The sequence below is a fragment of the Mycobacterium sp. NPDC003449 genome, from assembly GCF_053588415.1.
Map to the genome: position 1 here is coordinate 1 of NZ_JBSFPX010000036.1, position 44,441 is coordinate 44,441.

General features: G+C 67.5%; 46 protein-coding genes and 1 pseudogene. 20 read left to right on the forward strand and 27 right to left on the reverse strand.

The window, feature by feature from the left end:
- Positions 1 to 423: DM13 domain-containing protein (locus tag ACWDTP_RS12330; RefSeq protein ID WP_450019957.1), on the forward strand; the 423-nt coding region annotated here is incomplete at its 5' end.
- A 25-nt stretch (positions 424 to 448) separates the two neighbouring features.
- Here ACWDTP_RS12330 and msrB read toward each other — a convergent pair.
- Positions 449 to 976 (reverse strand): peptide-methionine (R)-S-oxide reductase MsrB, encoded by a 528-nt coding sequence (msrB, locus tag ACWDTP_RS12335; protein WP_450019959.1) that lies wholly within the window; start codon positions 974 to 976, stop codon positions 449 to 451.
- A 177-nt stretch (positions 977 to 1,153) separates the two neighbouring features.
- Between msrB and msrA the strand changes: the two genes are divergently transcribed.
- The 3 genes and pseudogenes from msrA (at position 1,154) to ACWDTP_RS12350 (ending at position 4,559) form a co-directional block, all read left to right on the forward strand.
- Positions 1,154 to 1,882 (forward strand): peptide-methionine (S)-S-oxide reductase MsrA, encoded by a 729-nt coding sequence (gene msrA, locus ACWDTP_RS12340; RefSeq protein ID WP_450019961.1) that lies wholly within the window; start codon positions 1,154 to 1,156, stop codon positions 1,880 to 1,882.
- 15 nt (positions 1,883 to 1,897) lie between these two features.
- A pseudogene (locus ACWDTP_RS12345) lies at positions 1,898 to 3,642 on the forward strand (cytochrome c biogenesis protein DipZ).
- A gap of 53 nt (positions 3,643 to 3,695) precedes the next feature.
- Positions 3,696 to 4,559, forward strand: a complete 864-nt coding sequence (locus tag ACWDTP_RS12350) for an SDR family oxidoreductase (RefSeq protein WP_450019963.1) — start codon at positions 3,696 to 3,698, stop codon at positions 4,557 to 4,559.
- Between the two features lie 69 nt (positions 4,560 to 4,628).
- Here ACWDTP_RS12350 and ACWDTP_RS12355 read toward each other — a convergent pair whose 3' ends face one another.
- The 9 genes from ACWDTP_RS12355 to ACWDTP_RS12395 form a co-directional block, all read right to left on the reverse strand.
- A complete protein-coding gene (locus ACWDTP_RS12355) occupies positions 4,629 to 5,663 on the reverse strand; it encodes an aminotransferase class IV (protein ID WP_450019965.1) in 1,035 nt (344 codons plus the stop codon).
- Positions 5,664 to 5,674: 11 nt separating this feature from the next.
- Positions 5,675 to 7,192, reverse strand: coding sequence for an APC family permease (locus ACWDTP_RS12360; protein WP_450019967.1), 1,518 nt, complete (start codon positions 7,190 to 7,192; stop codon positions 5,675 to 5,677).
- A gap of 105 nt (positions 7,193 to 7,297) precedes the next feature.
- Positions 7,298 to 8,227 carry a LysR family transcriptional regulator gene (locus ACWDTP_RS12365; RefSeq protein WP_450019969.1) on the reverse strand — a complete coding sequence of 310 codons (930 nt, stop codon included), beginning with the start codon at positions 8,225 to 8,227 and terminating at the stop codon, positions 7,298 to 7,300.
- Between the two features lie 79 nt (positions 8,228 to 8,306).
- Entirely contained in the window at positions 8,307 to 8,714 is a 408-nt protein-coding gene (locus ACWDTP_RS12370) for a hypothetical protein (RefSeq protein ID WP_450019971.1), read from the reverse strand.
- A 3-nt stretch (positions 8,715 to 8,717) separates the two neighbouring features.
- Positions 8,718 to 9,938 carry an O-succinylhomoserine sulfhydrylase gene (locus ACWDTP_RS12375; protein WP_450019973.1) on the reverse strand — a complete coding sequence of 407 codons (1,221 nt, stop codon included), beginning with the start codon at positions 9,936 to 9,938 and terminating at the stop codon, positions 8,718 to 8,720.
- Positions 9,935 to 10,360: a rhodanese-like domain-containing protein gene (locus ACWDTP_RS12380; protein ID WP_450019975.1), complete on the reverse strand. Its 426-nt coding sequence runs from the start codon at positions 10,358 to 10,360 to the stop codon at positions 9,935 to 9,937. The genes ACWDTP_RS12375 and ACWDTP_RS12380 overlap by 4 nt, the downstream gene beginning before the upstream one ends.
- On the reverse strand, positions 10,357 to 10,824 hold the full coding sequence (locus ACWDTP_RS12385; RefSeq protein WP_450019977.1) for an Rv0361 family membrane protein: 468 nt from the start codon (positions 10,822 to 10,824) through the stop codon (positions 10,357 to 10,359). Before ACWDTP_RS12385 ends, ACWDTP_RS12380 begins: the two co-directional genes overlap by 4 nt.
- Before the next feature lie 2 nt (positions 10,825 to 10,826).
- The gene (purT, locus tag ACWDTP_RS12390; RefSeq protein WP_450019979.1) at positions 10,827 to 12,194 is read right to left on the reverse strand and encodes a formate-dependent phosphoribosylglycinamide formyltransferase; all 1,368 of its coding nucleotides are present in this window, start codon (positions 12,192 to 12,194) and stop codon (positions 10,827 to 10,829) included.
- 23 nt (positions 12,195 to 12,217) lie between these two features.
- Positions 12,218 to 12,529 carry a UBP-type zinc finger domain-containing protein gene (locus tag ACWDTP_RS12395; RefSeq protein ID WP_450020043.1) on the reverse strand — a complete coding sequence of 104 codons (312 nt, stop codon included), beginning with the start codon at positions 12,527 to 12,529 and terminating at the stop codon, positions 12,218 to 12,220.
- A 43-nt stretch (positions 12,530 to 12,572) separates the two neighbouring features.
- Between ACWDTP_RS12395 and ACWDTP_RS12400 the strand changes: the two genes are divergently transcribed.
- The gene (locus ACWDTP_RS12400) at positions 12,573 to 14,165 is read left to right on the forward strand and encodes a Na+/H+ antiporter (protein WP_450019981.1); all 1,593 of its coding nucleotides are present in this window, start codon (positions 12,573 to 12,575) and stop codon (positions 14,163 to 14,165) included.
- A 242-nt stretch (positions 14,166 to 14,407) separates the two neighbouring features.
- On the opposite strand, the gene ACWDTP_RS12405 is transcribed toward ACWDTP_RS12400, so the two are convergent.
- Positions 14,408 to 14,548, reverse strand: coding sequence for a hypothetical protein (locus ACWDTP_RS12405; RefSeq protein WP_450019983.1), 141 nt, complete (start codon positions 14,546 to 14,548; stop codon positions 14,408 to 14,410).
- 88 nt (positions 14,549 to 14,636) lie between these two features.
- On the opposite strand from ACWDTP_RS12405, the gene ACWDTP_RS12410 reads away from it, so the two are divergent.
- The 4 genes from ACWDTP_RS12410 to ACWDTP_RS12425 are packed head-to-tail and all read left to right on the forward strand — an operon-like array spanning position 14,637 to position 17,715.
- A complete protein-coding gene (locus tag ACWDTP_RS12410; protein WP_450019985.1) occupies positions 14,637 to 15,452 on the forward strand; it encodes an alpha/beta fold hydrolase in 816 nt (271 codons plus the stop codon).
- A 9-nt stretch (positions 15,453 to 15,461) separates the two neighbouring features.
- Positions 15,462 to 16,676 (forward strand): cytochrome P450, encoded by a 1,215-nt coding sequence (locus ACWDTP_RS12415; RefSeq protein ID WP_450019987.1) that lies wholly within the window; start codon positions 15,462 to 15,464, stop codon positions 16,674 to 16,676.
- A 5-nt stretch (positions 16,677 to 16,681) separates the two neighbouring features.
- A complete protein-coding gene (locus ACWDTP_RS12420; RefSeq protein WP_450019989.1) occupies positions 16,682 to 16,876 on the forward strand; it encodes a ferredoxin in 195 nt (64 codons plus the stop codon).
- Positions 16,877 to 16,890: 14 nt separating this feature from the next.
- Positions 16,891 to 17,715, forward strand: a complete 825-nt coding sequence (locus ACWDTP_RS12425) for an alpha/beta fold hydrolase (RefSeq protein WP_450019991.1) — start codon at positions 16,891 to 16,893, stop codon at positions 17,713 to 17,715.
- Here ACWDTP_RS12425 and ACWDTP_RS12430 read toward each other — a convergent pair.
- From ACWDTP_RS12430 to ACWDTP_RS12440, 3 genes are read right to left on the reverse strand one after another with little or no spacing between them, the layout of a single operon-like run.
- Positions 17,712 to 18,356 carry a hypothetical protein gene (locus ACWDTP_RS12430; protein WP_450019993.1) on the reverse strand — a complete coding sequence of 215 codons (645 nt, stop codon included), beginning with the start codon at positions 18,354 to 18,356 and terminating at the stop codon, positions 17,712 to 17,714. The genes ACWDTP_RS12425 and ACWDTP_RS12430 overlap by 4 nt on opposite strands.
- Positions 18,357 to 18,375: 19 nt before the next feature.
- On the reverse strand, positions 18,376 to 19,005 hold the full coding sequence (locus tag ACWDTP_RS12435; RefSeq protein ID WP_450019995.1) for a PaaI family thioesterase: 630 nt from the start codon (positions 19,003 to 19,005) through the stop codon (positions 18,376 to 18,378).
- Positions 19,002 to 20,297 carry an adenylosuccinate synthase gene (locus ACWDTP_RS12440; RefSeq protein WP_450019997.1) on the reverse strand — a complete coding sequence of 432 codons (1,296 nt, stop codon included), beginning with the start codon at positions 20,295 to 20,297 and terminating at the stop codon, positions 19,002 to 19,004. Before ACWDTP_RS12440 ends, ACWDTP_RS12435 begins: the two co-directional genes overlap by 4 nt.
- A gap of 79 nt (positions 20,298 to 20,376) precedes the next feature.
- Here ACWDTP_RS12440 and ACWDTP_RS12445 point away from each other — a divergent pair, with 79 nt between their 5' ends.
- The 3 genes from ACWDTP_RS12445 to ACWDTP_RS12455 all read left to right on the forward strand — a co-directional run bounded on the left by ACWDTP_RS12445 (position 20,377) and on the right by ACWDTP_RS12455 (position 22,735).
- Complete coding sequence (locus ACWDTP_RS12445; RefSeq protein WP_450020044.1) at positions 20,377 to 20,961, forward strand: hypothetical protein; 585 nt, start codon at positions 20,377 to 20,379, stop codon at positions 20,959 to 20,961.
- Positions 20,962 to 20,989: 28 nt separating this feature from the next.
- Positions 20,990 to 21,769 (forward strand): site-2 protease family protein, encoded by a 780-nt coding sequence (locus ACWDTP_RS12450; protein WP_450019999.1) that lies wholly within the window; start codon positions 20,990 to 20,992, stop codon positions 21,767 to 21,769.
- 66 nt (positions 21,770 to 21,835) lie between these two features.
- Complete coding sequence (locus ACWDTP_RS12455) at positions 21,836 to 22,735, forward strand: cation diffusion facilitator family transporter (RefSeq protein WP_450020000.1); 900 nt, start codon at positions 21,836 to 21,838, stop codon at positions 22,733 to 22,735.
- Between the two features lie 4 nt (positions 22,736 to 22,739).
- Here the strand turns inward: ACWDTP_RS12455 and ACWDTP_RS12460 are convergent, their stop codons facing one another.
- Genes ACWDTP_RS12460 through ACWDTP_RS12470 form a run of 3 tightly spaced genes read right to left on the reverse strand, consistent with a single transcriptional unit; the run spans position 22,740 to position 25,863 of the window.
- Complete coding sequence (locus tag ACWDTP_RS12460) at positions 22,740 to 23,156, reverse strand: DUF3151 domain-containing protein (RefSeq protein ID WP_450020002.1); 417 nt, start codon at positions 23,154 to 23,156, stop codon at positions 22,740 to 22,742.
- Positions 23,157 to 23,184: 28 nt separating this feature from the next.
- Positions 23,185 to 24,783 (reverse strand): N-acyl-D-amino-acid deacylase family protein, encoded by a 1,599-nt coding sequence (locus ACWDTP_RS12465; RefSeq protein WP_450020004.1) that lies wholly within the window; start codon positions 24,781 to 24,783, stop codon positions 23,185 to 23,187.
- 12 nt (positions 24,784 to 24,795) lie between these two features.
- Positions 24,796 to 25,863, reverse strand: coding sequence for a TetR family transcriptional regulator (locus tag ACWDTP_RS12470; protein ID WP_450020006.1), 1,068 nt, complete (start codon positions 25,861 to 25,863; stop codon positions 24,796 to 24,798).
- 117 nt (positions 25,864 to 25,980) lie between these two features.
- Here ACWDTP_RS12470 and ACWDTP_RS12475 point away from each other — a divergent pair, with 117 nt between their 5' ends.
- From ACWDTP_RS12475 to ACWDTP_RS12495, 5 genes are all read left to right on the forward strand, one after another.
- On the forward strand, positions 25,981 to 27,417 hold the full coding sequence (locus tag ACWDTP_RS12475; protein ID WP_450020008.1) for an MmgE/PrpD family protein: 1,437 nt from the start codon (positions 25,981 to 25,983) through the stop codon (positions 27,415 to 27,417).
- Positions 27,417 to 28,376: an ABC transporter substrate-binding protein gene (locus ACWDTP_RS12480; RefSeq protein WP_450020010.1), complete on the forward strand. Its 960-nt coding sequence runs from the start codon at positions 27,417 to 27,419 to the stop codon at positions 28,374 to 28,376. Before ACWDTP_RS12475 ends, ACWDTP_RS12480 begins: the two co-directional genes overlap by 1 nt.
- A gap of 128 nt (positions 28,377 to 28,504) precedes the next feature.
- Positions 28,505 to 30,124 (forward strand): amino acid ABC transporter permease/ATP-binding protein, encoded by a 1,620-nt coding sequence (locus tag ACWDTP_RS12485; RefSeq protein ID WP_450020011.1) that lies wholly within the window; start codon positions 28,505 to 28,507, stop codon positions 30,122 to 30,124.
- Positions 30,125 to 30,166: 42 nt separating this feature from the next.
- The gene (locus ACWDTP_RS12490; protein WP_450020013.1) at positions 30,167 to 31,327 is read left to right on the forward strand and encodes an NAD(P)/FAD-dependent oxidoreductase; all 1,161 of its coding nucleotides are present in this window, start codon (positions 30,167 to 30,169) and stop codon (positions 31,325 to 31,327) included.
- Between the two features lie 74 nt (positions 31,328 to 31,401).
- Positions 31,402 to 32,187 (forward strand): Rv0361 family membrane protein, encoded by a 786-nt coding sequence (locus ACWDTP_RS12495; protein WP_450020015.1) that lies wholly within the window; start codon positions 31,402 to 31,404, stop codon positions 32,185 to 32,187.
- Between the two features lie 57 nt (positions 32,188 to 32,244).
- Here the strand turns inward: ACWDTP_RS12495 and ACWDTP_RS12500 are convergent, their stop codons facing one another.
- Both ACWDTP_RS12500 and fbaA read right to left on the reverse strand, forming a co-directional pair.
- Positions 32,245 to 33,045, reverse strand: a complete 801-nt coding sequence (locus ACWDTP_RS12500) for a hypothetical protein (protein ID WP_450020017.1) — start codon at positions 33,043 to 33,045, stop codon at positions 32,245 to 32,247.
- A gap of 95 nt (positions 33,046 to 33,140) precedes the next feature.
- Positions 33,141 to 34,178 carry a class II fructose-bisphosphate aldolase gene (gene fbaA / locus ACWDTP_RS12505; protein ID WP_450020019.1) on the reverse strand — a complete coding sequence of 346 codons (1,038 nt, stop codon included), beginning with the start codon at positions 34,176 to 34,178 and terminating at the stop codon, positions 33,141 to 33,143.
- A gap of 80 nt (positions 34,179 to 34,258) precedes the next feature.
- On the opposite strand from fbaA, the gene ACWDTP_RS12510 reads away from it, so the two are divergent.
- Entirely contained in the window at positions 34,259 to 34,945 is a 687-nt protein-coding gene (locus tag ACWDTP_RS12510) for a VTT domain-containing protein (protein WP_450020021.1), read from the forward strand.
- A gap of 13 nt (positions 34,946 to 34,958) precedes the next feature.
- On the opposite strand, the gene ACWDTP_RS12515 is transcribed toward ACWDTP_RS12510, so the two are convergent.
- The 8 genes from ACWDTP_RS12515 to ACWDTP_RS12550 form a co-directional block, all read right to left on the reverse strand.
- Entirely contained in the window at positions 34,959 to 36,128 is a 1,170-nt protein-coding gene (locus tag ACWDTP_RS12515) for an XdhC family protein (RefSeq protein ID WP_450020023.1), read from the reverse strand.
- 59 nt (positions 36,129 to 36,187) lie between these two features.
- Positions 36,188 to 37,090, reverse strand: a complete 903-nt coding sequence (locus tag ACWDTP_RS12520) for an LLM class F420-dependent oxidoreductase (protein WP_450020025.1) — start codon at positions 37,088 to 37,090, stop codon at positions 36,188 to 36,190.
- 3 nt (positions 37,091 to 37,093) lie between these two features.
- Complete coding sequence (locus ACWDTP_RS12525; protein WP_450020027.1) at positions 37,094 to 38,203, reverse strand: glycoside hydrolase family 76 protein; 1,110 nt, start codon at positions 38,201 to 38,203, stop codon at positions 37,094 to 37,096.
- A gap of 15 nt (positions 38,204 to 38,218) precedes the next feature.
- A complete protein-coding gene (locus tag ACWDTP_RS12530) occupies positions 38,219 to 38,863 on the reverse strand; it encodes a TrmH family RNA methyltransferase (RefSeq protein WP_450020029.1) in 645 nt (214 codons plus the stop codon).
- Positions 38,856 to 39,761, reverse strand: coding sequence for a hypothetical protein (locus ACWDTP_RS12535; protein ID WP_450020031.1), 906 nt, complete (start codon positions 39,759 to 39,761; stop codon positions 38,856 to 38,858). The genes ACWDTP_RS12530 and ACWDTP_RS12535 overlap by 8 nt, the downstream gene beginning before the upstream one ends.
- An 18-nt stretch (positions 39,762 to 39,779) precedes the next feature.
- On the reverse strand, positions 39,780 to 40,556 hold the full coding sequence (locus tag ACWDTP_RS12540; protein ID WP_450020033.1) for an SDR family NAD(P)-dependent oxidoreductase: 777 nt from the start codon (positions 40,554 to 40,556) through the stop codon (positions 39,780 to 39,782).
- 32 nt (positions 40,557 to 40,588) lie between these two features.
- The gene (ttfA, locus tag ACWDTP_RS12545; RefSeq protein WP_450020035.1) at positions 40,589 to 41,452 is read right to left on the reverse strand and encodes a trehalose monomycolate transport factor TtfA; all 864 of its coding nucleotides are present in this window, start codon (positions 41,450 to 41,452) and stop codon (positions 40,589 to 40,591) included.
- A gap of 69 nt (positions 41,453 to 41,521) precedes the next feature.
- Complete coding sequence (locus ACWDTP_RS12550; RefSeq protein ID WP_450020037.1) at positions 41,522 to 42,157, reverse strand: TetR/AcrR family transcriptional regulator; 636 nt, start codon at positions 42,155 to 42,157, stop codon at positions 41,522 to 41,524.
- A gap of 71 nt (positions 42,158 to 42,228) precedes the next feature.
- Between ACWDTP_RS12550 and ACWDTP_RS12555 the strand changes: the two genes are divergently transcribed.
- Entirely contained in the window at positions 42,229 to 43,254 is a 1,026-nt protein-coding gene (locus ACWDTP_RS12555) for a Rieske 2Fe-2S domain-containing protein (RefSeq protein ID WP_450020039.1), read from the forward strand.
- Between the two features lie 5 nt (positions 43,255 to 43,259).
- A complete protein-coding gene (locus ACWDTP_RS12560) occupies positions 43,260 to 44,339 on the forward strand; it encodes an NAD(P)H-dependent amine dehydrogenase family protein (RefSeq protein ID WP_450020041.1) in 1,080 nt (359 codons plus the stop codon).
- The last annotated feature ends 102 nt before the right edge of the window (positions 44,340 to 44,441 follow it).

Sequence of the window (44,441 nt, forward strand, 5' to 3'; positions counted from 1 at the left end):
AAGGGTGTGGCCCTGCTGACACTTGCTTTGGCCTTGACGGCCTGCGGCACCTCGACGACCGATGCGCAGTCCAGCTCGCAGGCGTCGCCGTCGCAGCAGGCGATGATGCAGAGCGCGTCCAGCGCACGGACCGGCACCTTCGAGGGGCTCAACGACAAACACGTCGCCGGGAAGGTCAACATCGCCGCAGGCGAGCTCGTGCTCTCCGACTTCTCGTCCGACGAGTCACCGGATCTGCACATCTACCTGACCAACGGAACCGACCCGAGCGCGGTGGCTGCGGGCAAGGGACTCGGCAGCGTTGCGTTCGACAAAGCGTCTCAGACCTTTTCGATCAGCGGTGTGGACGCCTCGAAGTACGACACCGTCCTGATCAGCGACGACAAGGCCCACTCAGTCCTCGGAGCCGCGAAGCTGGCGTGAGGCCCGGTGCGGGGACGGGCAGGTCCTAGGTCGACCGAAAAGTCAGCGCCGCGCCGTTCATGCAGTAGCGCAGTCCAGTTGGCCGGGGGCCGTCCTCGAACACGTGGCCAAGATGGCCACCACAGCGACGGCAGAGCACCTCGGTGCGCGTCATGCCCAAGGTCTTGTCCGACCGCTCGAGGACGGCGCCATCCAACGTCGTCCAGAAACTCGGCCAGCCGGTTCCGCTGTCGAATTTGGTGGTGGACGAGAAGAGGTCGAGACCGCAACCGGCGCAGCTGAAGACGCCGGCGCGATGCTCGTCGTCGAGTGGACTGCTGTAGGGCACTTCGGTACCCGCGGCACGAAGGACGTCGTACTGCTCGGGAGTCAGTCGTTGCTTCCACTCCGCATCGGTGTGGGTGACCTCGAACTTCTCGGTCGGCGTATCGGCCACGGCCCGGCCGCCGAGCGAGCCACACCCGGCGAGCACGCCGCCGAGCAGAGCAGTGCCCAGCAGGACATGACGACGGGTCGGCCGATGGTGCGGCTGTTGCGGTGTCGGAGCGGTCATTCCCCGACCGTAAGGACGCAGAGCTCGTCACGGTTTCGATCCGTCGTTTCGTCAGTATTCGGTCATCCCGCATTACCGATTCGTGACGGATGTCCGCCGGCGGTACCTCGGCCGACTCAAGGGGGGAAACTACACACATACTGGCGTTCAACGGGTTTCGAGGATGAGGTGCGAGTTGTGACTCCGCGCAGATGGACATATGCGGCAACCGGCCTGGGACTGGTGCTCATCGCGGCGGTGGCGCTCATCGGAGGACTGCAGGCGATGCCGACCGGTGGTGCGGCAACGTCGATCTCGGTTCCGCCACCGGCGGTCGACGAGCCGGTGCGGACCGGGGTCACCAGCGAGACCGCGGTACTGGCCGGCGGTTGCTTCTGGGGAGTTCAGGGTGTGTACCAACATGTCAAAGGGGTTGTCTCGGCGGAATCCGGCTACGACGGCGGATCGCGGGAAACCGCTGATTACCCGACGGTCGGCACCGGCACCACCGGGCATGCCGAATCGGTGCGCATCACCTACGACCCGACCCAGGTGACCTACGGACAACTGCTGCGAATCTTCTTCTCGGTGGCCCACGACCCCACCGAGCTCAACCGCCAGGGCCCGGACACGGGCACCCAGTATCGATCGGTGATATTCACCCAGAACGCGAGCCAGCAGCGGATTGCGGAAGCCTATGTTGCGCAGCTGAACCGAGACGCGATCTTCCCGGCCACGGTCGTCACGAGCATCTCACCGAACACCGAGTTCTTCCCCGCCGAGCCGTATCATCAGGACTACCTGACCTCCAACCCCACGAATTCCTACATCAAGATCAACGACCTGCCCAAGGTGGAAAATCTCAAGCACACGTTCCCGGAGCTCTACCGCGACGATCCGGTGCTGATGTCTGCCCTGGCTCGTTGATCCGGCGACGCTGCCATGTACACGCTTGCACTGATCGGTTTCCTCGGCGGCCTGATCACCGGGATCTCCCCTTGCATACTTCCCGTGCTACCGGTGATCTTCGTGTCCGGTGCCGTCGGCGAGGACGCCGGTACAAGTAGCGCCGGCGGCGGTGGCGTGGCGACCGAGGCCAGGCCGAAACACGATGTCGCCGAGCGGCTGCGCCCGTACCGGGTGATCGGCGGGCTCGTGTTGAGCTTCGGCATCGTCACACTCGTCGGCTCCGCGCTGCTCTCGTTGCTGCACCTGCCGCAGGACACCATCCGCTGGATCGGCATCGCCGCGCTGGTCGTCATCGGCCTCAGCCTGATCTTCCCCAAGGTCGAAGATCTCCTGGAAAGACCCTTCGCCCGCATCCCGCAGTGGAACGTCAGCGAGGGCAAAAGTGGATTCGGGCTCGGCCTCGCCCTCGGACTGCTCTTCGTGCCGTGCGCCGGCCCGGTGCTGGCGGCGATCGTGCTGGCGGGCGCAACCGGATCCATCGGCCTCCCGATCATCGTCCTGACCGTGTCCTTCGCGGTCGGAGTGTCGATCCCGCTGCTCGTCTTCGCCCTGGCCGGCCAACGGGTCTCCGAACGGGTCGATGCCTTCCGGCGCCGCCAACGTCAGATCCGGATCGCCGGCGGCATCGTGATGTTGGTCTTCGCCGTTGCCATCGCCCTCAACCTGCCCGCCACGCTGCAGCGTATCGTCCCCGACTACACCAGTGCCCTGCAGGACAAGGTCGCCGGTTCCGACTTGCCGGAGAACCTGAACCTGGCCGGCCCGGTCAACGACCAGAACATGGATCTGGGCAACTGCACCGCCGGTGCCACGAAACTCGAAAGCTGTGGCACCGCACCAGATATCGTCGGGATCACCGACTGGCTCAACACCGCGGGCGATGCGCCGGTGAACCTCGGGGATCTGCGCGGCAAGGTGGTCCTCGTCGACTTCTGGGCCTATTCGTGCATCAACTGCCAACGCGCCATCCCGCACGTCACCGACTGGTACGACAGGTACAAGGACTCCGGATTCGAGGTCATCGGTGTGCACAGTCCGGAGTACGCGTTCGAGAAGGTCCTGGCAATGTTGCCAGTGGCGCAAAGGATCTGGGCATCACCTATCCGATCGCCCTGGACAACACCCTGTCGACGTGGACCAACTACCGCAACCAGTACTGGCCGGCCCACTATCTGATCGACGCCGAGGGAACGGTGCGGCACGTGAAATTCGGCGAAGGCGACTACGACGTGACCGAGAAGCTGATCCGGCAGTTGCTCACCGCCGCCCACCCCGGTATCGCGCTACCCGCGCCCGGCGATTCGGTGGACACCACGCCGAACGGTGTGCAGACGCCGGAGACGTATCTCTCGGTCGACCGGGTGGGCAACTACGACGGTGTCGGACCGTATCAGGCGGGCGACGCGACATTCGCCTACCCGTCGCGGCTCCCGGACGACAGCTTCGCCCTGCAGGGCCTGTGGACCCTCGACTACCAGGGCGCCACGTCAGGGTCCGACACCTCGGGTATCGAACTGAACTACACCGCCCGCGACGTCTACATCGTGGCGGGCGGCGAGGGCACCATGACGGTGGTTCGCAATGGCCGAACGGAACAGATACCGATCAGCGGACCTCCGACGCTGCACCAGATCGCCACCGGCGGGCAATCGGCACACGGGACTCTCGAAGTGCGCCTCAGCAAGGGACTGCAGGCCTATTCCTTCACCTTCGGCTGAGCGACGACAACACCTCTTCCGCGGAAAACTTGACACGTGTAAAGTTTGTCGTCATGGACAACATCAGAGGCAGGACCATCGCGATCACCGGCGCCGCGCGCGGTATCGGTTATGCCACCGCGAAGGCCCTGCTGGCCCGCGGCGCCCGCGTGGTGATCGGCGACCGGGACGTGGCGCTGCAGGAGTCGGCCGTCGTCGATCTGACCAAACTCGGACAGGTCTCGGGCTACCCGCTCGACGTTACCGACCGGGAATCCTTCGCGGTGTTCCTCGACAAGGCCCGCACCGACGGTGGCGGCCACATCGACGTCCTGATCAACAACGCCGGCGTCATGCCGATCGGCCCGTTCCTGGAGCAGACCGAGCAGTCGATCCGGTCGTCGATCGAGGTCAACGTGTACGGCGTCCTCACCGGCTGCCAACTCGCGCTGCCGGATATGGTCAAGCGCCGCCGCGGGCACATCATCAACATCGCCTCGCTGTCCGGACTCATCCCGCTGCCCGGCCAGGTGGTCTACGTCGGCGCCAAGTACGCCGTGGTCGGGCTGTCGACCGCGATGGCCGACGAGATGGCCCCGCACGGCGTCGACGTCTCGGTGATCATGCCGCCGTTCACCAATACCGACCTGATCTCGGGTACCAGCTCCGGCGGCGCGGTCAAGCCGGTCGAGCCCGAGGAGATCGCCGCCGCCATCGTCAAGACGCTCGACAAACCCAAGACCCACGTGTCGGTCCCGCCGCCGTTGCGGTTCACCGCGCAGGCCGCGCAGATGCTGCCGCCGCGGGGTCGGCGCTGGATGAACCGGAAGCTCGGTCTCGACCGGGTCTTCCTGGAGTACGACGCCGCCAAACGCAAGAGCTATGAGGACCGTGCGCAGGCCGCGCAGGGCGTCATCGAATCGGAGGGCAAGAGCTGACTAACCCCGCGAGCAGACGCAAACCTGACCACTTTCTGCGAAAAATGGTCAGGTTTGTGTCTGCTCGGCCTAGTAGGTGATGGCCTCGATCAGCGGGGACGGCTCGTCCATCAACGCCCAGAACCGGTCCCGGATCGCCACGGTGAGCGCTCCGGGCTCACCGTTGCCGATCGCCTCACCGTCGAGCGTGTTGATCGGGGTCACCCCGCCCGCCGTGGTGACGGCCATCAGCTCGTCGGCGTCGTAGAGTTCATGGCTCGTCACGTCCCGCAGGGTGGCCTCGATTCCCATGGCGTCCGCGATCTCGAACACGGTCTTACGGGTGATGCCGGGCAACGCATTCCGCGACGGTGAGGCCAGCTTGCCGTCCTTGACCACCACCACGTTGAAGCCGGGCCCCTCGGCGACACAGTTGTCGGCGTCCATCAGGATGGCGGTGCGGGCCCCGCGGTCCTTGGCCTCGAAGCTGGCCGCGGTCAGGTCGCCCCACTGGTAGTTCTTGATGGTCGGATCGACCGTGTTGCGCCCGGCGCGGCGGACGTGGCGGGGCACGATGGCGGTGGTGCCGAAGATCTGCTCGTCCGGCGGAAAGGCCCACAGGTAGGGAATCGCGTAGATGTAGACCTGATGGGTCAGCTTGGATAAATCCTTCTCGCCCTTGCGTTTTCCGTAGCCGCGTGTGACGGTCAAGTTGACGAAGGACTCCCGCAGCTGCGACAGCGACACACACTTCCTGGTAATTTCAGCGATCTCGGCTTTATCCATCCCCGGGTCGAGCCGGAGCTTGCGGGACCCGTCGAGCAGCCTGTCGAGATGGTCGCCGAGCCGGAAGATATTGCCGTGCCACACATGTGCGACGGTGTAGGTCAGGTCGGAGTGCCCGAATCCGGTGTCGAAGATCGAGATCTTGGCCTCTTCGGCGGGTAGGTACTCGCCCTCGATCCAGGCCACCCCGCCGGCGAAGGGGCTGCTGGTGTCGAGTTCGTAGTCGCTGTACTGGATCACCGAACCGGGCGGGGTGTCCTCGCGGATGGCGCCCGGTTCGACGGCGACCAGGTTGCTGGCGCCGAGGTCGGCGCGCGAGGACGGTGTCGCGGTTGTCATTTCGAGTCCTTTCAGACGTTGTGGGTTTTGACGTAGTCGGCACCCGCCTCGCCGTGGCGCAGCCGGGTCTTGAGACCGGTAGCCCACCAGGCACCGGCGATCACGACGACACCGAGGAAAACCCATTTGTTGTTGGTGAACTGGGGCAGGAAGAGCAGTGTCACGGCGACACCGAGAAACACCACCAGCGCCGTGATGTACAGCGGCAGGCGGAACCGGCCGAGATCGAAGGTGCCTGGTTCGCCCACCGGGATGGTGCCGCGGCGGTACCCGACCAGCAGGCCGATGGTCTGCAGGATGTAGACGAAGAAGAACAGCAGCGACGCGATCCCGATGATGTAGTTGAACGCGGCCTCGTTGACCAGCGCCGACAACAGCAGCAGCGTGGACAGGCAGCCGAGGCCGATCACGGCGTAGGTGGGCGTTTTACGGGTCGGTGACACATGCCGCCAGATCTGGGAGAACGGCAACATATTGTCCCTGGCCATCGAGTAGGTCAGCCGGGTGGCGACCAGGATATTGGCCAGCAGGCAGGCCAGAATGTTCGTCAGGGCCACGGCCACCACGATTTTGGTGACCATGGGGCCGGCCTGCTGATTGATGATCTCCTCGATCGGGGCGGCCGCGTTGGCCTCGACCGCCCCCACATCGCGGATGGCGAGCACGTACACGATGTACATCAGCAGCTCGATGACGATCGAGGTGACCAGCGCGTAGAACATGGTCTTGGGCACCACGTGGCGCGCGTTCTTGGTCTCCTCGGCGACGTCGGCCCCGGACTCGACGCCGATCAATCCGAAGAACGGGCCGAGCGCGGCGGCCAGCCAGGCCAGCAGGTAGGAGTCGCTGCCACCGGAATCGCCGCCGGTGAACAGCACCGAGATCGGTTGGTGGTGCTCCGGAGCCGAGAACGCGATGATCGCGACCAGCGCCGTGGCGCCGACGGTGATGACCAGTTCCAGACTCACACCGATGTTGTTGACCATGGTGGCGAAGCGGACGCCGTAGATGTTGATCAGCACGCAGACGAACACGACGCCGATGGCCAGCAGGATCTGAGCGCTCTGGCTCATGCTCCAGCCGAAGAGCCCGCCGAGGTACCCGGACAGGATGAATCCGACCCCGGTCATCCCGCAGACCCAGCCCATCAGCGCGATGAACCCGGTGAACCAGGCCAGGTTCGGGCCGTTGATCCGGCTGATCCACTGGTAGGAGTAGCCGGCCAGCGGCAGCTTGGCGGTGAGGTCGGCCGCGATGAACGCCCACAGCGCGAACACCGCGCCCGCCAGCAGCAGGGTCCACACGAACGGGCCCCCGGCGGTGAAGTAGCCCGCGCCGAATCCGGTGAACACCGCGGTGGTGGCGCTGATGGTGGCGAAGCCGATCGCGAAGGAGGCCAGGGTGCCCACCGAACGGTCGAGTTTCTGGGTGTAGCCGAGTTCGGCGAGTTTGGCGTCCTCGGCGCTGGGTGCGGCACCCGGGTCGGGCGAATGAGTGGACGGGGCCGCCGCCTTCAAAGCATCGGTCATGATCACTCCAGGTCAGAGGTGAGCCAGATACGACTGATGTAAGGAAACCGCCACCGGCCGGTTACCGGAAGTTTGGGCTTTTGATCTACTGATAATCCTGGTTTATCAGTACTGGGTGGCGGGCACGGCGATGTCCTCACCGTCGCCGAAACTCCACTCCTGCTGAACGTGGCGGATCAGGGCGTCGGCCTGCGGGCTCAGCCCGCCGGGGTGCCAGGCCAGCGCCACATGGCTGGGTGGCCGGTCGACGATGGGCACGTAGACGATGCCGGGCCGGTCATAGAAGCGCGACACCGACGCGGTCGTGAAGCTGATGCCGAGCCCACGGGCGATTGCCGTGGTCTCGGCCTCGTAGGTCGCCGCGACCGCGGCGATGGCCGGCGGGCGGGTGCCCCGGACGTCCATCGCCATCCAGTAGTCCCGCCACGGCCCGGCCGTCAGCGGTGCGCACACGATGGGGTCGTCGAGCAGTTCGGCCACCTCGACCTCCCGGCGCTCGGCCAGCCGGTGATCCCGCGGCAGGCACGCCACCCAGGATTCCGAGTCCAGGATCAGCATCCGGTGCTCGGGCAGGTCCACCGGCGGCCGGATCAGCGCGACCTCGGTGGAGCCGTCGGACAGACCGGCGGTCGGGTCGGCGAAGTCGAACTCGAGGGGTTCGACCCGGACGTCCGGATAGGCCGACTCGAAGTGCCGCACGATGCGGAAGAGCAGGTCGGCACCGGTGCCGATGAGATAGCCGAACCGCAGCCGGCCCTGCCGGGTGCCCGAGAGGGTCACCAGGTTCTCCACCACGGCGTCGACACCGCTGAGTGCCTGCTGCACCTGCGGTAACCACGCCGCGCCGAGATCGGTCAGCGCCACTTCCCGGGTGTTGCGGTTGAGCAGCACGACGCCGAAGGCCTGTTCCAGCTGTTTGATGGCCGTCGACAACGCCGGCTGCGTGATGAACAGACGCCCCGCGGCCCTGCGGTAGTTGAGCTCCTCACCCAGCACCGCGAAGTAGCGCAGCTGACGCAGCGTCACCTCGGTCATGCGGCAAGGCTATCCCCGCCGAACAGACGCGCCGGTACCCGAGAACGCGGGAAAAGGGGTACGGCCGCGTCTGCTCGCCCTAGAAGTCGGGTAGCGGGTCACCGGAACGGTAGGCCTCGATCGCGTCGAGGTGCCCGAAGAACTCGTCGTGGGTGAACTCGTACCGGTCGACGGTGCCGACGAACGTCACGTTCACGATCTCACCGTCGTCGTCGGCGTCCAGCCACAGCGCCGTGACCGGCAGGCCATCGTCCACCTCGCTGCCCGACGGCTCGTAGAACCACACCGCGTGCTGGTCACCGGATTCGTCCTCGTCGAAGGTCCAGCCGCGCTCGGTGATTCGCTCGTCGAACTCGGCCAGATCGGCGACCACCGCATCCTGGATGTCCGAGAGCTGCTGGACCACTTCCTCGGGAACCCAGCGCGCGTCGCGGGTCGCCTGCCGCTTGCGGCGGCGGGCCTTCTTGGCGTCGTTCTGGCGCGACACGCCCTATCCCAGCGCCTGATCCAGGTCGGCGATCAGATCCTCGGTGCCCTCAAGGCCCACCGAGATGCGCACCACGCCGTCGCCGAGCCCGATCGCGGCCCGGCCTTCCGGGCCCATGGCCCGGTGGGTGGTGGTGGCCGGGTGGGTGACCAGCGTCTTGGCGTCACCGAGGTTGTTGGAGATGTCGATCACGCGCAGCTTGTCGAGCACCTCGAAGGCCCGGTCCTTGCCGCCGGGCAGCTCGAATGTGATCACGGTGCCGCCGCCGCGCATCTGCCGCTTGGCCAGGTCGTACTGCGGATGAGATTGCAGGAACGGGTATTTCACCCAGCTCACCCCTGGCTTGCCCTCAAGATGCTCGGCCACCGTCTGCGCCGAGCGGTTCGCGTAATCCACCCGGACCGCAAGCGTCTCAAGGCCTTTCAACAACGTCCAGGCGTTGAAGGCACTGATCGCCGGGCCGGTGTGGCGCATCAGCTTCTGCACCGGGCCGTCGATGTACTCCTGGTCGCCGAGGATCGCGCCGCCGAGCACCCGGCCCTGGCCGTCGATGTGCTTGGTGCCCGAGTACACCACCACGTCCGCACCGAGGGGCATTCCCTGCTGCAGCAGCGGGGTGGCGAAAACGTTGTCCAGCACCACCTTCGCGCCCGCCGCGTGCGCCAGCTCGGACACCGCGGCGATATCGACCAGCGCCTGCATCGGGTTGGACGGCGTCTCGAAGAACACCGCCTGGGTGGGCACCGACAGCGCCTCCTCCCACTGCGAGAGGTCGTCGCCGTCGACGAACACGGTCTCCACGCCCCAGCGCGGCAGGATCTCGTTGCACACCACGAAACACGAACCGAACAGGCTGCGGGCGGCCACCAGCCGGTCGCCCGCGCCCAGCAACGCGCCCAGTGCGGTGAACACCGCGGCCATCCCGCTCGCGGTGGCGAATGCGGCGGGCGCTCCCTCGATCAGCCGCAGCCGCTCCTCGAACATCGAGACGGTCGGGTTGCCGTAGCGCGAGTACACATAGCGATCGACCTCGCCGGTGAACGCCTGCTCCGCGGCGCCCGCGGACTCGTAGACGTAACCCGACGTGAGGTACATGGCCTCGGCGGTTTCCTCGAACCCGGACCGCAGTAGACCGCCGCGCACCCCGATCGTGGCCTGGCTGACCCCGTCGGGCAGGGCGGCCGGGACGCGAACCGAGGGAACCTGGCCGTCGGGGCCGCTCATGACTGCTTCCATGGCAACCCGACCGCCTTCCAGCCGGTACCGCCGCGGTGCCGGTCCTCATCCAGGTTGCCCTCGAACCCGTCGAGCACGTTGTAGGACGGGCCGATACCGGCCGCGGTCGCGGCCTCGGCGGCTCCGATGGAGCGGTTGCCGGAACGGCACAGGAACACCACCGTCCGCTCGACCGATGCCGACCCCGACGCTCCGGTCTTTTCCAGGAACTCGTCGATGAACCCGTCGTTATGGCTGCCGTCGGTGCGGGTCCACTCCACGTACACCACCTCACGCTGCAGCGAGGCCAGGTCGGGTACCCCGACGAACCGCCACTCGGCGTCGGTGCGACAGTCCACCAGCACCGCCTCGGGCTCCTCGCTCAGAAGCTTCCAGGCCTCCTCAGGCGTGATATCTCCCGCATAGCTCACGGGCGTGAGTCTCCCATACCCGAGCAGACCCGCCATTCGCCGTCCTCCCGCACGAACCTCGTCTCGGCGTCGACCTTGGTGTCGGGTGCCTTGTCGAAGTGGTAGACGACGGTGGCGGTGGCGCTGTCCCCGTCGATGCGCACCCCGGTGACATCGTCGACGTAGCGGGCACCCCGCTGGTCCACCGAAGCGCGTTGGCGGGCAAGGAAATCTGCCTCGGTGCCGTGCCGGCCGGCGCAGGTGTAACCGGTGAACTCCACGTAGTTCTCCCGCTGCATGGCATCGTTCTGGCCGACCGCCGCGCGGCCCACCCGCTGATCCTCCGACAACCCGTCGCCCCCGAACAGATTGGCCAGCCCGATGCCGATCACCACGAGCACAATGATGGCCAGCGCCGCCAAGAACGGGGCCATGGTGGGCCGGTCGGGCCTGGTGTAGTCCGAATTCGCCGGATCCTGCGCCATGGCTACCAGAGCTTGCGCAGTGCCGTGCCCACCCGCTTGGCGCGGTCACGGGCCACGATCACATCGGGCGCGGTGGCCAGCGCCACCCCCAGCCTGCGCCGGTCCTGGGACTCGTCCTGGCGGCCGAACAACCGGACATCGCTTTCCGACGTCGCCATGGCCTCGGCGAGTACCGCCGTGACATCGGCCCGCCGGCCGTTCCCGGCACCGGCGTCGCCGTAACTGACCTCCGCCGCGGCCGGGGACACCATGATGGTGTCCACCGACAGTCCCAGGATCGCCCTGGCGTGCAGTTCGAACTCCGACAGCCGCTGGGACCGCAGGGTGACCAGTCCGCTGTCGTGCGGCCGGATCCGGACGTCGGAGAAGTACACATCGTCGCCCTGCACCAGCATCTCGACGCCGAACACGCCGCGCCCGCCCAACGCGTTCACGATGCGCGCGGCGATGGACTTCGCACCGTCGAGGGCCGCGGGTGACATCTGTTGGGGCTGCCAGGCCTCCAGCACCTCACCGTCGCCGACGTAGCGGTGCCCGATCGGCTCGCAGAACTGCACCGCCGGCCCCGCCGGGCCGGTGGTCCGGATCGCCAGCAGGGTGATCTCGTAGTCCACCTCGACCACGGACTCGGCCAGCACCCGGGGATGGGCGATCGGGCCCGCGGTGCTGGCCCGCTGCCAGGCCGGCTCGATATCGTCGGGACGCAGCAGCACCGACTCGCCGTCGCGGACCTCACCGACCACGGGTTTGACCACCAGCGGATAGCCGGCATGCTCGGCGACCGCCGTCAGCTCCTCCACCGACCCGGCGAACCAGAACGGCACCGTGGGCAGGCCGAGTTCGTCGGACGCCAACCGGCGCAGCCCCTCCCGATCCTGGCCGAGGCGGATGCTGCGCGGGGTCGGAAGCACCTCGCTGTCGCCGCGCTCGGCCGCCGCGATCAGGGCGTCGGCCGCGATGTCACCCGACTCGGTGACCACATACCGCGGCTTCTCCCGCTCGATCAGGGCGGTGAGTTCCTCGGCGTCGTTCATCTGGATCACCGCCGACCGGTCGGCCACCCCGTGGGCGGGCGCATCGGACCGGTCCACCGCGACCACGACACCACCCAGCCGCTGGAACGCGAGCGCCAGCTCCCGGCTGAGCTCCCCCGAGCCCAGCAACATGACGGTGGCCCCGGGCTCGGGCGCCTTCTCGACGCGCGGTTCCGCGGTGTCCGGAGCCGGCTCAGGGGCCGTGTCCTCAGCCGTGCCCTCGGCAGGCTCCTGCGCCGTTTCCGGTTCCGGGGCGGTGTCCGCCGCGGGCTCCGCCGCGGCCGGGTCATCGGCCACGGCGTCATCGGTCACGGCGTCCTCAATCGATTCACTCATCGCATCCCCAGCCTGCCAGATCGTCAACCAACGCGATGGTCGATATAACACCACCGCCAGCTCTCGCCGGGTTCGGCGGACCGCATCACGGCGTGCCCGCTCTGGTGGAAATGCCGTTGCGCGTGCTGGTGCGGACTGGAATCGCAGCAACCGACGTGACCGCAGGTCATGCACATCCGCAGATGCGCCCAGTTATTCTCGCCATCCTCTGCGCACTCCTGACATCGTCCCGGGGTGAGCGGCCGCGGCTCCACCCCGGATGCGCTGTCGGCGGAGAGGTGTTCACAGGTTGGGGGCGCAGATCTCGGCTCACGCCGACGTGATCTCCTCAGCATGTTGATCAAGGATAAGGACCGCACGTGAAGGAGGTCGGACGACGTGGGTGCCTCACTGTTGGCTGCGCTGGTGGCAGCGATCCTGCTGGCCGCCGTGGCCCGCCACTTCGACGTATCGGCGCCGTTGGCGCTGGTGGTGGCCGGGCTCGCGGGCAGCGCCCTGCCCGGCTTCCACGACGTGTTCCTCGACCCGGATCTGGTGCTGTTCGTGATCCTGCCGCCGTTGCTGTGGTCGGCGGGCCTGGAGAGCAGCTATGTGGCGCTGCGCCGCAACTTCCGCCCGATCGGGCTGCTCGCGGTGGGGCTGCCGCTGGCTACGACGTTCGCGGTCGGGGTGGTGGCCTTCCACACGGTGCCCGAGCTGACCATCGCCGCGGCGCTGGCGCTCGGCGCGATCGTGGCGCCGCCCGACGCCGTCTCGGCCACCGCCGTCGGGCGGCGGCTCGGCCTGCCGCGCCGCACCATGACCCTGCTCGGCGGCGAGAGCCTGCTCAACGACGCGACCGCGCTGACCGCCTACAAGGTGGCGCTGGCCGCCTCGATCGGTGCGGCCACCAGCTGGGGCAGCGGGCTCGGCACGTTCGCGCTGGCCGCCGTCGGTGGCACGGTGGTCGGCGGGGCGATCGGCATGGTGGTGCACTACATCCGGTGCCGGCTCGACGACCCGCTGGTCGAGAGCGCCGTCGGGCTGGTGGCCCCGTTCTTCATCTACCTGCTCGCCGAGGAGGCCCACGGTTCCGGCGTGATCGCGGTCGTGGTGGCCGCGCTGCTGTTGGGCCAGCGCGAAACGCAGGCCGGCTATGCCACCCGGCTGCAGGATCAGGCCGTGTGGAAGGCGCTGCAGCTGGTGCTGGAGTCGTTCGCGTTCCTCCTGATCGGCCTGCAGCTGCCGAAGGTGATCAGCGAACTCGCCGGAATCTCGGCCGCGACCCTGGCGATCTCGTCGGCCGCGGTGCTGGTCACCGTGATCGCGGTGCGGATCATCTGGGTGTACGTCGCCACCTACCTGCCGCGGATGCTGTCCAGACAGGTGCGGGCACACGAACCCGAGCCCGACCGGGCCCAGATCTTCGTCGTGGCGTGGGCCGGTATGCGGGGGGTGGTGTCGCTGGCGGCCGCCTTCGGTGTCCCGTTGACCACGCTGTCCGGCGAGGCGTTCCCTGGCCGGCCACAGCTGGTGTTCCTGACGTTCGTCGTGGTGGTCGGAACCCTGTTGCTGCACGGTCTGACGCTGCCGTGGTTCATCCGGGTGCTCGGCGCCAGGGGCAACGAGGCGCACAGCGATGCGGTCGCCACGGCCGCCGCACAGGACAAGGCGGCCAGGGCGGCGGCCGAGCGCCTCGACGAACTGCTGGCCCAACAGCCCGCGGGCGTCGACGTCTCCGACCGGGCCGCCGACGTGCTGCGCGCCTGGAACACCCGGCGCCGCAACGCGGCATGGGAACGGTTGGGACGCGACGAGGAAGACATCGGCGAGAGCCCGACGTCCGCGTTCCGCCGGCTGCGGCTGGAAATGCTTGCCGCCGAACGGGAGACGTTCATCGCCGAACGCGACGCGGGCCATATCGACGACGAGGTGCTGCGCACCGTGCTGCACGGGCTCGACCTGGAAGAGGCCACCCTGAACCGGGATTAAGCGGGGCGCTGCGGGCCGGGGTTGTGAACCGAGAAACGGCATGCGGGATTCCGGTACTCAAGTGTGCGTTAAAACGGGATTAGCGTCTGCGTTTTCTCGCTATTGGAAGCTGCGTAAAAACGCTACTCTATGGGTGTGAACAGCGATTACCTGGGCACAACTACGTGCCGAGGTGAGTGTCTGTGAGTCTGAACCCATCCTCCATCGCCCACGCACCGAACAGGGCCGGCATGAGGTGGACATCATTGTCGAATACTCCGACGGGCCGGGTGCTCGGCGTTGAGGTCAAAGCCGCCGGAGGCCCGAACCTCGGTGATGCCAAGCACTTGGTTTGGCTGCGCGACAAACTCGGCGATCAATTCGTCGGGGGCGTGGTACTCCACACCGGACCTCGACTGTATCCGCTCGCCGAACACATTGTCGCTGCGCCGATCTGTGCACTGTGGTCATGATCGCGTCGACTCTCCTACCATGGCGACCGTGCAGGAGTTGAGACTGCCGACCAGGCTGGGCCGGCTGCGCGTGCGGGTCCGCGGCGACGGCGATGCGGTGCTGTTCTGGCCGAGCCTGCTCATGAACGCCGACATGTGGTCCGGCCAGGCACGGGAGTTCGCGGCCGACCACCGGGTCATCCTGGTCGACCCGCCCGGGCATGGAGCCAGTGAAAAACTCACCGCCCCATTCAGTTTCACCGACTGCGCCGACACCGTCGCCGACATCCTCGACGGCGTCGGGGTCCGGCGGGCCCACTTCGTCGGCAATTCCTGGGGCGGGATGATCGGTGGCACGTTCGCCGCGTTGTACCCGAACCGGGTGGGCCGCGCCGTGCTGATGAACTGCACCGCCTCACCGGCCGGGTGGCGCCAGCGCATCGAATACGGGGCGCTGCTGCGGGCGGCAGGCGTGCTGGGCGGGATGCGCGGCCCGCTCACCCGTTCCGCCCTCAAGGCGTTCCTCGGCCCGACGACGTTTCGTACCCGACCCGAGGTGGTCACGTTCGTGCGGGATGCGGTGCGCGGCGTCGACGTGGATTCCAGCGGATGGGCGGTGACCAGTGTGGTGCCGCGACGGCCCGATCAGCGCGGCCTGCTGTCGCGGGTGCACACTCCGGTGCTGGTCGTGGCCGGGGCCGAGGATGCGACGTTCCCGCTCGCCGAGACCAAAGAAATGGCTGAGGCCATCCCCGGCGCCCAGCTCGCGGTGCTCGACGGCGTCGCGCACCTGGCCGCGCTAGAGAATCCGGCCCTTGTCAACACGTTGATCAGGGAATTCCTGGCACGCGGGTAACGTCAGGGCATGACCGGGCAGACCACGCTCCCACCGGAGCCGCCGCTGTACATGCGGCGCAACAACTTCGACCCGTCGCCGGAGCTGAACGAGGTCCGCGAGGGCGACCGGGTCCGCAGCGTCGTCAGTTCTCTCGGCAACCTGGTATACCTGGTGACCCGACATGAGGACGTGAAGGCCGTACTGTCGGATCACGAACGGTTCGCCAACAGCAGGCCACCCGGTTTTGTCCTGCCCGGTGCCCCGCAGCTGCCCGGAGCCGACCAGGCCAGCGCGCGGGCCGGAAACCTGCTGGGTCTCGACCCACCCGAACACCAGCGGCTGCGCCGCATGCTCACCGCCGAATTCACCATCCGCCGCATGAAACGCCTCGAACCACGCATCGCCGAGATCGTCGACGCACACCTGGACGCGATGGAGTCTGCCGGCCCGCCCTCGGATCTGGTAGCTGAGTTCGCCCTGCCCATCCCGTCGCTGGTGATCTGCGAACTCCTCGGGGTGCCCTACGAGGACCGCCACGACTTCCAGCAACGGTCGGCCCGGCAGCTCGACTTCTCGGTGCCGTTCCCGGAACGGCTTGAGCTGCAACGGCAGGGCCGCGAGTACATGCGGGGCCTGGTCGGCCGGGCCCGCCGTGATCCCGGCGAGGACATCCTCGGCATGCTGGTGCGCGACCACGGCGACGAGCTCACCGATGACGAGCTGATCGGTATCGCCGCGCTACTGCTGCTCGCCGGCCACGAAACGACGTCGAACATGCTGGGGCTGGGAGTCCTCGCGTTGCTACGTCACCCCGATCAACTCGCAGCGGTGCGCGACGATCCGGACGCCGTCGCCCCGGCGATCGAGGAACTGCTGCGGTGGCTGTCCATCGTTCAGAACGCCATCCCCCGCATCACCACCACCGACGTCGAGATCGCCGGCGTCCACATCCCGGCGGGCGAGTTGGTGTTCGCGTCACTGCCCGCAGGTAACCGCGATCCCGGTTTCGTCGAGGACCCCGATGTGCTCGACATCCGGCGCGGCGCACCCGGACACCTGGCATTCGGCCACGGGGTGCACCACTGCCTCGGCGCCCCGCTGGCCCGCATGGAGATGCGCATCGCCGTCCCGGCACTGTTGCGCCGCTTCCCGGGGCTGACCCTGGCCGAACCGTTCGAGGACGTGCAATTCCGGTCCTTCAACTTCATCTACGGACTACGGTCATTGGCGGTGGGGTGGTGAATGCCATGAGGATTGAAGCCGATTCGGACGCCTGCATCGCGTCAGGCAACTGTGTGATGACCTCCGATGTGCTGTTCGACCAGGATGACGACGGTGTCGTGACGGTGCTGGTCGACGAGGTTCCCGACGAGGAAGTCGACCACGCCCGCGAGGCCGTCAAGCTGTGCCCTGCGAGTGCACTGCGATTGGTGGGCGAATAGGCGCACCTCGTCGGATGTCATGGAAGCTCGACGAAACCGTCGAAACAACCGCAGGCACCGTAGCGGCCGGTCGGGCCGGTAACGGGCCGGCGCTCGTGCTGGCCCACGGCTGGCCGTGGTCGTCGTTCTCGTGGCATCGGGTCATCCCCGACCTCACGATGCGGTTTCGCGTCCACTGGTACGACATGCCCGGATACGGGCAATCCGCCAAGCACGCGCAGCAGCGCACGTCACTCGATGTACAGGGGCAGGTGTTCGCCGAGATGCTTGCGCATTGGGACCTGCACCGCCCCGCGGTGGTCGCCCATGACATGGGCGGGGCGACGACCCTGCGGGCGCATCTGCTGCACGGCTGCGACTTCGACCGGTACGTCCTGATGAATGTCGTCGCGATGAGACCATGGGGATCGGCGTTCTTCGACCACGTCGGCCGTCATGTGGATGCGTTTCTCGGCCTTCCGCCGCATATTCACCGTGCCGTTGTGGAGGCCTACATCAAAGGTGCGATCATCGGCGACATCGACACCGGAGATTTCGACCAGCTTGTCGAACCATGGCTCTCCCCAGCAGGTTTCAGTAGTTTCTACCGACAGTTCGCGCAAGCTGACGAAAAGTACACCGCTGAGGTCGAGCGGGCATTCGGTGACATCCGGTGTCCGGTCGAGATCATCTGGGGCGAGGCGGACCCGTGGATCCCGTTGGAGCGGGGCAGGGCGCTTCATGCGCTGATCCCGCAGGCGTCGTTCGAGACCCTACCGGGGGTCGGCCACCTGGCTCAGCTGGAAGCCCCGCGCCTGGTCCTGCAGCGGCTCAACACATTTCTCGCCCGCGAGGATTAGTTGTCGCGGTCCAGGTCGAGGACACCGGCGCGGGCCAACAGCAGCACGCTCACCCCGAGCACCCAGACCGGGAACGCCAGCGCCAGCCACATGCTCAGATCACCGGCCAGCAGAAGCACCACCGCGACAACATAAGTCGCGACGACCAGCCAGCGGGGCATCAGACCCGTCTTCAGCCAGATGGTGGCCAGCGAGATCATGAACACCGCCGCCATCCGCAGCGCATAGGTCTTGGAGATCGCCAGCAGCACCATCTGCCCGAGGGCGGCCACCTCGGAGTCGATCGCCGCGCCGCTGCGTTCCAGGCCGGCCCCGACGCCGGAGGCCACAAACATCATCGCCAGGAATAACAGGCCGCTGCCGATGAACACGGTGGAGAAGAACTTGTCTTCGTATCCGCCGAGGCCGTCGCGCACCACGCCCATGAACCACAGGAACATGATCCCGGCGAACGGCATGATGGCCGCGGCGACCTTGAGATTGGTGCTGCCGTCGATGAGCCACTGCGATCCCGGCTGGGCCCCTTCCGGCAGGGCGGCCCGGATCAGGGCCAGCGCCGTACCGAACAGCAGCGCGAACAGCACTCCGGCGACCGCTGCCGCGCGCGGCGTCGACAGCCGGTGCAACCCTCGTTGGACCACCAGGACATGGTCGCACGCATTAGGCTTGGCCGGGCAGCAATCTGATCATCAGACCGTTGGCCTCGGCGAGCAGATTCTCCTCCGGATCGCGCAGCTCGGCGTTGACGAATGCTTTGCGGCCCTGCGCTTCTCGCACCCATCCTCGGGCGGTCAGGTTGGTGTCGATCGGCGTGACCTTGCGGTAGTCGACGTGCAGGAACGCGGTGCGGCTGATCGGCCGGCCCGCGGCGTGGATGACCATGCCGAACACCGAGTCGAACAGCAGCGGCAGCACGCCGCCGTGCACCGCGTAGTTGCCGCCAACATGGAATCGGCTGAACCGCACCTGCAATTCGACACCCTCGGGTTCGAACTTCGACATCGTCCACGGCGGCATCAGCAAGCTGCCCGCCCCCGGCAGCGACGGCACCCGGTTCGCCGGACCGACCCCTTCGGCGGCCTGGTACGGGTCGAGCAGCTTGACCAGTTGCTCGGCGCGGTCGGCGGCCTCGTCCCAGGTGTCGGCGTCGGGGTCGGCCGAAACCGCCAGATCCTGGGCCCGGCGCATTGCGGTCAGGAACCGCGCGAACCCCGGCCCGGGCTCGGCGGGCTCGAAAACCGGGAAGCCGCCGTGCTGTTCGAAGACCGACTCGGGCCCGTCGTCGCTCACCTGGCCGCCAGGATGTCGCGGCGCACGATGGTCTGGTCCCGGCCCGGCCCGACCCCGATGCACGAAACATGGGCGCCGGCAAGCTCTTCGAGCCGCAGAACGTAGTCGCGCGCCTTGGCGGGCAGCTCGTCGAAGGTGCGGCACGAGCTGATGTCCTCCCACCAGCCGGGCAGCTCCTCATAGATCGGCTCGGCCCGGCTGATGTCGGACTGGGTCATCGGCATATCGTCGGTGCGTTTGCCGTCCACCGTGTATCCGACGCACACCGGCACGGTCTGAAGGCTCGAGAGCACGTCGAGCTTGGTCAGGAAGTAGTCGGTGATGCCGTTGACCCGGGTGGCATAGCGCGCGATGACGGCGTCGAACCAGCCGCAGCGCCGGGCCCGGCCGGTGGTCACCCCGACCTCGCCGCCGGTCTTGGCCAGATAGGCGCCGTGCTCGTCGAACAGCTCGGTCGGGAACGGGCCGGAGCCGACGCGCGTGGTGTACGCCTTGAGGATGCCGAGCACGGTGGTGATCCGGGTCGGGCCGATGCCCGATCCCACCGCCGCGCCGCCCGCGGTGGGGTTCGACGAGGTCACGAACGGGTAGGTGCCGTGGTCGACGTCGAGCAACGTGCCCTGCGACCCCTCCAGCAGCACAGTCTCGCCGTTCTCCAGGGCCTGGTTGAGCAGCAGCCGGGCGTCGGCGATGCGGTGTTTGAAGCCCTCGGCCTGGGCGAGCAGGTTCTCCACCACCTCGGCCGGATCCAGGGCCTTGCGGTTGTAGATCTTGACCAGCACCTGGTTCTTGAACTCGCACGCGGCTTCGACCTTTTCGGCCAGCAACGTCTCGTCGAGCACGTCGGCCACCCGGATGCCGATCCGGGCGATCTTGTCCTGGTAGCACGGACCGATACCGCGGCCGGTGGTGCCGATCTTCTTGCTGCCCGCGTAGCGTTCGACCACCTTGTCGATGGCGACGTGATAGGGCATCAGCAGGTGCGCGTCCGCCGAGATCAGCAGCCCCGAGGTGTCGACTTCGCGCTCCTCGAGCCCCTTCAGTTCGGTGAGCAACACGCCGGGGTCGACCACCACACCGTTGCCGATGACGTTGGTGACCCCCGGGGTCAGGATGCCCGAGGGAATGAGGTGCAGTGCGAAGTTCTCCCCGGTCGGCAGCACGACGGTATGCCCGGCGTTGTTGCCGCCCTGGTAGCGAACTACCCACTGAACCCGCCCACCGAGCAGGTCGGTGGCTTTTCCTTTGCCCTCATCGCCCCATTGGGCGCCGATGAGCACGATTGCCGGCATGGCGTAATCTCCCGCCTATCTCCGCGCCTAGAGTGGTGCAGCCGGTAGGTCACCTTATCCCAGCCCACCCGAGGAGCACATTTTGTCCACCTCAGCTGGTGTCGCGGTGCTGGCCGCCGGCCCGGTGCCGCGGCGGCTGCGCGGGCTGCCGACGGTCGGTCTGGACCAGGTCGAGGCCCAGCGCAGGGTCATCGTCACCGGCCCGGCCGCCGACCTGGCCGAGGTGCTGACCAGGTTGCTGAGGGCCGACCGGCTCGACATCGAGGTCGCGCACGCCACCGGCGGCTGGTCGGCCCGGCGGGCCCTGCGCGGCGTGGCGCGGCGGGTTCCGCTGATCCGCGACGAGACCGGGGCCGTCATCGTGGCGGCGGCCGAATGGCACGGTACCGACGGCGAAGCGCTGCGGGGCGAGGCCGTCGTCGACGATCAGGTGCTCTTCGACGGTGAGGCGCCGGGGGTGCGCGTCGAGCCGACGCTGAACCTGCCGGGCCTGCGGGCCTGCGTGCTGTCCGAGCGCGGCCGACCGCTCGGCTGGGCCACCGGACGCGCCGCCCAGCTGGGCACTCCGCGCGCGGCGGTGACGCGCGACGGCGTCGCGGCGGCCCGGCCGGTACGCCGCTCGACGTTCTACCGGAACATCGAGGGCTGGCTGCGGGTCGGCTGAACTGCGCGACTGCCGGTAGCGTCGAATCGTGAACATCCGCCCGTTGCGCCAGTCGGTCCGGCCGAGCCCGGTCTTCCTGCTGGTCGTCGCGATCACCGTGGCCGGTGGCGTGGTGGCCTGGCTGGCCGCCGACACCGTCCGGCCGCTGTCCTATGTCGGGGTGTTCATCCTGGTCATCGCGGGCTGGCTGGTGTCGCTGTGCCTGCACGAGTTCGGCCACGCCTACACCGCGTGGCGGTTCGGCGATCACGACGTGGAGGCTCGCGGCTACCTGACGCTGAACCCGCTGAAGTACTCGCACCCGATGCTGTCGCTGGGACTTCCGGTGCTGTTCATCGCGCTGGGCGGGATCGGCTTTCCCGGCGGGGCGGTGTACGTGCGCACCTCGTGGATGACGGCGCGGCAGAAGACCCTGGTCAGCCTGGCCGGGCCGGCGGCCAACCTGGTGCTGGCCGTGGTGCTGCTGGTCACCGTCCGGGTGTTCTACGACCCGGCCCACGGGGTGTTCTGGTCAGGCCTGGCGTTCCTGGGCTTTCTGCAGGTGACCGCGCTGATCCTGAACCTGCTGCCGATTCCCGGGCTGGACGGCTACGGCGCCCTCGAACCGCATCTGAGCCCCGATACCCAGCGCGCCCTGGAACCGGTCAAACAGTGGGGTTTCTTCATCCTGTTGATCCTGCTGATCGCCCCGCAGCTCAACCGGTGGTTCTTCGGCATCGTCTACTGGTTCTTCGACCTGTCCGGGGTGTCGAGCTACCTGGTGTCGGTGGGCGGGCAGCTGACCCGGTTCTGGTCGGCCTGGTTTTAACCGTGTGACCTGCATACCGCGATTCGACGTTTGCAACATATGCGCATTTCCGCATATATTGCGGATATGGGTGCGGGCCACGATCACAGTCATCACAACGCCGATGCCCGCGTGAGCCGGATGGTGATCGCGGCGGCGATCCTGACCACGTTCTTCGTCGTCGAACTGGTGACTGCGCTGACCATCAACTCGATCGCCCTGCTGGCCGACGCGGGACATATGCTCACCGACCTGGTGGCGATGTTCATGGGGTTGGCCGCCGTGCTGTTGGCCCGCAGGGGCAGCTCGTCGCCGGCCCGCACCTACGGCTGGCACCGGGCCGAGGTGTTCACCGCGGTCGCCAACGCCGCGCTGCTGCTGGGTGTGGCGGCGTTCATCCTGTACGAGGCTTTCGAACGGCTCGGGCACGCACCCGAGATCCCCGGCGTGCCGATGATCGTCGTCGCCCTCGCCGGGCTGGTGGCCAACCTCGTCGTGGTGCTGCTGCTGCGGTCGCACTCCGAGAGCAGCCTCGCGGTCAAAGGCGCCTACATGGAGGTGCTGGCCGACACCGTGGGCAGCATCGGCGTCCTGATCGCCGGAATCGTCACGGTCACCACCAGCTGGCCCTACGCCGATGTCGTGGTGGCGGTCCTGGTGGCGCTGTGGGTGTTGCCGCGGGCCATCGCGCTGGCCCGTGCGGCGCTGCGCATCCTGTCGGAGTCATCCCCCAGCCACATCGACGTCAAGGAGCTCCTGGCCGCACTCGAAGCGGTGGACGGCGTGACCGGCGTGCACGATCTGCACGTGTGGACGCTGGTGCCCGGCAAGGACATGGTCACCGCGCACCTGACCAGCAGCTCGGATGCGGCCGGCGTGCTCGACGAGGCCAAGTCGGTGCTCACCGCACACGGCCTGGAGCACGCCACCCTGCAGGTGGAGCCGCCCGATGCCGCCGACGACTGTCGATGCCAGGCGAGTTGGTGAGCCGTCAGCCGAGGCCGAGTTCGGTGCGCGCCGACGGATCGCAGTCGTCGAGCAGGTCCAGGCAACGCTGGTATTCGTCGGTCTCCCCGATATCGTCGGCGGCCTTGGCCAGCGCCGCCACGCAGCGCAGGAACCCCTGGTTGGGTTCGTGGCGGAACGGCACCGGACCGAAGCCCTTCCAGCCGTTGCGCCGCAACTGGTCCAGCCCGCGGTGGTAGCCGGTGCGCGCGTACGCGTAGGCGGTGACGGCCTCGTCGTCGCCTAGGGCGGTCTCGGCCAGCACCGCCCATGCGATCGACGCCGACGGGTGCGCGGCGGCCACCACGGCCGCCTTCTCACCGGCCGACAGTTCGTCCTCGGCCTCGGGGTCCCCCGGAAGGAACACCGGATCCGGTCCCAACAGATCACCCATGCGTGTCATGGGCCCATTGTGCACCGCCGTGTTTCTGTCACTGCGGCCGACGGAGCACCAAGCCCGGCCCGCCACTCCCGGAATCGGCGCTGAGACAGAAGCCGTCGTCAGGGGAGATCCGACGGTCGACCGCGATGACTCCGTTGACCAGTACGAAGTCGATTCCGGATGGCGCAGCGGGCGTCTCGAAGGTGGCGCGCTCGGCGACGGTCGCCTCGTCGAAGACGACGACATCTGCCCACATGCCGGCCCGGAGGGCGCCGCGGTCGGCCAGCTTCAACAGCGAAGCAGGCACCGCGGTCATCTTCTGCAGCGCCGTTTCCAGCGGCAGCACCCGCTTGTCCCGGACATAACTGCCCAGCACCTTCGGAAAGGTGCCGTAACTGCGCGGGTGGCACGGTGCCAGCCAGGGCTGGTTGAAGCCGTCGGTGCAGACGGCCAGATACGGCAGGCCCAGATAGCGCCGGACGGCGTCGTCGCTGCTGCTCAGGTCCGTGCCCATCACGGCATCGCCGCGTTCGTCGGGCAGCATCTCGAGAATCAGCTCGGCCACCGCCTCGGGGTTGGCATCGAGGCCCCGCGCGGCCAAGATTCGCGCGAGCGATACCCCCTTCCACCGGCGCCGCTCGCTGTCGGTCCAGTCGAACACCACCACCAGCTCGCCGTCTCCACCGTGGTAGCGGGTGATCCGGTCGACGATCGCCTCCTTGATCCGTTGCCGATGCCGGAGGTCCTGCAGGTACGTCCCGACCAGGGTGGCCTTGCCTGCCGCGAGGTGCTCACCGGGGATGAAGATCGACGGATTCCACCCGAAGTACGGGTACGGATACTGGTCACCGGCCACGTCGATGCCGTCGGCCCGGGCCGCTTCGATGGCACCGATCACCGCGTCGGTCTTCCACCAGTTGCACGCTCCATCGGACTTGAGGTGCGAAAGCTGGACCCGCGCACCCGACTCGCGGCCGATGCGGATCCCCTCCTCCACCGCGGCGAGCAGTTCGTCGCCTTCGCTGCGCATGTGGCTGGCGTAGAGGCCGCCGTGCTGCGCGACGACCGCAGCGCACTCAATGAGCTCGGCGGTACGGGAAGAAAGACCGGGAATGTATTCCAGCCCGGTCGACATGCCGAATGCACCATCGGACATCGCCCGGTCGATCACAGCTTTCATGAGTTCGAGCTGTGACTCCGAAAGCTCTTGTAGTCCAGCGGGAATCGCACAGGCATCGCGGACGTACCCGTGGCCGATCAAGGTTGCGAAATTGACCGCGGGGCGCCGCAGATCCAGGCGCGCGAGCAGTTCAGCCGGCGCCATCTCCGACATACCGCAGTTGCCTGCGAGCACGGTGGTGATTCCCTGCATGAGGTAGTTCTTGAACAGCAGATGCTCAGGATCGGCGAACAGGTCGAGATCGGTGTGCGTGTGAATGTCGATGAAACCCGGACACGCGACACGCCCGCCCGCATCGATGACGTCGGTCGCGGAATCGATGAGGCCTTCAACCTCGCTGCGGCTGCCGACCTTCAGGATCGTGGCACCCCTGATCGCCAACGCCTCGGCGTATGGGTGTTGCGGGTCCATGGTGATCACCCGGGCATTGAGCACGACGAGGTCTGCGGCGCGGCGCGAATCGGGCATATGCGTTCCGTTTCAGTGTGTTTCAGCGTTGGGTCGGGGTTCGCGGTCGAATTGTTCAGCCGGCAGGCCAAGCTGCTCAGCGGTGAATCGAGCGAGCAGGCGGCGGGCCGTGTGCTCGGACATATCGGTGTAGCCCAGTGCGTTCCGCACAGCCAGGCTCTCGGAGATCGCCACGTAGCGCTCGCAGACTTCGGCCACGGGTGCCACCGGTACGAACGTCCCATCCTCGACTCCCGCGGTGAACACCGCGAGTACAGCGTCCGCCCACCGCTTCGACATGCGCACGCACTCGTCGAGGAAGGCCGGATGACGCCTCACCCGGCCCCACACCTCGAGCCACAACAGGTACTCCTCGAAGGTGCCCTGATCGCCGGGGATGCTGAGTTCGAGCAGGTGGCGGACGTGTTCGAGGGTGCTGACATTCGCGTCGAGCAGACCCTGCAGGGTGACGTGCAACTGGTCGCCCGCCCAGCGAAATGCCGCCAGCAGCGCCTCGTCCTTGCTTCTGAAGTAATAGTGGATGCTCGCGCTGGAAACTCCTGCTTCGCTTGCGATATCGGCGATCCGGGTTGCCTCGATACCGCGCTGCGCCATGATTCGGCACGCGGCGACCCGAATCCGGTCCTCGGGGCTACCCGGGTCCGGCACCCGGTCGGCACGGGTGTGCCCCTGCTGCTTCCACAGGTCGGCCAACCGGTGCAGCAACGCGGCGTCGTCGCCCCCGGACCCGACGGCCTCTTCGATGCGCCGCGTCATCCGCCAGGCCCGCCGGTAGTCGATGCCCAGCGCGCCGGCCACCCGGTTCGGCCGAACCTTGCCGGGCGAACCCAGCACGATCGCGACGGCGTCCAACCACGCGGCGAGCGGCACCGGCGAACCCGCGAACGGCGTCGCCGACGCTGGATAGACGTGGGCGCCGCAGCTGTCACATGCGTAGGCCCGCCTGCGTGAGATCCGGTGGAACGTGCGGTGGGTCGCACACCGCCGACAGAACGGGGTCTGACCGTCGGGGGCCGCGACGACGGACCAGAGCAGGGCGAGCGCGTCATCCTCCTGCCCCGCACTTGCTTCTACAGCCATACATGCACTTCCAAATTCCGGTAAATACAAGGAAATACGTCCCTTGACATGGGCTATTGCGAATGAAATTGTTTCTTACACCAAAGATATACCTTTAGAAACATCGGAGAAACTTTGATGGTGGCGCCGATTCGCGATGACCTCCGGAGCGCGCCCACGACCTGGACCAGCAGCCAGTCCCCGGCGGCCGGCTTCATCTCCGGAGTGAGTTGGGAACAGCTGCCCCGCACGGTGATCGACCGCGCCGTCATGTGCCTGACCGACACGCTCGCAGCCATGCTCGCGGGCCGCTCGTCGCGCTCTGCAGGCATCGCCGACGATCTCGCGCACGCCTGGTGGCCGGCCGGGCCGGCCACCTCGATCGTCAGCGGCAGGTCGCTGGGAGTTCCCGGTGCGGCGTTCGCCAACGCAGTCGCGGCCAACGCCGTCGACGTCGACGACTGCGGTATCTACACCTGGGGCCATCCCGGGGCCCAGGTCGTCCCGGCCGCATTGGCCCTGGCCGAGGACAAGCACCTCAGCGGACGTGAGCTGCTCACCGCGATCATCGTCGGCTACGAGATCGCCTTCCGGGCCGGTCGGTGCGTCAACCACGACCAGAGCACGGTGCATTCGGCCCAGCGCACCTACCGTGCTTGCGGGTCTTGGGGATCGGTGGCCTGTGCCGCACTCGCATGCCACGTCCTGGGCCTCGATGAGGTGACCACGCGTCACGCCCTGGGCATCGCAGAGTACGACTCCCCCGATCTGCCCATGATGCGCGCCATCGACACCCCCGGCATGGTCAAGCACGGTGTCGGCTTCGGGGCACTCACCGGGCTCCTCGCCGCGGAGCTGGCCCGACGCGGGTTCACCGGGATCGAGCCCAGCCTGGATCTGGAGGAATTCCGTTCCTACACCGAGGATTTGGGCCATGATTACTACCTGCCCCGGGGCATCACCTGGAAGCGGTTCTCCAGCTGCGCCTGGACCCACCCCGCACTGCTGGCGACCGAGAAATTGCGGTCGGTGCATCCGCTGCCGCCAGAATCCATCGATCGCATCGTGATCGAGACGTACCCCGACGCCGCACGCCTGGGCATCCGGCTGCCCGGGACGACAGAAGAAGCCCAGTTCAACCTGGCATGGCCGGTGGCGGCCCTGCTGGTGGACGGCAGCGTCGGTCCGGTGCAAATGGCCGAGTCACGGCTGAGCTCACCAGAGATCGTCGCAATGTGCCGACGGATCGAGGTGGTGGTGACCGACGAGTTGACCCGCCGCTACTACCTCTCGGAGATCAACGACCCGGACGGGAGCGACTCGGCCGCGGTCACCATCACCCTGACCGACGGCACGGTGTTGTCTTCGGGTCGGATCGATCACACCCTCTATCCCGAGCCCGGTTGGACTTGGGATGAGATGCGCGACAAATTCTCCTGGCTGGCGTCGGGCCAGTTGGAGTCCGCAGCGACACCCCGCCTGTTGGCGGCGTTGGCGGAGATCGAATTCGCCGACGACAGCACCGTATTCATGCGGGATATGGCTGAGTCCCTGAAACCGGTTGGAGCCCCCTGATGACAGCACCGAAGTGCCGCCGGTGGACGACGTTCCTGAGCATGGTGACGATCCTGCTCATGCTCAGCGGATGCGCACTGGCCTCCGACCCGCCCGCCCCCGAGGTGGGTGGCCAGACCGGTGCGGCCCCGGCCGCCGAGACCCCGGTCGCCGATCCCGCGCTGCATGACCTACTTCCTGAGCGGATCAAATCAGCCGGTGTAATCCGGGTGGCAAGCAATATCCCCTACCCGCCGTGGGAGATGTACACCAGCGACGGCGGCCGGCAGCCGACCGGCATCGATTACGACCTGTCCCAGGCACTTGCGGCCAAGCTCGGCGTACGGGCGACCTTCGACCAGACGGCGTTCGACAGCATGATTCCGGCCGTCATGGCAGGCAAGGCCGACATCGTGATGGCGGGCCTCTTCGATACCCCCACGCGCCGCGAGTCGCTGAACTTCGTCGACTACGCCGAGGACGGCTACTCCCTGCTGGTGGTCAAGGGCAATCCCGAAGGGCTGAAGGACGTTACCGATCTGTCCGGCCGAACCGTCGCGGTGCAGAGTTCCACGTCCGAGGAGGCCGCGATGCGCAAGCTCAGCGAGCGGTTCGCGAGCCAAGGCAAAGCCGGCGTCACCTCGTTGGCGTTCCCCGGCGACAGCGAGGCGTTCCTGGCGATCAAAAGCGGCAAGGCGGTCGCCCGCGTGCAGGCCAACTCAGCCGCCGCATACGCGGCCAAGACGTTCGAGGACGGGAAGACCTTCGAATTGGTCAGCGCGCCCTCGATCACCGCGGAATTCGGTGGCGGCATGGAGGGCATCGGCGTTCCCAAGGAACAGCCCGAACTGCTCACGGCGCTGCAGAGGGCACTGCAGGCGCTGATGGACGACGGGACCTATGTGAAGATCCTGACCAAGTACGGCGTGGAGAACATCGCGCTTGACAAGGCGGAGATCAATCAGGGGACCGTCCAGTGACCAATCTGGCACCCGCTGACACTGTTTCCGAAAGCGCCCGGAAACGGCCGGATCCGATCGCCGTCATACCAATTCGCCGGTACGGCCGGTGGGCGGCGGCAGCCTTGGTCGCCTACGCGCTGTTCGCAATGGTTTGGTCGTTGTGGCACAACCCCAACCTCGACATCGCCTCGACGCGCCAGTACCTGTTCGCGCCTTCGATCCTGCACGGGGTCGCCGTCACGGTCGAGCTCACCGTCGTCGGCATGACCATCGGCATCGTCGGCGGTGTTCTGCTCGCAGTCATGCGGCTGTCCGAGAACCGCGTGTTGTCGGGTGTCGCGTGGGGCTACATCTGGTTCTTCCGCGGCACTCCACTACTCGTCCAGATCATCTTCTGGGGCTTTCTGGGCGCCCTCTACCCGAACCTGTTTCTCGGAATCCCGCTGACCGGCATCGTGTTCGGTTCCGTCCAGACGAACGCGGTTGTGGGCGCAGCCACGGCGGCGGTGCTGGCGCTAGCCACCAACGAGGCAGCGTACTGCGCCGAGTTGGTGCGTGCGGCGATCATCTCGGTCGACGGCGGGCAGCGTGAGGCGGCCATGTCGCTGGGCATGTCCTCCGCACGGCGGATGCGGTTCGTCGTCCTGCCCCAGGCCATGCGGGTGCTGATTCCGACCCTCGGCAACGAGGCGATCTCGATGCTCAAGATGACGGCCTTGGTCTCGGTCATCTCGGGTCGCGATCTGATGACCAGCGTCCAGCAGATCTACCAGCAGAATTTCAAGATTATGCCACTGCTGGCTGTGGCGTCGTTGTGGTATCTGGTGCTGACATCGGTGATGAGTATCGGCCAGCATTACCTGGAGCGTCACTTCAGCCGCGGGTTCGGCACCGCCGCCTCACCGGCCGCCAACCGGCGCGCGCGACGCCGCGCCACCGCCCGTGCCGACACCCCGCCAGACGTCGGCCGCGATGCGCGCGCGGAGCGCACCGAACCCGACGACACGACGATGGTGCGCGCCGAGCAGGTATGGAAGTGGTTCGGCGAAACAGACGTGCTGCAGGGCGTCGACCTCACGGTCCGGCTCCGGGAGACACTCGTGCTGCTCGGCCCATCGGGCAGCGGCAAATCGACCCTGCTGCGCTGCGTCAACGCTCTGGAGCGGCCCGATTCCGGCCTGCTTGAGGTGGACGGCCAGCGTGTGGGGCTGCGCGTCGACGGTGACCGGCCCCACGAGATGACCGAGGCCGAGCTGTGCAGGCAACGGGCCCGGATCGGCATGGTGTTCCAGCGGTTCAACCTGTTCCCGCATATGACCGCGCTGGAGAATGTGACGCTCGGACCGCGCCGCGTGCTCGGGATATCCCGCGAACAGGCCGAGGCCGAAGCCGTGCAGCTACTGACCCGGGTCGGCCTGCACGACAAGCTCGACACCTACCCGGCGCAGCTGTCGGGCGGACAGCAGCAGCGGGTGGCCATCGCACGGGCGCTGGCGATGAAGCCGCAGGTGATGCTCTTCGACGAACCGACATCGGCCCTGGACCCCGAACTGGTGGGCGAGGTGCTCGACGTCATGAAAAGCCTTGCCCGGCAAGGTATGACGATGATCGTGGCCACCCACGAGATCGGGTTTGCCAAAGAGGCCGCCGATACCGTCGCGATGCTCGACGGCGGCGTGATCATCGAGTCAGGGCCGCCCGGAGAGTGCCTGGTGGCGCCCAGGGAAGAACGCACCAAGGCCTTCCTGTCCAAAGTCCTCGGCTGAATCCCGTTCACCAGAGCAGCACTTTTCAGGAGGTCATCAACAGTGCCCGAGGTCATCGTCGTCGGCGCAGGCGTCACGGGGGCGTCCACAGCGTTTCACCTTGCCGAACGGGGTACGCGATCGGTCGCCGTGCTCGACGCCCGGCACGCCGGTGCAGGCATGAGCAGTCGTTCGTCAGCGCTGGTACGCATGCACTACACGTTCGAACCCGAGGTACGACTTGCGGTCGACAGCCTCGCCCATTTCCGCGAGTGGCCGGCACGGATGGGACGGCCGCCGGTGTTCCACGAGTGCGGTTTCGTCCGCATCGTGCCGCCCGACGAGGCGGACCTGCTGTGTAAGAACGTGCGGATGCAGCAGGAATGCGGAGCCGAGGCCGAGGTCATCACGGCCGAGGATGTCCTGCAGCTCGAACCGCGGTGGCGGGTCGACGATGTGGTGGCCGCCGCGTATGAACCCCGCGCCGGCTTCGGCGACGGCGCCGTGGTGGCGGGTGACTTTCTGTCCCGCGCGCGTGAGCTGGGCGTCGATTACCGCCCGAACACGCCCGTACGTTCACTGCTTCTCGGCGACGACGGTCGGGTCAGCGGGGTACGCACCGACGACGGCGCGATGACGGCCGACCTCGTCATCCTCGCCACCGGCGTCTGGACGCGACCCCTGCTCACCGAGATCGGCCTCGATCTGCCGATCGAGGCCGAGTATCACGAGGTGGCGGTCTTGCGGGACCCGCCCGAGGGGCGAGCCGCCCGCACCGCGTGCATCGACTCTGGCACGCGGACCTATTTCCGCCCGGAGTCGGCCGGTGGGCTGTTACTCGGCGATTTCATCGGGCCACGCGACGGGGTCGACCCCGACGATTTTCCGCAGGTACCCGGCGATCCGAGCATGCTCGAGATGATCGGGCGGGCCACTCGACGTGTTCCCGCGCTGGCAGAGGCGGGCATCTCCCGCGGGGTGACCGGCGTCTACGACATGTCCCCCGACGCCCGGCCGATGCTGGGGACGGTTGCCGGTATCGATGGTTTGCTCGTCGCGGCCGGTTTCTCCGGGATGGGCTTCAAGATCTGCCCTGCGGTCGGCCGCGCACTCGCCGAGTTGGCCACCGGCGAGTCCCAGACCATCGACATCTCCGCCTTCACGCCGGATCGGTTCGCCCAAGGCAAGCCGATCGTCCCGCGCCACGGCTACTCCGACGACTGATCCGGTACCGCTACCGAAGGCAGGCGCTCCGATAAGCTCCACCGGTAGGTACGTACGGGAGGACCGCAACAGGGATGTCGAATCCAACGGGACCGGACGAGAACAACACACCGGAGGCGGCGGACGAGCGAACCGAGCACATCGCGGTCGACCCGGAGAACGAACCGGCCACCGAGATCATCGGGTCGCCGACCGCGATCACCGAAGCTGCCGAACAGCCCCAGGAGCGTCGGTTCACCGCGCCGTCGGGGTTCGACGGATCCACGCAGAAGATCGACACCCCACCGGACCCCGAGACCGAGGTCTTCGCGCCGCCTTCGGATGAGACGGCAACCATGGCCGCTCCGAAAAACGTAGCGCCGAAAGTCATACCGGCCCGTGAGGACGCACCCCGCCAACCCGCCACCCCGGGCTCGCGGCGCAGCTGGGGCTGGGTGGTCGCCGTCGTGCTGGTCATCGCGGCCCTGGTGGCCGTCGCGATCCTCGGCACCATCCTGCTGACCCGCAAGTCTTCGTCGGCGGCGTCGCAGGAGGACGACGTCCGCGACACCATCCAGAACTTCGACGGCGCGATCCAGCGCGGTGACCTGTCCGCGCTGCGTTCGATCACCTGCGGCAGCACCCGCGACAACTACGTGAACTACGACCAGCGTGCCTGGGACGAAACCCACGCCAGGGTCTCGGCGGCCAAGCAGTATCCCGTGGTGTCCAGCATCGACCAGGTGGTGGTCAACGGCGACCACGCCGAGGCCAACGTGACGACCTTCATGGCCTTCGCCCCGCAAACCCGCTCGACTCGCAGTTTCGACCTGGAGTTCCGCGATGACCAGTGGAAGATCTGCCAGGCGCCGACCGGCTGAACCCTCACCGCGAGTGTGAAACCGGTGCGAGTTTTCGGCGGATTTCTCGCAGAGGATTCACACTCGCGGAACATCGCCGTCTTCGACGGTCACCCTGATGTCGGCCCAGCCCAACCGCGTCACCGCCTCGGCCTTGCGGATGTCGCGGTTGAACCGGCGCCGGTCGACCCGGTGCTGGTCGCCTTCGTAATCGGCAGCCACTTTCGCGTCCTCCCACCCCATGTCGAAAACCCCGATCAGCACCCCGTATTCGTCATGGACCGGAATCTGGGTTCGCGGCCGCGGAAAACCGGCACGGATCGCCAGGAGCCGTAACCTGGTTTCGCGTGGCGACTCGGCACCGGCGTCGACCAGATCCAGCACGGCCCGAGCATTTTTCAGACCGCGGCGGCCGCGGTAACGGTCGACGAGCAGTTCGACATCGGCGATCTTCAACCGGGTGGCGTTGGCAAGCGCGTCGACCAATTCCACCGCCTCGTCGAGGCGATATCGGCACGCCAGATCGAGCGCGGTACGCGCGGGTGTCGTCACCGGCATTCCCCGGACGACGGTGACCTCGTCGTCTTCGAACCGATCGGCCCAGGTTCGAATCCCTTTGGGCGAGTGACGGTTGCCGTAGATCAGCTCGGCACGGTGCCGTGGCGCGACCCACTTCGCACGATGCACCGCCGACGCCGACCGGCCCGCGATCACACCGCGCCGACCGGACCACAGCCAGGCGGCCTTCGCCGTCGCGGTCAGCTCGGCGCCCGAAGCCAGGTACACGCCCGGATAGATCGCGACGTACCTGCCGCGAGGCTGATACGGCGTCAACGCGCCGGAGGCGATGGCCTCGCGACCGATGAAAGGCTCCCCCATGTGTGGAGTGTGCGCCGGCCACCGACAGTTTCACGAGTGTGAATCCTGTGCGATAAATCGGCCGATTTATCGCAGACGATTCACACTCGCGGACCTCAGCCGGCCGTAACGCTCCGGCCCGCGCTGTGCAGGTCGTTGCACGCCTCGACCACCCGCTCCGACATCGACGCTTCGGCCTTCTTCAGGTAACTGCGCGGATCGTAGGCCTTCTTGTTGCCGACTTCCCCGTCGATCTTGAGCACGCCGTCGTAATTGCTGAACATATGCGCCGCGAGCGGCCTGGTGAACGCGTACTGGGTGTCGGTGTCGACGTTCATCTTGACCACGCCGTATTTGAGCGAATCCTCGATCTCGGACTTCAACGAACCCGATCCGCCGTGGAACACGAAGTCGAACGGCTTAGATCCGTCGGGCACTCCCAGCTTGGCAGCGGCCACCCGCTGCCCCTCGGCCAGCACCTCGGGTTTGAGCACCACGTTTCCCGGCTTGTACACGCCGTGCACATTGCCGAATGTCGCGGCCAGCAGGTACTTCCCGTGCTCACCGGCACCGAGCGCATCGATGGTCTTCTCGAAATCCTCCGAGGAGGTGTACAGCTTCTCGTTGATCTCGGCCTCGACGCCGTCCTCCTCGCCGCCGACGACGCCGATCTCGACCTCCAGGATGATCTTGGCGGCCGCGGCCTGCTTGAGCAGCTCCTGTGCGATCGCGAGATTCTCGTCGATCGGCACCGCCGACCCGTCCCACATATGCGACTGGAACAGCGGATTGCGGCCCGCGCGCACCCTTTCGGCGGATACCGCGAGCAGCGGCCGTACGTAGGCGTCCAGCTTGTCCTTCGGACAGTGATCGGTGTGCAAGGCGACCGTGACCGGGTACTTCTCGGCGACCACATGCGCGAACTCGGCCAGGGCCACCGCCCCGGTCACCATGTCCTTGACGCCGAGCCCCGAGCCGAACTCCGCCCCGCCGGTCGAGAACTGGATGATGCCGTCGGACCCGGCGTCGGCGAAGCCTTTGATGGCGGCGTTGATGCTCTCCGACCCGACACAGTTGATCGCCGGGAACGCGAAGGAATGTTCTTTGGCCCGGCCCAGCATCTCGGCGTAGACCTCGGGCGTGGCGATGGGCATCAGATGGTCCTTCCAGTCCGTGCAGACGCGGATTATCGCAGGTACAAGCCGGTGATGCGACCCAGGTACCCTGGGGAATCGTGATCGACACCGCCCTTCCAGAGGTTACGACCAATCTGGCCCTGATGCCCGATTTCATGGATCCGATCAACCTGATCGGATACTTCGGCACCTGGGCCCTGGTGGGCATCCTGGTCGTCGTCTTCGTCGAGTCGGGCGTGCTGTTCCCGATCCTTCCCGGCGACACCCTGCTGTTCGTGGGCGGCATGCTGGCCGCCGGGACCGCCGCGGCCGGCCAGGCCGACTTCCAGCTGTGGCAGCTGCTGGTGTTCATCCCGATCGCCGCGATCCTGGGCGGGCAGGTCGGGTACGTCATCGGCCGGTATGTGGGCACCGCGATGTTCAAGCCCAACGCCAAGGTGCTCAAGCAGCGCTACCTCGACGAGGCCCACTCGTTCTTCGAGGAACGCGGACCGTTCGCGATCGTGATCGCCCGCTTCGTACCGATCGTGCGGACCCTGGCGCCGATCACCGCGGGCGCGGCCCAGATGCGCTACAGCGTCTTCACCCTCTTCAACGTCATCGGCGCGGTCATCTGGGGCGTCGGCCTGCCCCTGCTGGGCTACGGGCTGGGCCAGTTCGAGATCGTCCAGAAGCTGCTCGAACCGATCTTCATCCTGATCGCGGTCGCGTCGGTGACCCCGATGATCATCGAGTGGTACCGACGGCGGCGGGCCGGTAAGCGGGCCGCCGAGGAAGCCTCCTGACCGGCCCCTGCGCTCACCTCGCCGGCAGCTCCTGACGCTCGCCCAGCTCATGGTGGATCCGGCCGCCGATCTCGGCCAGCGGGCGTCCGGCACCACCCCACCTGCGGGCGATGATCTCCGCGGCGATCGACACCGCGGTCTCCTCGGGGGTTCGGCCGCCCAGGTCGAGCCCGATCGGGCTGGACAGCCCGGCCAGCTCGGCCTCGGTCAGCCCGGCTTCCCGCAGACGCGTCATCCGGTCCTCGTGGGTGCGCCGCGACCCCATGGCCCCGATGTAGGCGGGCCTGGCGTGCTCGGGCAGCCGCAGCGCCACCTCCAGCAGCGGAACGTCGAATTTCGGGTCATGGGTCAGCACGCAGATCACCGTGCGGGTGTCGATCTCGCCGGCCTGCAGCTGCGCCGCCAGAAACCGATGCGGCCAGTCCACCACCACCTCGTCGGCCGTCGGGAACCGGGCCGGCGTGGCGAACAGCGGGCGGGCATCGCACACGGTGACGCGGTAACCGAGGAAGGTGCCCTGCTGGGCGACGGCCGCGGCGAAGTCGATCGCACCGAACACCAGCATTCGGGGCCTCGGGGCGTGACTGGCGACGAACACCTCCATGCCCTCGCCGCGGCGCTGACCGTCCGGACCATAGGTCAGGACTTCGGTGCGCCCCGCCGCCAACAGCCCGCGGGCATCGTCGGTGATGGCCGCGTCGGCGCGCAGCGAACCCAGGGAACCCTCGACGGGGCCGTCCGCGGTGTCGCGGCGCACCACTAGCCGCCGGCCGACCCAGGCCGCGTCCGGATGGGCGATGACCGTGGCGACCGCGACGGGGCGGTGCGCTTCGATATCGTCGGCGATGGCACTCAGCTGACGAAACGTGTTCTGCGACACCGGTTCCACGAACACGTCGAGGATGCCGCCGCAGGTGAGCCCCACCTCGAACGCGTCGTCGTCACTGACTCCGTAACGCTGCAGTACCGGGGTGCCCGTGCCCATCACCTCGGTCGCCAGGTCATAGACCGCCCCCTCGACGCAGCCACCCGACACCGACCCGGTGACGGTTCCGTCGGCGGCGACGACCATCGCCGCACCCGCCGGTCGCGGGGCCGACCGAAAGGTGCGCACCACGGTGCCGACGCCCGCGGTCTGGCCCGCCCGCCACAGCGCTAACAACGTGCTCAGCACATCCCTCACGCACTCCAATCTAGAGTGGCGGAGCGACGCCCGCGCAACCCCTGGCGTTTTCGGAGGGGCTAACCCAGATTGAGCGTGGCGGCCAGTTCGCGAAGCGCGGGCCGCGGATCGGCGGTCGGGCCGTCGCCGAGCACCTGCACCACCACATGGTCGGCGCCGGCGTCCAGATGCGCCGTCACCGCAGCCGCGGCGGTCTCGGCCGACCCCAGTCCGACCACGGCCCTGGCCAGCCGCTCGGAGCCGCCGCGCACCAGATCGGATTCGTCGAAGCCCTGCCGCAGCCACGAGTTCCGGTAGTTCGGCAACCCGCTGTACACCTCGAGGTGGCTGTGGGCCCGGCGCAGCTGGTCGGCGTCATCGGATCCGATCGCCACCGCCTGCTCGGAGACGATCCACTTCCCGTCACCCAGGATCTCGCGGGTGGCGCGGGTCTGCTGCGGGGTCACCAGGTACGGATGGGCTCCGTCGGCGTGGCTGCCCGACAACTCGATCATCTTGGGCCCCAGCGCGGCCAGCAACCGGGGTGGGCGGCCCACACCCGGTTCGATCTGCTCGGGCACCGCGGCCATCCGGTCCAGATAATCGCGCATGGTGGCCAACGGTTTTCGATATGCGCCGCCGAGGGCGTGTTCGACCAGGGGCGCGTGGCTGACCCCGAGGCCGAGGACGAATCGTCCCGGATACAACGCGGTCAGGGTGCGGGCCCCGGTCTCGGCCGCACTCGGCACCCGGACGTGGATGTTGGCGATCCCGGTCCCGACCACCAGGCGCCGGGTGGCGGCCAGGAACGCCGCCGACTGGGTCAGGCACTCCTTGCCGCTGACCTCAGGGAGGAACAGCGAGCCGAAGCCCAGCTCCTCGATCTCGGCGGCCACCTCCTGCGCATCCGGCATGGCCCAGGTCTCGCTGGCCCACCACACCCCGATCCGCGCGGGAAAGTCGATCCTCGCCCGTTCCGACACCTGCTACTCCTCCGTGTTCCCGGCCAGCGTGTGCGCGGCCTCCATCAACATCCAGCCCGACAGCTGCACCGACAGGTCCCGCTCCGGGATCGCCGACGCGTTGACCGCCCCCTCGACGAACTCGGCGTCCTTGCCGCCCGCGGTCGGCACCTCGGCACTGCGGTCCCAGAACGCCCCGAACAGCGGCAACCCGTCCACGGTCTGGCGGTAGTCCCAGGCCGACTCCGCGGACTTGAGCACCAGCGACTTCGCGGTGTCGCGGGCCGCGACGTCCTCGGCCGAGTCGCCGGGCAGCGTGGTGGCGACCAGGGCCAGGTAACGCGCCAGGATGCTGTTGAACAGGCCGCCGTCACCGCCACCCGCGCCCTTGATCACGCCGTCGGTGGTCATCTCCTTGGCGACCGCGGCCACCAGCCGGCGAGCCCGCTCCGAATGCCGGGCGTCGCCGGTGCGCACCGCGAGTTCGGCCTCCAGCCCGAGCACCACGCCCTGGCAGTAGGTGTACTGCGCACGCACCATCGAGCCGGCCTTGATGCCGTCGAACACCAGGTGGGTGTCCGGGTCGATCAGCGTGTCGTCGATCCAGTCCGCCATCTGCTGGGCGCGGCGCAGTCGGTCGTCGTAGCGGGCCAGGAAGATGCCCGCCGGACCGTTGGCCGGGGCGTTGAAGAACTGGTCCTGTTTACGCCACGGGATGCCGCCGCCGTCCTCGGGCACCCAGGCCTTGATGAACTGGTCGCACAGCTTCTTCAGCGCGCCGGGCTTCTCGACGCCGGCCAGCCGGCCCGCGCGTTCCAGGGCCAGCGCCAGCCACGCCATGTCGTCGTAGTAGTCGTTGGTCCATCCGGTGTTGCGCAGCCAATGCGCCCGGATCTGGCGTTCGATGCCGATCTTGCGTTCCGGCTGCGGGTCGCGAACCTGGGCGTCGATCAGGCAGTCCAGGAGATGGGCCTGCCACCAGTAGTGCCAGGTACCGAAGTTGCGGTATTTCTTGGTGGACGGCCAGGCCACGACGGCGAGTTGGGTTCCCGGCAGGTACCAGAGTTTGGACAGATGTCGTTGGGTGATCGCAGCTTCGGCGCTGGCCGCTCGATTGGCCCATAGCTGATCCATGCTCATGATCCTGCCTTACCATGCGCGCGAAATGTCGGCATGTCGGGTGATCCAGGCGTGCATGGCGATGCCGGCGGCAACCCCCGCGTTGATGCTGCGGGTCGACCCGAACTGCGCGATCGACACGGTCAGCGCCGCACCGGCCTGCGCCTCGGGGGTGATTCCCGGCCCCTCCTGGCCGAATACCAGCAGGCAGTCACGCGGAAGCTCGGTCTGCTCCAGGCGTTGGGCGCCGGGGACGTTGTCCACCGCGACCACCGTCAACCCGGCCCCCGCCGCGAAATCGAGCAACTGCGCGGTGTCGTCGTGATGGCACAACCGCTGGTAACGATCGGTGACCATGGCGCCGCGCCGGTTCCAGCGCCGTCGCCCGACGATGTGCACGGTGTCGACGGCGAAGGCGTTCGCGGTGCGCACCACCGCGCCGATGTTCGCGTCGTTGCCGAAGTTCTCGATGGCGATGTGCAGCGCGTGCCTGCGCCGGTCGATGTCGGCGATGATCGCCTCGCGCGTCCAATAGCGGTATGCGTCAACCACATTGCGGGTGTCGCCGGCGTCGAGCAGCTCTGGATCGTATCGAGTGTCGTGCGGTGGCGGGCCGGTCCACGGGCCGACCCCAGGCGCTTCGCCCCATTCGGTGGGGCCCGCAGCGTCAGCCACCGGAGGTCCACAGTGCGGCGTGGGTGCCGATCACCGACACCGACGCGTACAGCAGCGCGGCGTTGATCTCACCCTGGGTGCACAGCGAGGCCCGCAGGTTGATCGCGTCGCGGGACGCGTCCGGCATCACCAGCACCGACGAGCCGTACACCGAACACGCCTGGCTGAGTCCCGGCGGCGGCAGGGTCGGGGCGGCCACAACCATCAGCGGGCCGCCGCGATTCGCCGCGTCGTCGCGGTAACGGGCCGCCAGGCCGTCGATTTCGAGCCCCAGCAGCATATAGCCGTTGCCGGTGAACGCCCCGGGATCGCCCAGCGCGGTCGGCGCCAACTGCGCGCCGTCGGCGGTGAATCCGTCCACGCTGGTGGTCTTGACGGTGACGCCGGTGTCGGTGACGTTGGTGGGCAGCACGCCGACCGGGAACGCCGCCGCGTAGGCCACCGTCGAGCCGGCGATCCGGTCCCGCGGCGAATACGCGTAGACCCCACGCACCTGGCTCTGATCCCGCAGCGGTCCCAAACACACTGTGCCGCCGAGCTTGTCGGGGGCCTTCGCCGAAAGCGGCTGGACCGCCAGGCTGGTCACACCGGTGTTGCACCCGCCGAGCGCATTGGCCTCGATCGGGTGGGCCAGCGCGCCGTACAGGCCGAACCGGATGTCCTCGGGCTTGGCACGTGCATCGCCGGCCGCCGAGGCATCGACGTCGACCAGCACGTACTCGGCCTCGAACCGCAGGTTGGATACCGTGATGTGCCAGCCGAGCGCGTCCAGCGACTGGCCAAGCGATGTGGTGAGTGCCTCGTAGGTGCGCTGCGGTGCGTCGTCCGACGAGCAGGCGGTGGTGGTCGCGGTGACGAGGAAAATCACCGCCGCCACCGCCGAGATCAGCGCCCGCACCGGCGCTGGGATTGGATTTCAGGTTCTGTCACGGGCCTTCCCTACCATTTTCGTCATGGCGCGCACCAGGTTCCGCGGGATCATCCGACCCCCGGTGGTCAGCGCCTTGTATTGCAGACCCGGAACGATGACGACCTTGTCCTTGGCCACGTCGGCCAGGCACTCGCGCACCACGTCCTCGACCTCCAGCCACAGGATGGACGGGGTACCCGCCATGTCGATCCCGGCGCGGGCGTGGAACTCGGTGTGCACGAAGCCCGGGCACAGCGCGTGTACGCCGACGCCGGTTCCGATCAGGCCGTTGGCCAGGCCCTCGGTGAAGGAGATCACCCACGCCTTGGAGGCCGAATACGTCGAGCCGCGCCCCGGCAGCAGGCCCGCCACGCTGGCCACGTTGATCACGGTGCCCGCACCGGCCTCCAACATGGCGGGCAGCGCGGCGTGGGTCAGCTCCATCACGGCCGTCACGTTGACGTCCAATTGGGCCCGCAGCTGGGAGAACTCGGCGGTCCAGAACTCACCCGAGGTGGCGAACCCGGCGTTGTTGACCAGCACCCGCACGCCGGTGCGCAGCCGGTCGGCGACCTCGGCGCGGCCCGCGGCGAGGGCCAGATCCGCCGAGATGACCTCGACGTCCACCCCGGCCTGATGCCGCAGTTCGCCTGCGAGTTGTTCGAGCCGCGCGGTATCGCGTGCGACGAGCACGAGGTCATGGCCTTCCAGCGCGTAACGCCTGGCGAATCCGGTGCCGAGCCCCGACGTCGGTCCGGTGATCAGCGCGACGGGGCGTGGCATGCCCTAGAGGGTACTTACCTCCGGGTGCCCGCTCAGCGCTGGTAGTGCGCGGCCTGACGCCCGTTGCGGGCCGGTGGTGGCGGGCGACGGAGTGAATCCGACCGCGGCTCCGGACGCTGCTGGGTGTAGCGGCTCACGTCGCCGCGTCCCGGTGCCGCATCGGCACGTCCCGGCGGCAGCTCCCGGCGACCGGCCGGTGCCGGCGCCAGCGGACGGCTGGGCGACCCGGAGCGGCGCGCGATCGCGGACTGGCTGGCCGGCCCGGACGCGGTGGCGGCACCGTTCTGCGGTACCGGCGGCAGCACCCGCAACAGATCGTTGAACTGACGCACCGTGCGCAGCCCCTCGTCCCACTGGGCGCGGGTACTGGTGACCGGCATGCTGACCAGCGTCCAGTGCTGTTCGTTCCACATGATCTCGGCGCAGTCCGGCGCGGTGTGGGCGAACGTCACCATCCGGCGGTCGCAGGCGCGACGGGCGGCGTCGAGGTTGGTCGAGTACACCATCCGGGGGCCGATCGCGCCGAGCAGCCAGATGTCGTTCTCCCTGGGCTCCTTGATGCCTTTGAGCCTCAGGTCGACGACCACGTTGGTGCCGACCTTGCGGTGCAGCGCGATGACCGTGGCGACCTCGTCGATGTCGAAGATGAACACCGCCTCGCCACGGATCTGGCCGAGTACGACGTTCTTGGCCGCGACGTCGCCGACGGTCGACATCACCCCGCGCTTCCAGCGCTTGAGGATCTCGTCCGACTCGTGTTCGTAGTCGAAACCATGCGACTTCGCCCACGATTTGCGGCGCCGTCCCAGCCCGCGTCGACGGTCGATGTCGACATACAGAAGTACCGCCGCACCCACGAAACAGAGTGCGGACAGCGTGAACCAGAGCGGGACCATCGGGCATAGCCTACTTGCTGGCAGCGCAATTGCCTCCACTCTGGGAGATCACAACCCGGTTACTGGTGATCAGGACCGCTCTGACCGGGACTGCTCGAGGTAGGTCACGATCGCGTTCGTCAGTCCGCGACGCGCCATGTCCAGGTCGGAGTAGGTTCCGAGCTGCCGCTCGGAGGTGATTCCGCGCATCGCTCCGGGGATGAACGACGCGATCTCGGCCACCCGCTCGGGGTCCACGCCGAGGCCGGCAAACGCTTGCTGGCAGGTCTGCAGCCAGCCCTGCCCCCAGGAAAAGAGCTCGGCGGCGGTCTTGGGAAAGTTGCGTTCGAGTTCGGCGCGGTCCCGCGGCAGCGCGGCCCGCAGGTTTTCGATCGCGCGGGAATCGCTGGCGGTCAGACCCTGGTAGAGCAGGTCGATGATGCCGGCGACACGCTGCCGCAGCGGCGCGGTGACATCGGGGCTGCCGAGCACGCCGGCGCGGCGTTCCGCGGTGCGGTGCAGCACCGCGGCCCAGAATCCGTCGATATCGCCGAACTGGTACTTGACGGCTCCCCAGGTGGCGCCGATCTCCTTGGCGATCCGATTCGCCGACACCGCGCCGGGGTCGCCGGTGGCGAGCGCCGTGATGGCGGCCTCCAACATGTTGTCCCGGGTCGCGAGGCCCCGGCGGTTGGTCCGCCGCGTGCCGGCCTCGGTCTGGGTCATTCCCGAGAGGTTACCCCCAGTTTCACAGAACCCTCTTCCAAAGTTTCACAGATGCTCCTACGATTCGGGTCATGGCCAAACCCCCGTTGTCGATGAAACCGACGGGCTGGTTCCAGGTGGCCTGGTCCGACCAGGTCGGAATCGGTGACGTGCACGCGATGAAGTACTTCGGCGAGGAGATGGTCGCCTGGCGGTCCGAGTCCGGCCAGGTGACGGTCATGAACGCCTACTGCGAACACCTCGGCGCCCACCTCGGATTCGGTGGCCACGTCGTCGGCGAGGTCATCCAATGCCCGTTCCACGGCTGGCAGTGGAACGCCGAGGGCCGCAACGTCTGCATCCCCTACCAGGACCGCCCCAACCGCGGCCGCCGGATGCGGACCTATCCCGTGGCCGAACGCAACGAGGCCGTCTACATCTGGCACGACATCGAGGGCCGGGAACCGTTCTTCGAGGCACCCGATGTGTTCGCATCCTTCGCCGACGGCCGCAGCGCCGCCGACTACTACCCGCAGCAGCGGCTGTTCCGTTCGGGATTGGAGCTGCATCCGCAGTACGTGCTGGAGAACGGGGTCGACTTCGCGCATTTCAAATTCGTGCACCAGACCCCGATCGTGCCGGTGTTCACCCGCCACGATTTCGCCGAACCGGTCTCCTATGTGGACTTCACCATCACGTTCGAGGGCGACGATCGGCAGTCGATCGACGAGGTGCGCAGCGGTGTCGAGGCGATCAACGGCGGACTGGGCATCGCGGTGACCAAGAGCTGGGGGATGATCGACAACCGGACCATCTCGGCCGTCACCCCCGTCGACGAGTCGACCTCCGACGTGCGGTTCATGGTCTACATCGGCCGGACCCCGGGGAAAGAGTCTGATCGGGCGGCCCAGCGCGCCACCGAGTTCGGTGACGAGGTGATCCGCCAGTTCACCCAGGACATCCACATCTGGTCGCATCAGCGTTACTCCGATCCCCCGGCCCTGGCGACCGCCGAATACGAGGGCTTCACCGCGATCCGCAAGTGGGCCATGCAGTTCTACGTCGACGGCCGTGGCGGCAGCGCCGCGGACCTGGCCGCGTCCAACCAGAAGGGCTGAGCACTGTGACTTCGAAGATCCGGGTATTCCAGGTCGCGACCGGCAACGTCGGCACCGAGATGATCAAACGCCTGCAGCCGCGACCCGACCTCGAACTGGTCGGATTACATTGCTACACGCCGGAAAAGGTCGGCCGGGACGCCGGCGAGCTGGCCGGGATCGATCCGGTCGGGGTGACCGCGACCGGCACGGTCGACGAGATCATCGCGGCCCGTCCCGACGTGTTGACGTTTCACGGCGTCTTTCCCGATGAGGACCTCTACGTGAAAGTCCTTGAGGCCGGGATCAACATCGTCACCACCGCCGACTGGATCACCGGCTGGCACCGCGACACCAATCATCCCCACCCGTCCGGAAAGCCGGTGTCGCAGCTGCTCGCCGAGGCGTGCGAAAAGGGTGGTTCTACGTTCTACGGCACCGGCATGAACCCGGGCCTCAACCAGATCCTCGGCGTGGTCTGCTCGGCCGACGTGGCCGACATCGAGAACGTCACCACGATCGAATCCGTCGACGTGTCATGCCATCACAGCCGCGACACCTGGATCGAGGTGGGCTACGGCCTGCCGGTCGACGATCCCTCGATCCCGGGCAAGCTGGAGAAATACACCCGGGTGTTCGCCGACAGTGTGCTGATGATGGCCGACTGCTTCGGGCTCGAACTCGACGAGGTGAAGTTCAGCTACGAGCTGGGGGCGTGTACCAAGGATGTCGACCTGGGCTGGTACCGGCTACCCAAGGGTTCGCTGGGCGGCAACTACATCCGTTACCAGGGCATGGTCGGCGGGGTTCCTCGGGTCGAGACCCACCTGGAATGGCAGATGACCCCGCACACCGATCCGAGCTGGGATATCAAGGGCTGCTACATCACCCAGATCAAGGGCGATCCGTGTGTCTACAACAAGCACATGATCTTCCCCAAACCCGGTGTGGACCTGTCGGACCCGGCGTCGTTCGCCTCGATCGGCATGACCGTGACCGGGTTGCCCGCGCTCAACGCGATCAAGTCGGTCGTCGCGGCCCCGCCGGGGTTGTTGACGAGCGCCGACGTCCCACTGCGCGGCTTCGCCGGCCGGTTCCGGCTCTAGCGCGAGCAGACACAAAACTGCCCAATTCCCGTGTGTTGAGAATGTCGACCGACACCACCACCGCCGGGCGATGAAAGGCTGGCCCGTCTCCGATTGGCTGGC

Bases quoted from the DNA above. Each gene is read 5' to 3' on its own strand.
- ACWDTP_RS12525 (WP_450020027.1), bottom strand. From the start codon at position 38,203: ATGGATCAGCTATGGGCCAATCGAGCGGCCAGCGCCGAAGCTGCGATC.
- ACWDTP_RS12420 (WP_450019989.1), top strand. From the start codon at position 16,682: ATGAGGATTGAAGCCGATTCGGACGCCTGCATCGCGTCAGGCAACTGT.
- ACWDTP_RS12415 (WP_450019987.1), top strand. From the start codon at position 15,462: ATGACCGGGCAGACCACGCTCCCACCGGAGCCGCCGCTGTACATGCGG.
- ACWDTP_RS12470 (WP_450020006.1), bottom strand. From the start codon at position 25,863: ATGGCTGTAGAAGCAAGTGCGGGGCAGGAGGATGACGCGCTCGCCCTG.
- ACWDTP_RS12385 (WP_450019977.1), bottom strand. From the start codon at position 10,824: ATGGCGCAGGATCCGGCGAATTCGGACTACACCAGGCCCGACCGGCCC.
- ACWDTP_RS12475 (WP_450020008.1), top strand. From the start codon at position 25,981: ATGGTGGCGCCGATTCGCGATGACCTCCGGAGCGCGCCCACGACCTGG.
- ttfA (WP_450020035.1), bottom strand. From the start codon at position 41,452: ATGGTCCCGCTCTGGTTCACGCTGTCCGCACTCTGTTTCGTGGGTGCG.
- ACWDTP_RS12460 (WP_450020002.1), bottom strand. From the start codon at position 23,156: ATGACACGCATGGGTGATCTGTTGGGACCGGATCCGGTGTTCCTTCCG.
- fbaA (WP_450020019.1), bottom strand. From the start codon at position 34,178: ATGCCCATCGCCACGCCCGAGGTCTACGCCGAGATGCTGGGCCGGGCC.
- ACWDTP_RS12540 (WP_450020033.1), bottom strand. From the start codon at position 40,556: ATGCCACGCCCCGTCGCGCTGATCACCGGACCGACGTCGGGGCTCGGC.
- ACWDTP_RS12350 (WP_450019963.1), top strand. From the start codon at position 3,696: ATGGACAACATCAGAGGCAGGACCATCGCGATCACCGGCGCCGCGCGC.
- ACWDTP_RS12550 (WP_450020037.1), bottom strand. From the start codon at position 42,157: ATGACCCAGACCGAGGCCGGCACGCGGCGGACCAACCGCCGGGGCCTC.
- msrB (WP_450019959.1), bottom strand. From the start codon at position 976: ATGACCGCTCCGACACCGCAACAGCCGCACCATCGGCCGACCCGTCGT.
- ACWDTP_RS12410 (WP_450019985.1), top strand. From the start codon at position 14,637: ATGGCGACCGTGCAGGAGTTGAGACTGCCGACCAGGCTGGGCCGGCTG.
- ACWDTP_RS12455 (WP_450020000.1), top strand. From the start codon at position 21,836: ATGGGTGCGGGCCACGATCACAGTCATCACAACGCCGATGCCCGCGTG.
- ACWDTP_RS12425 (WP_450019991.1), top strand. From the start codon at position 16,891: ATGTCATGGAAGCTCGACGAAACCGTCGAAACAACCGCAGGCACCGTA.
- ACWDTP_RS12500 (WP_450020017.1), bottom strand. From the start codon at position 33,045: ATGGGGGAGCCTTTCATCGGTCGCGAGGCCATCGCCTCCGGCGCGTTG.
- ACWDTP_RS12495 (WP_450020015.1), top strand. From the start codon at position 31,402: ATGTCGAATCCAACGGGACCGGACGAGAACAACACACCGGAGGCGGCG.
- ACWDTP_RS12375 (WP_450019973.1), bottom strand. From the start codon at position 9,938: ATGAGCGGCCCCGACGGCCAGGTTCCCTCGGTTCGCGTCCCGGCCGCC.
- ACWDTP_RS12365 (WP_450019969.1), bottom strand. From the start codon at position 8,227: ATGACCGAGGTGACGCTGCGTCAGCTGCGCTACTTCGCGGTGCTGGGT.
- ACWDTP_RS12480 (WP_450020010.1), top strand. From the start codon at position 27,417: ATGACAGCACCGAAGTGCCGCCGGTGGACGACGTTCCTGAGCATGGTG.
- purT (WP_450019979.1), bottom strand. From the start codon at position 12,194: ATGAGTGAATCGATTGAGGACGCCGTGACCGATGACGCCGTGGCCGAT.
- ACWDTP_RS12355 (WP_450019965.1), bottom strand. From the start codon at position 5,663: ATGACAACCGCGACACCGTCCTCGCGCGCCGACCTCGGCGCCAGCAAC.
- ACWDTP_RS12555 (WP_450020039.1), top strand. From the start codon at position 42,229: ATGGCCAAACCCCCGTTGTCGATGAAACCGACGGGCTGGTTCCAGGTG.
- ACWDTP_RS12440 (WP_450019997.1), bottom strand. From the start codon at position 20,297: ATGCCGGCAATCGTGCTCATCGGCGCCCAATGGGGCGATGAGGGCAAA.
- ACWDTP_RS12485 (WP_450020011.1), top strand. From the start codon at position 28,505: ATGGTTTGGTCGTTGTGGCACAACCCCAACCTCGACATCGCCTCGACG.
- ACWDTP_RS12465 (WP_450020004.1), bottom strand. From the start codon at position 24,783: ATGCCCGATTCGCGCCGCGCCGCAGACCTCGTCGTGCTCAATGCCCGG.
- ACWDTP_RS12395 (WP_450020043.1), bottom strand. From the start codon at position 12,529: ATGCTGAGGAGATCACGTCGGCGTGAGCCGAGATCTGCGCCCCCAACC.
- ACWDTP_RS12360 (WP_450019967.1), bottom strand. From the start codon at position 7,192: ATGACCGATGCTTTGAAGGCGGCGGCCCCGTCCACTCATTCGCCCGAC.